Origin of the sequence: Duganella qianjiadongensis (genome assembly GCF_009857915.1) — a bacterium.
Classification (GTDB): domain Bacteria; phylum Pseudomonadota; class Gammaproteobacteria; order Burkholderiales; family Burkholderiaceae_D; genus Rugamonas; species Rugamonas qianjiadongensis.
On record NZ_WWCM01000010.1, the window covers coordinates 114,263 to 171,933 of the forward strand.

Genomic DNA, 57,671 nt, shown 5'->3' on the forward strand with positions numbered 1-57,671 from the left:
CAGCATATGGGCCTGGTGGGCATGATCCAGTGGATGGTGCAGCAGTGCGACATCGACCTGTCCGACTATTCGCCCACCACGCTGGAAGCGCTGCGCGCGGGCAGCATCGAAAGCCGCCACCGTCCGCTCGCGCAGCTGATTACCGCGCTGGAAAACGACAAGGCCGCACCGGCCCTGCGCGCCGAACTGCTGGCCGCGGCGGAAAATCTGGCGGTGCCCACGCTGGGTATCACCGGCACGGGCGGCGCCGGTAAATCCTCGCTGACGGATGAACTGATACGCCGCATCCGCCTCGATCAGGGCGATGCGCTGAATATCGCGGTGATCTCGATCGACCCCTCGCGCCGCAAATCGGGCGGCGCCCTGCTGGGCGACCGTATCCGCATGAACGCCATCAATCCGTGGGGCGGTCAGGCGCGCGTGTTCATGCGCTCGCTGGCCACCCGTGAAGCGGGTTCGGAAATCTCGCAGGCGCTGCCGGACGTGATCGCTGCCTGCAAGGTAGCCGGCTTCGATCTGGTCATCGTCGAAACTTCGGGCATCGGCCAGGGCGACGCCGCCATCGTGCAGCACGTGGATGTCTCGATGTATGTGATGACGCCGGAATTCGGCGCTGCCTCGCAGCTGGAAAAAATCGACATGCTCGATTTCGCCGACTTCATCGCCATCAACAAGTTCGACCGCAAAGGCGCGCAGGACGCGCTGCGTGACGTGGCCAAACAGTACCAGCGCAACCGCGAACTGTGGAACAAGCGTCCGGAAGAAATGCCCGTATTCGGCACCCAGGCGTCGCGTTTCAACGACGATGGCGTGACGGCACTGTATCAGGGCCTGCTGCCCAAGCTGGCCGAATTCGGCCTGCAGGCCAAAGCGGGCAAGCTGGCGCCTGTCGCTGTGCGCTACTCGAGCGGCAAAAACGTCATTGTGCCGCCAGCGCGGGCGCGCTATCTGGCCGAAATCGCCGACACCGTGCGCGGCTACCACCGCAACACCCGCAAACAGGTGACGCTGGCACGCGAGCGCCAGCAGCTGAGCGAAGCCAAGCGCATGCTGGCCGCCGCCCACAAGCACGCCGACTTCGATGAGCTGATCGCGGAACGCGACAGCAACATGGATGCCGGCGCCAAAAAGCTGCTGGCACAGTGGCCCGATCTGCAGGCCGCCTACGCGGGCGACGACTACGTGGTGAAAATCCGCGACAAGGAAATCCGCACCCGCTTGATCCACCACACCCTGTCCGGCAACAAGATCCGCAAGGTGGCGCTGCCGCGCTATGAAGACCACGGTGAAATCCTGCGCTTCCTGATGGCGGAAAACGTGCCGGGCTCCTTCCCCTTCACGGCCGGCGTGTTTGCCTTCAAGCGCGAAGGCGAAGACCCGACCCGCATGTTCGCCGGCGAGGGCGATGCCTTCCGTACCAACCGCCGCTTCAAGCTGGTTTCCACCGGCATGGATGCCAAGCGCCTGTCCACCGCTTTCGACTCGGTCACCCTGTACGGCGCCGATCCGGCCCTGCGTCCCGACATCTACGGCAAGGTCGGCAACTCGGGCGTGTCGATCGCCACGCTGGACGACATGAAAGTGCTGTACGACGGCTTCAATCTGTGCAGCCCCAGCACCTCCGTGTCGATGACCATCAACGGCCCGGCGCCCACCATACTGGCGATGTTCATGAACACCGCCATCGACCAGCAGGTGGACAAGTTCAAGGCCGAGAATCAGCGCGATCCTAGCGCCGACGAAGCGGCCAAGATCAAGGCATGGGTGCTGCAGAACGTGCGCGGCACGGTGCAGGCCGACATCCTCAAGGAAGATCAGGGCCAGAACACCTGCATCTTCTCCACCGAGTTCTCGCTCAAGGTCATGGGCGACATCCAGGAATACTTCGTCCACCATCAGGTGCGCAATTTCTACTCGGTGTCGATCTCGGGCTATCACATCGCCGAAGCCGGTGCGAACCCGATCTCGCAGCTGGCTTTCACGCTGTCCAACGGCTTCACCTTTGTCGAAGCCTATCTGGCGCGCGGCATGCACATCGACGATTTCGCGCCGAATCTGTCGTTCTTCTTCTCCAACGGCATGGACCCCGAGTACACGGTGCTAGGCCGGGTAGCACGCCGCCTGTGGGCCGTGGCCATGCGCGACAAATACGGCGCCAACGACCGTTCGCAGAAGCTCAAGTACCACATCCAGACCTCGGGCCGTTCGCTGCACGCGCAGGAAATCGACTTCAACGATATCCGCACCACCTTGCAGGCGCTGATCGCCATCTACGACAACTGCAACTCGCTGCACACCAACGCCTACGATGAAGCCATCACCACGCCGACCGACGAATCGGTACGCCGCGCGCTGGCGATCCAGCTGATCATCAACCGCGAATGGGGTCTGGCCAAGAACGAAAACCCGAATCAGGGTTCCTTCATACTGGAAGAGCTGACCGATCTGGTGGAAGAAGCCGTGCTGCAGGAATTCGAGCGCATCGCCGAACGGGGCGGCGTGCTCGGTGCCATGGAGACGGGCTACCAGCGCGGCAAGATCCAGGAAGAGTCCATGCTGTACGAGCACCAGAAGCATGATGGCACGCTGCCTATCATCGGCGTCAACACCTTCCGCAATCCGAAAGCCGGTAGCGAAGCGCCGCAGACCATCGAGCTGGCCCGCTCCACCGACGACGAGAAGCAATCGCAGCTCACCCGTCTGGAGGACTTCCATGCCCGTAACGCTGGCGCCGCGCCGCAGGCACTGGCAGCACTGCAGCAGGCCGCCATCGACAACGCCAATGTGTTCGACAAGCTGATGGACGCCGTGCGCGTCTGCTCGCTGGGCCAGATCACCACGGCGCTGTTCGAAGTGGGTGGCCAGTACCGCCGCAATATGTAATCGGTCTCACTGGCCAGTGCCCTGTGCGGGGGCTGGCCAGCCCCGCCACCAGCGCTGCCAAGCACCGCTTCTTGCGTTTTTCAGGATTCTGTCCTACTCTTGAATGGATCGTATAGCACGCGATTCTGCGTCTTTGCGCCTAGAAATATTGCCTAGAGGTTAATCGTGCCTTCCGTCTCATCCGTCAACGCGCTGCAAGCTTCGATTGCACTAGCCGAAAGGCAGGTGCAGCAGGATCAGGTGCGGGTGAATCAGGATGCCAGCCGGCTCGAACAGAGCCGCCAGCAACTGTCGGACGACAAACAGACGCTCGATGATACGCGGCGCCAGAGCACTCAGGCCAGCAACGCCGCGCCGCCCAAAGCCGCTGCCGTGCCCAATCTGACCCAGGCCATAGAAAAGCCCAGCCGGGCCGAACAGGTACTGCCGGCCGAACTCAGTGCCCAGCCCAGAACGCAGATCAATGCCCAGGGCCAGACCATCGGCAAACTGATCAACGTCACCGCCTGAGCAGCCGTTACGCCTGTCCTAGACGGGACTGGCGCGGGTTTCGCTGGCCAGCGTGGCGGCCGGTACGCTGCTGCCCTGCCCTTCCTGCTGTTTGACCGCCTCCCACCATGCTTCGCCGCGCGCCGGCTGTGCAATATCAAGCCGTGCGCCTATGGCCGGTGTCGCCAGCGCCACACCGTGCAGCGCGGCCAGCTCGCTGATGCGGTCAAACGGGTCATGCCATGCATGCAGGGCCAGATCGAACGTGCCGTTATGAATCGGCAGCATCACCTTGCCGCGCAAATCGAGATGGGCCTGCAGCGATTCGGCCGGCTGCATGTGCACATCGGGCCACTGCGGATCGTAGGCGCCCGTTTCCACCATGGTCAGGTCGAACGGACCGTATTTCTGGCCGATTTCCTTGAAGCCGGAAAAATAGCCGCTATCGCCGCTGAAGAAGATCCGCAGCTCGCGCTGTTCGATCACGAACGAGGCCCACAGCGTGCGGTTGCGGTCATTCAGGCCGCGGCCGGAAAAATGCTGGGCCGGTGTAGCCACCAGCTTTACATCATCCACGTGCGTGGCTTCCCACCAGCCCAGCTGGCGTATTTTGGCCGGCGCAATGCCCCAGTCGATCAGGCGGTCGCCTACCCCTAGCGGGGTAATGAAATGCTCGACCTTGGGCGCCAGCTGCAATATGGCAGCATGGTCCAGATGGTCGTAATGGTCGTGCGACAGGATCACCCCCTTGATGGGGGGCAGCTCGTCTATGCTCAGGGGCGGCGCATGGAAGCGCTGCGGCCCCATCCACTGAAACGGCGAAGCGCGCTGGGAAAACACGGGGTCGGTCAGCCAGAAGCTGCCGTCGAGCTTGAGCAGCATGGTGGAGTGGCCGAGGCGGAACAGGCTGCGATCCGGAGCAGCCAGCAATTGCTGCTGCGTGATCGCGTGAACGGGTATGGGCTGGCGCGGCACGGTGTTGCGCGGCTTATCGAACAGAAAGCGCAGCATCAGGCCCAGCGTCTTTTTCAGCCCCATTTTGTGCATGGCCACGGGATTGCGGAAGCGGCCCTGATGGCGGCGCGGCTGGCTGGCAGCGGCCCAGCTATCGAAACTGTGGGCAGTATCTTCGGCAATAACAGATGGATGATTCATGTTCGGCAACCCCGGGCTAGGCCACAACAGTGTGGCGACCCCTGTGTAGACGGGGCTGCCGGGGCGATATTGCATGGCGCAGAAAAAATTTCTGCGCCCTTACCACTAGCCGAAGCTGACCGCGTACACGGGCGGCAGATGGGCCGCTATGGTCTGCCACTGGCCGCCGCCGTCTTCCGATACCCAGACCCCGCCCGTCGTCGAACCCATCAGCAGCACGCGGCCATCGGCGCTCACATCGAGGCCGTGGCGGTACACCAGATCGTAGCAATGCTGCTGCGGCAGGCCGCCGCGCCACGCCGTGAAGCTGTGGCCGCCGTCGCTGGTGCGGGTCACGGCCAGCGCCGCCTGCGGCGGAATGCGCTGGCTATCGGCGCTGGCCGGCACAAACCACGCCGTTTCGCCATCCTGCGGGTGCACCGCCGTCACAAAACCGAAATTCGACACCTGCTGCGGCTGGATTTCCTGCCAGTGCGCACCGTTATCCACCGAGCGCCAGATGCCGTTATGGTGCTGGCACCACAGCTTGTCCGGCTCGGCAGCGCAGCGCACGATGCGGTGCGGGTCCTGCACCGCCTGCACGCCAGCCAGTTCCGGCGGCATATAGGTGGCGCGCATGCCTTCGGCGCGCATCTGCCAGCTGGCGCCGCCATCGGTGGTCAGCCAGGCGCCGCCGCAGGATATACCCACCAGTACCGCATTGCTGTCGCGCGGATCGACGCAGATGCTGTGTATGCCCGGCACATCATAGCCGCCGCCCATCCACTGGGCCCGCTCCGGCACCTGCCACAGGGCTTCCACCAGTTGCCAGCTATCGCCATAATCCTCCGAGCGGAACAGGCCGCCCGGCAAGGTGCCGGCCCACAGCACGCCGGGCTGGTCCGGCCCGCCGGCGGCCAGCGACCAGATCTGCAAGACCTTCCATTCCACCGGATCGGCCGAGTCGGCCGGTTTGACAGGAAACGCCGGTACCGCGACTTCGCTCCATTGATCGCTGCCAGCCTTGCGCCGGTGCAGCTTGGGACCGAAATGGCCCAGATGCAGGGCGGCATACAATGTGCCATCGCGCCGGTCGGCCAGCAGCATGGACACGGGATCGCCAAGGAAATGCTGCGCACCCAGATGCCATGCTTGGTCCGTGCGATACAGCTCGAATAAACCTTTGCGGGTCGCCAGATAGGCGCGATCGGACATATCAGCCTCCTGATAGGGCTTGCAGAATATACACCTGGGAATCGGGCTGCAGCGCATCGTCGAGCTGCTCGCGCTCGCGCGTACGCCGGCCGTCGATGAAAATCACCACATTCGCCCGCAGATGACCCTGCTCGTCGAGCACATAGCTGCGCAGGCGCGGCTGGCCGGCAAACGCCTGATCCAGCGCGGCGCGCAGATTGCCCGCTTGCGTGGCGAGCTGCGGCACCGGCAGAAAGCGCGCCAGCTGCTGGGTAAAGATGAGTTGCGCCATGAGACGGGTTTCCCTGTTGCGAACACGGATAGGGGATTCTATGCCGATTCCATTACAATGAAAACGCCTTATGCACGGGAGCACGACATGTCGATTACCCCGCAGGAACTGCAACAGCTGATGGCGGAGGTGGAGCGCGAAGACCCCATCGATTTCGCCGATCTGCCTTTCGCCGAAGACGATCTGCGCGCGCTGATCTCCAGCCATCTATGCGACATGGCCGATGCCATGGAAAATTTCAGCGAGGCGGACAAGCAGCTCACCCTGCTGGCCGTGGCCGCCAAACTGGTGCTGGAGAATATGGTGCTCAACATCCAGCTGCTGCGCCGTCACGGCCTGCCGATGACGGAATCGGCCGAGGCTCTGCTGAGCCGCCTGCGCAGAAATCCGGACGACACCATCTGAAACAAAAAATTACCTTTATTGCATATATTATTTGCAATAATATGCTCCCACACATCTTGCGGAGCGCCGTAGCATGGCCAATATCAATATCAGCCTAGGCAGCAGCATCATCGCCTCGAATTTCAGCAGCGCCAACAGCAGCGAGGAAGTCAGTCTGGCCCCGCTGGTCGACACGTTCTTGCAGGCCAACTATGGCTTTGACAGCAGCCATTACTACTACACCAGCCGCAGCTCCACCGGCAACGCCATGCGCCTCGGCTATGCCGACGGCGCCTATAGCCAGTTCAGCGGCATCACCCTGGCCCATCCGGACGCCAGCGTGGGCGATGCCAGCGCCACCATGCTGGAACGGGTCATGCCCGGCTACGTCAGCCTGACCGTAGCGGGCACCCTCAACTACCACTACGACGCCAGCCAGGGTTCGTTCTACAGCACCACCAGCACCGTCACCGACACCTCTCTGCGCACCCTGCTGCCGGCCAGCAGCCCGCTGTATGACCCCAGCAGCGGCAACTCCACGGTGGGCATGCATGGCCGCGTCAATTTCGCCCAGTCCGATGATTTCAGCGGCACGCTCAGCAGCATCACCCTGAGCTCGGAAAAAACCCTGACACTGGCCACCATCAGCGGCGACTTTGCCGTGCAGGGCAATGCCATGATGATAGGACACGAACTGAGCTCCACCCAGCTCAATGGCCGTCTCGACAGCATCAACATCAGCTATCGCGATGGCAGTTCCTTCAGCGCCAGCAATCTGGGCATGACGGTCACGGGACAGACCCTGATCGATGAATCCATGCTGGCCAATCCGGCCAACTTCGGCGGCGACGATCAGGTCAATGTCACGCTGGCCACCCGGCTGGGCCAGCCCCTGCAACTGGCCACGGGCGCCGGCAAGGACCGCATCGTGCTCAGAGGCGGCGCCGATTCCGTGCTGGTCGATGCAGGCAGCGGCAACGACACGATTACCCTGCTCGATGACAATCACCGCGTCGATGGCGGCAGCGGCAGCGATACGGTGGTGCTGGCCGGCCCGCGCGACAGCTGGCAGATCAGCCAGAGCGGCAACACCCTGACGGTGCAATCGAAGGCCATCGCCGGTGGCAGCGACACACTGCTCAACGTGGAACGGCTGCTGTTCGATGATAGGGCGCTGGCCTTCGATGTGGCCGGCAATGGCGGACAGGTCTACCGCCTGTATCAGGCCGCGTTCAACCGCACCCCCGACAGCGGCGGACTGGGCTTCTGGATGCACCAGATGGATGAAGGCATGTCGCTCGATACCATCGCCAGCTATTTCACCAGCAGCGCGGAATTCCAGGCCATGTATGGCAGCAATCTGAGCAATGCCGCGCTGGTGGACAAACTCTACCAGAACGTGCTGCACCGCGCCGGTGATGCCGGCGGCATCAAGTTCTGGAATAACTATCTGGACAATCTGGGCGGCACCCAGGCCAAGACGCTGGCCTATTTCGGCGAAAGCGCAGAAAACCAGCAGGCGCTGGCCAGCATCATAGGTAATGGCTTCAGCTACACGCCTTACGGCTGAAGCCTGGCGGCGGGAATCTCCAGCGTGAGGTCGGTTTCCGCCTCGGCCACGCAAGGCAGGATATAGCCGTCGCGCTTTTCCTCCTTGCTCAGGCCCGGCCACTCGACGTGATAACGCACCTTGCCGCGCGTGCTCTTGCACATGCAGGTACGGCAGGCGCCGGTGCGGCAGGAACTGGGCAGTATCACGCCTGACCATTCCGCCGCCTCCAGTATCGTCTCGCCGGCCCGTGCCTCGAATACCCAGTTCTGCCCCGCCAGCGTTACCTGTACCGACCTGCTCATGCTGCTACTCCGCGCTATCGTTGAAACCGCATGATAGCGCGTTCACGGACGGCTCAGGCCAGCAGTTTGACTTTGCGCTGTTCCACCGCAGCCGAGCGGACCCGGTGTTCCTCCGCTGCCGTCTGGGTGGCCACTGCCACCGAAGTGCGCGCGCCATGGCCGGAGTTGAGCTTGAACACGGCGATGGCCTGCGAGACGCAGCGCGTCTGCAAGGCCAGATTGCCGGCCGCTGCCGCCGCTTCTTCCACCAGTGCGGCGTTGCGCTGGGTGATATCGTCGATCTGGATCACGGCCAGATTGACCTGACCGATGCCGTCGCTCTGCTCCTGCGTCGCGTTGGAAATTTCATCCATCACCTGCGTGACGCGGCTGACGGCGGCAATCACTTCGTTCATGGTGACCCCGGCGCTATTGGTCAGCTGGGCGCCGGTCTGGACTTTCTCGATCGACGCGTTGATCAGTTCCTTGATCTCCTTGGCCGCCGCCGCCGAGCGCTGCGCCAGTGCGCGCACTTCGCTCGCCACCACGGCAAAGCCGCGTCCTTCCTCACCGGCACGGGCTGCTTCCACGGCCGCATTCAGGGCCAGAATATTCGTCTGGAAGGCAATGCCGTCTATCATGCCGATGATATCGAGGATCTTGCTCGACGAAGCATTGATGGCATCCATGGTGGCCACCACCTGCGCCACGATATCGCCGCCCTGCGCCGCCACCTCGGCGGCCTTTTCGGCCAGCTGGTTGGCGCTAGCCACATTGCTGGCACTCTGCTGCACGGTGGAGGTGAGCTGCTCCATGCTGGCTGCGGTTTCCTGCAGGCTGGAAGCTTGCGACTCGGTGCGTCCCGACAGATCCATATTGCCATCGGCGATTTCATCGGTGGCCATGGAAATCTGGTCGAAATTGGCGCGCACGTCACCGATAATGCTGCGCAAATTCACATTGGTCTGGCGCAGTGCCGCCAGCAGCTGCGCCATCTCGTCTTCGCCCTGCACCTTGATGATGGACGTCAGATCGCCGCCGGCCATCATGCGGGCCGCATGGGTCGCCCGCTTGAGCGGCATGGCCACCTTGAAGTACAGGCTGCGTCCCAGCCACAGCATGCCCAGCGCTGCCGCCAGTGCCAGCGAACCGAGCCAGTGCTGCATGCCGGCCAGCGCGCTGCCATCGGCCGCGAACAGCAGGCCGGTCAGCAGCAGCATGGCGCCCGCCAGCAATGTGGTGGCACTGATCAGCTGTTTATCGAGCGACATGCGCACGGCCTCGCGGGCGCGCGTCCACCAGAAGCTGCGGATGGCACGGCCATGCACGATGCGCAACTTGCGCGGGTTGCCTTCGCGAATTTCGCGGTACAGTTTTTCCGCCGCCACGATCTGGTCGCGCTCCGGCTTGGTACGTACCGACAGATAGCCGACCGGCTTGCCGCCTTCGATCACCGGTGTGACGTTGGCCAGCACCCAGTAGAAATCGCCGTTCTTGCGGCGGTTCTTGACCATGCCGGTCCACGGCGTGCCGCTCTGTATGGTCTGCCACATATCGGCAAACGCTTCGGGCGGCATGTCGGGGTGACGCAAAATGTTTTGCGGCGCGCCCAGTAATTCCTGCTCGGTGTAACCACTGACATGGATGAAGTACTGATTGGCGTAGTTGATATTGCCCCGCAAATCAGTGCTGGAGACGATAGTCTTGCCATCCTCCATCACATACTCGTGCTGCGTAACTGGATGATTGAGCCGCATCGCTACTTCCTTTCCGGAGAAAACAGAAGAACCACGCAAACCAGATTACTGGAACTACAGCTACAGGATAATCACCAATTGTTTCAGTTCGAGTTAAGTGAAAAAATATACCGATCGTTATTATTCTAAACAACAATGTTTCTGTGCTTGCGGCGCAACAAATTCATTCAGGTTTGAAGTTTTGCCCCAAAGAAACAGGCTTATTGAGCAGAATTGTCTGCGGATTACGGCAAATAATCATCAGCACCACGATGGTGGCCAGATACGGCAGCATGGAGAGGAATTCGGCCGGTATGGCCAGCCCCATGCCCTGGCCGTGGAACTGCAGCACGGTCACGCCACCGAACAGGTAGGCGCCCAGCACCACGCCGCGCGGCTTCCACGTGGCGAACACCACCTGCGCCAGCGCAATCCAGCCGCGCCCGGCCGTCATGCCTTCCACCCACATCGGCGTCAGTGCCAGCGACAGATAGGCGCCGCCCAGTCCGGCCAGCGCACCGCCGAACAGCACGGTGCCGTAGCGCAGCCCGATCACGGGATAGCCGATCGCGTGCGCCGCCTGCGGCGCTTCGCCGACCGCGCGGATCAGCAGACCCAGCCGGGTACGCGCCAGCAGATAGGCCACCAGCAGCGCCAGTGCCAGCGAGGCGTACACCATGCCATCAAAGCGGAATAACAGCGGACCCACAAACGGCAGCTGCGACAGCAGGGGAAACTCCAGATGCGGCATGGGCGCCACCGTCTGCCCCACCAGCCCGCGCCCCATATAGGCCGACAGGCCGATGCCGAACAGCGTCAGCGCCAGCCCCGTCGCCACCTGATTGGTCTGCAGCGTCAGCACCAGAAAACCGAAGATCAGCGCCATCGCCATACCGGCCAGCATAGCCGCCAGCAGGCCCAGACTCATCTGGCCCGTGCTCAGGGTGACGCCGAAGCCCACCACGGCACCCACCAGCATCATGCCTTCCATGCCCAGATTGAGCACGCCGGAACGCTCGGTCACCAGTTCGCCCATGGAAGCCACCACCAGCGGCGTAGCGGCACCGGCCGTGCTGGCAAGGAAAGCAATTAACAGTTCGGTAGTCATCAGGCTTGCTCTCCGGAGGTAACAGGCAGGCGGCGCATGCGCGGCTTGAAGCGGTAGTGAATAAACAGGTCGGCGGCCAGCAGGTAGAACAGCAGCAGGCCCTGGAACATGCCGGTAATGGCGGACGGCACCTGCAGCTCGATCTGCGCCGTTTCGCCGCCGATGTAGAGCAGCGACATCAGCAGGGCCGACAGCACCACACCGAGCGGATGCAAGCGCCCCACATAGGCCACGATGATGGCGGCAAAGCCGTAGCCGGCCGAGACGGATGGCTGCATCTGGCCCAGCGGGCCGGCCACTTCGCCCACGCCGGCTATGCCGGACAGGGCGCCGCTAACCATAAAGGCCAGCCAGACATTGCGCGGCTCGCTAAAGCCCGCATACAGCGCGGCGGCCGGCGCCATGCCGCTGACCTGCATGCGGTAGCCGGCAAAGCTGTGCTTGCAGAAGAACCATGCACCCAGCGCCGCCAGCAGCGACAGGATGAACGCGGCGTTGACACGCAAGCCTTCCACCAGCAGCGGCAAGGTGGCCGCGTCGCTGAACATTTTCGACTGGGGGAAATTGAAACCGGCCGGATCGCGCATGGGGCCGTGCACCAGATAGCTGAGCAAGTGATAGGACACATACACCAGCATCAGGCTGACCAGAATTTCGTTGGTATTGAAGCGGGTGCGCAGCAGGGCGGGAATGGCAGCCCACAGCATGCCGCCCAGGGCACCGGCCAGCAGCATCAGCGGCAGTACCCACCAGGCCTGCACTTCGTCGAAATACAGCGCCACGGCGCCGGCTGCAATGGCCCCCACGGTCAGCTGGCCATCGGCGCCGATGTTGTTGACGTTGGCACGGAAGCCCAGCGCCAGCCCCACGCCGCACAGGATCAGCGGGGTAGCCTTGAGCAGCAGCTCGCCCACGCCATACAGCGTGGTCCACGGTTTGATGAAGTACACATAGAAGGCATACAGCGGTTGCTGCCCCATCAGGAAGAACAGCACGGAGCCGCTCAGCAGCATGGCCACGGCGGCCAGCAGGGGCGACGCCAGCATCATGCGGCGCGAAGGTTCGGGTCGGCGTTCAAGCCTGGACATGGTGGGCTACTCCTTGCTGGGAACTGAAATCGCCGCTCATCCAAACGCCGATCTGGTTGATACTGGTGGCAGCAGCTGGCACTGCTGCGGAAAGACGGCCATCGGCCAGCACGGCAATGCGGTCGCTCAGCATGAACAGTTCGTCCAGCTCTTCCGACAGCACCAGCACGGCCACGCCCTGATCGCGCATATCGATGATGGCCTGGCGGATCAGCATGGCCGCGCCGATGTCCACCCCCCAGGTGGGCTGGGCAAACACCATCATCTTCGGCGCCAGCGCAATCTCGCGGCCGACGATGAACTTCTGCAGATTGCCGCCCGACAGACTGGTCGCCGCCGACAGCTCGTCGCCGCATTTGACTTTGAAGCGCTCGATGACCTTGCGCGCAAAAGCGCGCACCACGCCGCGCTGGATCACGCCATGGCGCACCATGCCGGTCTGCGCAGCGGGCAGATAGCCGGTCAGCAAAGCGTTATCGGCCAGCGACATATCGGGCGCGGCGCCGCGTCCCAGCCGCTCTTCCGGCACGAAGCCCAGGCCCAGCTGGCGGCGCCGGGCCGCATCGAGGGCGCCCACATCGCTGCCGCTGAAACGGATCGTGCCTTCATCGACGGCCAGCAGGCGTTCGCCCGAAATCACTCGGAGCAGCTCCTGCTGGCCATTGCCGGAAATACCGGCAATGCCGACGATCTCGCCGCTGCGCAGTTTCAGGCTGATGTCTTTCAGGTGAGTGCCGAAAGGATCGGCACTGCGTACATTCAGATATTCGAGCGTCAGCAGTTCCTCGCCCGGTTCGCGCGGCTGGTGCACGCACACCGGCAGCTCGCGGCCTATCATCAGTTCCGCCAGCGACTTGGCGCTTTCCTGTTTGGGATAGGCGGTGCCGGACACGCGCCCCCCGCGCAGCACGGTGGCCTTGTCGCACAGCGCCTGGATTTCATCGAGCTTGTGGCTGATGTACAGTATGCTCACCCCCTGCGCGGCCAGCTGGCGCAGCGAATCGAACAAGCTCAGTACCGCGTCGGGCGTGAGCACCGACGTCGGTTCATCCATGATCAGCAGGCGCGGCGACTGCAGCAGGCAGCGCACGATTTCCACCCGCTGGCGCTCGCCCACCGACATGCTGTGCACCAGCCGCATCGGATCGAGCGGCAGACCATACTGTTCGGCCACGGCGCGGATGCGCGGCGCCAGTTCAGCCGGGGTGACTTGATCGTCCAGCGCCAGCGCAATGTTCTCGGCCACTGTCAACGTTTCAAATAAGGCAAAATGCTGGAACACCATGCCTATGCCCAGTTTGCGCGCGGCCTGCGGCGAACTGATGTCTACCTGGCGGCCTTCCCACATGATCTGGCCTTCGTCGGGCCGCGTCACGCCGTAAATGATCTTCATCAAGGTGCTCTTGCCGGCGCCGTTTTCGCCCAGCACGGCATGTATCTCGCCCGGCATGACGCTCAGGTTGACGCCGGCATTGGCCACCACCGACGGGTAAATCTTGGAGATGCCTAGCAATTGCAGGCGCGGCTCGGTCATCGGCACGTCCTCTTTCGTATACAAAATGAATATCCTTTCAGAGGCAAGTAATGTGCCACAGCTAGCACAGTGCCGCCCCCTTTAATCACCGCCAGTGTGCACCAAATCTGACACTTCGCCTCACCATCAGCGTGCAGCACGCCCGAAATGGGGACAAAACCCGACCCTTTCGTACACAATAGCGGCTACCCGAGCACGCCCACGTGTACACAATCCGCCTAGCATGGTTCCTGCTTTATCCAGCGTGAGCACACTCTCACGGAGAATTTCACAATGCCATCCACTGGTTCTGCAGACCGCGCCAAACGCGGCACCACGGCCGTTGACCTGCGCATCTATCGCGCCGTGATCCATGCCGTCATGAGCCACCGCCTGCCGCCCGGCACCCATCTGGGCGAAGCCGATTTCTGCGAACTGTATCAGGTCAGCCGCACCACCGTGCGCAAGGCGCTGCTGCGACTGGCGCACGAGCACATTATCGAACTGCGGCCCAACCGCGGCGCCGTGGTCGCGTCGCCCACGCCGCAGGAAGCACGCGACATTTTCGCCGCCCGCCGCGCCATCGAACGCGAGATCATACCCCTAGTGATACGCAATGCCACCAATGCGTCTATCCGCCAGATCCGCAGTGCGCTGGCCGCGGAGGATCAGGCGCGCCGCAGCGGCGACCGCGCCGCGTGGATACGGCTGGGCGGCGAGTTCCATCTGCTGCTGGCCCGGCTGGCCGGCAATCAGGTACTGCAGCGCTACATGGCGGAGCTGGTGTCGCGCTGTTCGCTGATTATCGCGCTCTACGAGCCGCCCGGCGCCAGCATGTGCGAGAACGACGAACACGATGATCTGGCCAGCCTGATCGAACAGGGCAAGGTACAGCAGGCCACCGAGCTGATCGAACATCACCTGCTGGCCATCGAAGCGCGCCTGCGGCTGGGCACACAGGAGAAAAAAATCCGTCTGGCCGATGCGCTGGCCGGCTGCTAGCAGCACCTGACATGCAAGCTGCAATTGATCTGCACGCATGGACTTATAGCGGATGGCGTACTACTTGCTTTAGAACAGATTAAGAGAATCCAGCCATACCGTATAAATTGTTTTAACTTTAATTGACCTTGAATGGAGTAACACGATGTCGCAATTTGCCCGCCGTACCGCCCTCGCACTTCTCGTTTGCAGCACCTGCGCCGCCCAGGCGGCTGACTGGAGCGACACATCGCTCAGCTACCGTTATGGCACCCAGTTCGCCGAGCCGTTCAACAATCAGGACATCAGCAAGAACATCTTCAACCTGAGCAGCGTCTCCGGTTACAAATACGGCAAGAACTTCTTCAGCGTCGATTTCCTGCTGTCGTCGGAAGCCGATCCCTCGTCCGCCGGTGCCAAGGATGGCGCGCACGAAGCCTATGCCGTGTACCGCCACACGCTGGATCTGGGCAAGATCAGCGGCAGCAATCTGGCCTTCGGCCCCGTGCGCGGCGTGGGCGCCACGGCCGGTTTTGACTACAACACCAAAACCGATGCCGGCTACAACTCGAAAAAACGCATGCTGGTGGCGGGCCCTACCCTGATGCTGGACGTGCCGGGCTTCCTCGATGTCAGCCTGCTGGCTCTGCGCGAAAGCAATGCGCCTTACAACACCTTCAGCCACGTGCAGACCCCGCGCTACACCTACAAAACCCACGCCATGCTGACCGCAGCATGGGGCATTCCGTTCGAAGTGGCCGGTGTACCGCTGGCGTTCGAAGGCTATGCCAACTTCATCGGCACCAAGGGCAAGAACGAATTCGGCGGCGACACGGCGCGCGAAACCAATATCGACATGCAGGTCATGTACGACATGAGCGCCGCCGTCGGCGCACCGAAGAACACCTTCAAGGTCGGTGTCGAGTACCAGTACTGGAAAAACAAGTTCGGCAATCCGGACACCAACAACCCCGGCGCAACGGCCAAAACCCCGATGGTGCGTGCCGAGTACCATTTCTAATGGCAGCCTGAATTCCCACCGCTACTTTTAAAAGGAAATCGAATAATGAAACGTCGCACTCTGCTCGCCCTGACCGCCTGCGCTGCCGCTATCGGCCTGTCTGCTTCCGCCTTTGCTGCCGAACCGCTGAAAATCGGCTTCGTGTATGTCGGCCCGGTGGGCGACGCCGGCTGGACCTATGCCCACGATCAGGGCCGTCTGGCCATGGAAAAGGAACTGGGCGCCAAAGTCAAAACCACTTTCGTGGAAAGCGTGCCGGAAGGCGCCGATGCGGAACGGGTGATCCGCAAGCTGGTCGCCGAAGGCAACAAGCTGATTTTCACCACCTCGTTCGGCTATATGAACCCGACCGAGAAGGTGGCCAAATCGGCACCGGGCGTGGTGTTCCTGCATGCCACCGGCTTCAAGACGGGCAAAAACATGGGCACCTATGAAACCCGGCTGTACGAAGGCGCTTATCTGAACGGCGTGATCGCCGGCAAAATGAGCAAGACCAAGACGCTGGGCTTCATCGCCTCCTTCCCTGTGCCTGAAGTGATCCGCAACATCAACGCCTTCACGCTGGGCGCGCAAAGCGTCAATCCGGCCATCAAAACCAAGGTGATCTGGGTCAATTCGTGGTACGACCCGGCGAAAGAACGCCAGGCGGCCGAAACCCTGGTGGCCCAGGGCGCTGACGTGATGGCGCAGAACACCGACTCGCCGGCCACCCTGCAAGTGGCGCAGGAAAAAGGCGTGTACGCCTTCGGCTGGGACTCGGACATGTCCAAGTTCGCGCCTAAAGCCCACCTGACGGCGGCCACCAATTACTGGGGCGGCTACTACACCGAAGCAGCCAAGGCCGTGCTGGCAGGTACCTGGAAACCTACTGAGGTACACGGCGGCATGAAAGAAGGCATGGTCAAGATGTCGGGTCTGAATGCCGTGGTGCCGGCCGATGCCGCCAAGCTGTTCGAAGAGAAGAAAGCGGCACTGACGGCCGGTACGCTGAGCCCGTTCACCGGCCCGATCAAGGACCAGTCGGGCGCCGTGCGCTACCCGGCCGGCGCCGTGGTGCCGCTGAAAGACTTGCTGACCATGAACTTCTACGTGCAAGGCGTAGAAGGCTCGATACCGAAGTAAAAGCGGTCCAGGGTTGCCGTAATAAATGGCTAAATTGGCCAGGCAACCCTGCAAATACAGCAATTCTGCCGAAATGGCAGGATTTCAGCAATTCGATGCGGCAGAGCAACACTGCCGCATCGCAACACCGTCTTTCGTTGCTTAATTCCCCTGATCGTTGCAAAGTAGTGCCATTAGCCAAGCGCCGGGCTGACTAAGCGGCGTTCTAGGGGAACCTCATGCAAGCGCTTTTCCACGCCGCCGTAGCTGCCGCACTGGTCTGCGTCACCAGCCTGTCTCTGGCCCAGCCTGTGGCGCCGGCCAGCAATCCTGTCAGCCTGAGCGAAGTGCTGCCGTACAAGGGCAGTCCGGATAAAGCCCTGCTGCACTACCGCGCCATGCAGCGCCTGAAAAAACGCTTCGATGAGGCCGATACCGACGGCAGCGGCAGCCTGAGCCGCGAAGAAGCCAGCAAAGCGGGCCTCAGTTTCGTCAACCGCAATTTCGAGCATATCGACACCCGTCAGCGCGGCGATATCACTTTCGATGACCTGAAAGCCTACGTCATGCAGCGGCGCGAAGAAGCGCGCTCGCGCTAGGCCGCGTACACCCGCAGCAGCAGCGCAGCGGGCAACCCCAGATACAGCAGCAGGGCGCCGCCCCGCTCCAGCCAGTAGCGCGCCGAAGCGGCCTGATCAGGCCGGGCGGCAGCCACCAGCAGGGCCGCCACTTCGATCGCCAGCCGCAGCGTGGCCGCGCACAGCAGCACGCCGCAGGCCCAGGCGCCCCACCACAAAGCCAGCCCCTGCAGGTAGGCCGCCAGTCCCAGACTGTCGTACTCGCCCAGCGCACTGCCAAACACGATATTCTGGTGCAGGATAAAGGCCGGCACGGCCAGCGCCAGCGCCAGCGGCAGCAGCACCAGCTTGCAGCAAGGCCGGTCCCAGATCCGCCGGCGCAGCCGCAGGCGGGCCCGGTAGCAGCGTCCGAGCAGGCCGCCACCATGAGCCGGTACGGCAACGCAAAGCCGGCCCGGATACGCCCGGAGCACGCACCACGCAGCAGCCTGAGGCAACAGATAGCCTGCCGCCAGAAAGCGCAGCTGGGCCAGGGTATTGCTGCGCAAAGGGGGATCGCGCCACAAGGCCAGCCCCAGCGCCAGCACGCTGGCCCCCGCAACGGCGCGTAGCAGCACCACGGCCAGTCTGGCAGCCGGCGGCAAGGGGGGCAGCCCTAGCTGCAGCGGTAGCGCCGGTGCGGCCACCGGTGTGGCCGCCAGCCCGGTCGCGGTGAGCAGGCCGCGCTCTGCCACGCGCAGCCACGTCATCACCACCAGCGCCAGCAGCACGATGCAGGCCGCCGGTCCCACCCAGTTACCCCAGCGCACCAGCGGGGTCACTGCCATCCCGCCCGGCACTACGTCGGCCACCACCAGCGTCGCCGTCCCCATGCTGCTGGCGGCCAGCATGGCCCCCCCCGCATCGAAGGCGGCGCTGTAGCCATTGGTCGTCACGCGCACCTGCGGCAAACCCGTTTCTATGCTGCGAAATGCGGCTACCGTCTGATGCAGGCGTGCACCCTCAGGATAGGCCGTGAACCATGCATCGTTGGACATGCTCACGATGAGCTGCGCCCCCAGCCGCGCGCCCTCCAGCGCCAGCGTCGTATCGACATCGTCAAGACAGATCAGCGGCTGGAATACGATCTCGCGGCCATCGCCTAGCTTGAGGGGAAACACCCGCGCGCCATTGCCCGCCTGCCAGCTGCCAGTCCAGGGCAGCCAGCGTCGTACGAGCGCGCCATCGAGCCAGGCGGGCACGTATTCCGTCAGCGGGAACAAACGCGTCTTGCGGTAGTAGCCTTGTACGCCAGTATCGGGCTGCAGCAGTGCCGCCGCGTTGTATTCACCAGCACTGTCGCGATCATAGGTTCCCAGCAGCAGCGGCACGCCCAGGTCCGCCACCGCCGCCAGAATTTCCTCGTCCAGCGCGGCGCCCGCACTACTCTTGGGATGCCCCAGCGTGGTCGGATAGATGGTTTCCGACCAGACCAGTGCCTGCGCATGGTGCTGCTGCACAGCCGCACGGCTCATGACGAAATGGGTGTCGAGCACCTGACGCACCACGGCGGCCGTACCCTGCTGCCGGCGCAAGCCTTCATAGTCCGTGATATTGGCCTGCACCAGCGCCAGCCGCACCGGCTTTGCTGTCGCGGCAGGCGCCGCCGGCCCGGCCAGCGCGCCGTAAGCGGCCAGCAGCAGCGGCCCCGTAACGGCCAGCAGCAAGGGTGCTACCTGCGCCCGCCAGCGCTGGTGGCGGGCGCGCAGCACGGCGGCCCAGCCCTCATTGGCCAGCAACAGCAGCAAGGTCAGGCCAGCCGCACCACCGACAGCCGCGCCCTGACGCAGCAGCGGCGAGGGATACAGGCCATAACCGGGCGTATCGTCCAGCAGCCTGGGCAACAGCCATTCCGTGGCCACCCACGCGGCGGGCGCCACCAGCGCAGCGGCCGTGGCGCCAGCCCGCCGCATCACCACGTGGCGGGCCAGCGCAAAGACCAGAAACTGGGGCTGGAACAGCGGGGCGGCCAGCATCAGACACGCTAGCCCGCCAGCCTCGCCCATGCCCGTGTACTGTCCCAGCGCATAACCGAGCCAGGCAAATACGGCGACCGTGTAGGCCAGTGCCATCAGGCAGGCATAGCCGAGCACCGTGCTCCAGTGGCGGCACTGCTGCAGGGCCAGCAACCATGGCACCAGCATGCAGAATCCCAGCGGCCAGCCCGCGCCGCCACGTGCATAGCAGCCTGCCAGAACAGCGCTGGCCAGCAGCGCTAGGCTAGCCAAGGTCACCGTGCGCAGCGACGGCATGCTCATTTATCTCCGGCCGATGGCGGCGGTATGCTGATCTGCCGTAGCGGCAGGCCCGCTGGCGCCAGTTCCGGCGGCACTACCCCGTCCTCCGGCATGGCTATGGGCCGTTGCTGTTCGTCATAGAGTTGCCAGCCAGGCACAAACATCAGCAGCGCTTCGATACGCTGCCCATCGTCAGTTGCCTGATAGTGGCGCATATAACCGGGGGGCAGCTCGAAATCTTCCGGCACGGCCAGCCCTCTGAGGGGCGGGCGCGTGCCCGGCGGCTGGAACGCGCCCAGCCCCGAGTACACGCCGCGTTCATGCAGCCCGGCGATGACCTCGGCCATGGTAGGTGTCTGGCCACGCATGACGTAACTCTTCAGATCGCGCGTGGGGTCGGCGTCACCCTCAAGCGGCGCTGGCCGCATCTGCGCCGCTGGCCTTGCTGGCGCCGATGCCGCCAGCCGTAAGGATGGCTGCACGGCAGACCGGACTGGCGAATGGACAGCGGGCAGCGCAACGCTGGCTGCTGCTCCGGCGCCGGGCTGGCGGTCCCACAGTACCAGCAGCACGCTGCCCGCCACCAGCGCGCCTGCCAGTAACAGATAGACCAGACGCGCCCGGCCAGCCATCATGGCGTTCCCGGATGAAAGGCCGAGCCGGCCCAGCCCATGCGTTCGTGACCATACTGGTTCCACACGGGATTCTTGCCGTAGACCACGGTGTAGTAGCGCGGTGCACCGGCGCCACTGGTACTGCCAAACAGGCCGGCATTGACGGTATCACCCGTGTAGGTGGGATGGGTATCATCGGACTGGATATAGTCGTAGCTGCTGCTGGGCGTGGCGAAGTGGCGATTGGCATCGCGCAAGGTGGAACGCAAGGTGCGGGTGATCCGAGTGACGTAGCTGGCTTCGCTTTCACCGGGCACATAACGCAGTGCTTCGGCATCGATCCGGCCATCGCCGTTGCTGTCGTAGTCCGCCCCCATATACTGGGCGAAATTGTCGACGCAGACAAAACCTTTGCGGCGCGCCAGATCACACATGGCAAAATTGATCCGTGCCAGCGAAGGCAGGAATTTGTCCTGCATGTTGACGGGCCTGCCCGTTGCCGGATCTTTACAGGAACTCATCACGTTATCGGCTGCATAGCCCGGATAGTGCAGATTCGCGACCAGCTTGAGCTTGACGCCGCTGTAGGCATAGGCGTTGATGTAATCCATGGCAGCGCCCACATAGGTACGGCAAGCGTTTTCGGCCACCATCAGGCCGCTATCGTCGCAACTGCCGCTCTGCCGCTTGAAACTGGCGCGCGCCTGCAAGCCGTCATTACCGCACATCTCGAAGGCCACCACCCGCGTGTTACTGGCTTGCATATAAGCGCGCTCGGCCACGATCTTGTTCTTGAACACATCCTCCGCCAGCGCGCCCGACTTGGTACGGCGCACACTTTCGATTCTGGCATTCCATAAGGCCGACAGATATTCGGCCTCCACCGTAGGAGCCGAATATTTGGCCGCGCTGAGGGTGGAGCCATGGTAGCCGGCAAAGATGGAATCACCATAGGCCACCAGCCGGTACAGCGTGGCCGTACCGGGCCGGTCTATGGTCCAGGAAACATTCTGATTGAGTGTGCTCGCCAGCACAGGCTCGCCGGCGGCGAACAAGGCAAGGACAGCGCCGAAACAGGACGAGGTACTACGCAAGCGCAAGCTGGGCATAACGTGTCTCCTATCTGCTGGGGTAATCGAGGCCGTCCTGCCCGACGCCTGAGGCAGCGGGCCAGAGTGCCTCCCTGAGGGTAAAGTGGCGCACTCATCATAAGTCCGGCAACCCAGCCAGATGAAGAGGCCAAGGTTTGATGCGCATCAACATATCGTTTGATTTTTCAGGCCAGGCACACCGGACTGTGAGAAAAAATATTCTAGACGACTGGTCTAATTGTGTTATAGTAGCGTCCATGAAAGCCGAATACACCGACGTCCGCCAGCACATACTCGATCAGGGCAAAGCCATCATCACGCGCAAAGGTTTTGCCGGGGTGGGCCTGAACGAGATCCTAACGGCGGCGGATGTGCCGAAAGGCTCGTTCTATCACTACTTCAAGTCCAAAGAATTGTTCGGCGAGGCCATGCTGGCCGATTACGTGCAGCAGTACCGCATCGAAATGGATAGCCTGCTGGATCAGACCGGCAAAACCGCTGCGCAGGCGCTGATGGACTACTGGGCCAGCTGGATGGTCGAAACCAGCGACCAGTGCGACGGCTGCCGCTGTCTGGTGGTCAAACTGAGCAGCGAAGTGGCCGATATGTCCGAACCCATGCGCACTGCCCTGCGCGATGGCACCAGCCGCATCATCGAACGGCTGGCCCGCACCATACAACAGGGCGTGGCCGACGGTTCACTGGCCAGCGTCGCCGACCCGGCCCGTATGGCGCAGACGCTATACCAGCTGTGGCTGGGCGCCGCCCTGCTCACCAAGCTGCGGCGCGAGCCCAGCGCCCTGCAGTCGGCTTGGCTCAGCACACTGGAATTACTGCAGTTAGCACCCGCAACCGCCTGAATAGGGCAACAGAAAAACCTGACGCGAGTCTGCACAGTGCTCGCGTTTTTTTGAAACACAAACTAGACGACTGGTCTAATATAAAGGAAGCAGGCATGAAGAACTTCGAATTCCATAATCCCACCCGCATCGTATTCGGCACCGGCACCGTCAGCCGCATCAACCAGCTGGTACCTGAGACTGCCCGCGTGCTGATACTGTACGGCGGCGCCAGCGCGGAAAAAACCGGCACGCTGGCCGAGGTGCGCAAGGCACTGGGCCAGCGCAGCGTGCACGAATTTGGCGGCATCGAACCGAATCCCAGCTACGAAACCCTGATGCGCGCCGTCCGGCTGGTGCAGGCCGAAAAGCTGGACTTCCTGCTGGCCGTGGGCGGCGGCTCCGTCATCGACGGCAGCAAGTTCGTCGCCGCTGCCGCGCTATATCAGGGCGAACCATGGGAAATCGCCGAACAGGGTGGCAGTAATATTCGTCAGGCCCTGCCGATAGGCACGGTACTGACTCTGCCGGCCACCGGCTCGGAAATGAATAACGGCGCCGTGGTTACGCGTAAAGCCACTCAGGCCAAGCTGCCGTTCCGCCATCCGCTGCTGTTCCCGCAGTTCTCCGTGCTGGACCCTAGCAAGACCTTCACCCTGCCGGCCAAACAGGTGGCCAATGGTCTGGTCGATGCCTACGTTCACACCATCGAGCAGTACCTGACCTATCCGGTGCAGGCCAGCGTGCAGGACCGCTATGCCGAAGGCTTGCTGCAAACCCTGATCGAGATCGCGCCGCAAGCCATCGCCGCACCGGACGATTACGCCACCCGCGCCAATCTGATGTGGACCGCCACCCAGGCGCTGAACGGTCTGATCGGCGCCGGTGTGCCGCAGGACTGGGCCACCCACATGATAGGCCACGAGCTGACGGCGCTGTACGACATCGACCACGCCCGCACCCTGGCCCTGGTACTGCCCGCCCTGCTGGACGTACAGCGCGACGCCAAACGCGCCAAGCTGCTGCAATACGCGGCACGTGTGTGGAACATCCGCACGGGCAGCGAAGACGAGCGCATCACGGCCGCTATCGCACAGACCCGCAGCTTCTTCGAAGAACTGGGCATCCCTACCCGTCTCTCGGCCTACGGGCTAGGTGAGGACGCAGTAGAAGCCGTGCTGCAGCAGCTGCAGGCGCACGGCATGACGGCACTGGGCGAACACCGCGATATCGACCTCGCGCGCAGCCGCCGCATTCTGCAAGCAGCCCTGTAAGCAGCAGGCCGTTCTCACCCTACACACTCAACGCAAAGGAAACGACATGAACATTCTGATGGTACTGACTTCGCACGACCAGCTGGGCAACACCGGCAAGAAAACCGGCTTCTGGCTGGAAGAATTTGCCGCCCCCTATTACGTACTGAAAGCGGCTGGCGCCAGCATCACGCTGGCCTCGCCGCTGGGCGGCCAGCCGCCGCTGGACCCGAAAAGCGACGCACCGGAAGCGCAGACGGAAGCCACCCGTCGCTTCAAGGCCGACCCGCAGGCGCAAGCACTGCTGGCCAATACGGCCAGACTGGCCGATATGCAGTCGGGTGATTTCGATGCCGTGTTCTATCCGGGCGGCCACGGCCCGCTGTGGGATCTGGCCGAAGATCGTGCTTCGATCCGCCTGATCGAAACCATGCTGGCGGCAGGCAAGCCGGTCGGCGCGGTCTGCCACGCACCGGGCGTGCTGCGTCACGTGCAAGCCGCCGACGGCACGCCGCTGGTGCGCGGCAAGCAGGTAACGGGCTTCACCAACACGGAAGAAGAAGCGGTGGGCCTGAGCAATGTGGTGCCCTTCCTCGTCGAAGACATGCTCAAGCAGCATGGTGCCCAGTATTCCAGCATCGCCGACTGGCAATCGTATGTGGTCACCGACAGCCTGCTGGTGACGGGCCAGAATCCCGCCTCGTCGGAAGCTGCAGCAGCAGCGCTGCTCAAGCTGCTGGCCTGAACAGAGCCGGCTTCAGCAGCCATGCCGAATTAGGGTCATAATTCGTTTTCACGGCCAGCGCCATGCTGGCCGGCAGCGGCCCTGCGCCCTGCTTTTTACAACGATACTGACCCTATGTCCCAGAACAGCACTCCGGCAGCCAAGCATCAGGCCTTTGAAGCTCTGAAAATCCCCAGCTTTCCCATCTTTGTCGCCACCTTCGTCCTGACCATGATGGCTGATAACGTCGAACACGTTATCAGCTACTGGGTAGCATTCGAAAAGTTCAAATCGCCCACGCTCGGTGGCTTTGCCGTGATCTCGCACTGGCTGCCCTATCTGCTGTTCTCGGTCGGCGTGGGTGCCCTGAACGACCGCTTCGACTCGCGCCGCCTGATACAGATAGGCGGCGCCCTGTTTGCGCTGGTCTCGCTGGGCTGGGGCTACTTCTTCATTACCGATACCCTGACCATTCCCGCAGCCATGATCCTGCTGGTGCTGCATGGACTGGCAGGCGTGTTCTGGATGACGTCCAGTCAGGTGCTGCTGTACGACATCGTCGGCGTCGACAAGCTGGCCAGCGCCGTGCGGCTCAATTCCACGGCGCGCTATTTCGGCGTGCTGGTCGGGCCGGGCGTCGGCAGCCTGATCATGTCCACGCTGGGGCCGTCCAGCGGCATACTGCTCAATGCCGCGCTCTACCTGCCGCTGCTGATCTGGCTGATGAAGGCGCCCGCGCCGCACCGGGGCAAGCGTCTGGAGCAATCGGCGGCGCGCCGCGTCAACGGGCTGGCCGATATCTGGCAGACCATCGTCGCGGTGAAAAAGATACCCACGCTGGGCGTCATGATATTGCTATCGGGCGCGGCCTCCTTCTTTGTCGGCAATAGCTATCAGGCGCAGATGCCGGGCTTTGCCAGCGCGCTGGGCGGCATCTCGCCGGGCGTGGCCTATTCCATGCTGCTGGCCGCCGATGCGGCCGGGGCGCTATTCGCCGGCATTACGCTGGAAGCGGGTTGGCGCTTCACCCGCGTCACACCGACGGCCGCGATGGGCTTTGCCATGGCGTGGGCCGTCGCGCTGGGCAGCTTTGCCATGACGCACAACTATGTGGTGGCGCTGGTCTGTCTGTTTGCGGCGGGCTTCTGCGAACTGTCATTCAGCAGCATGAACCAGACCATCGTGCAGATGAAAGCGCCGGACGCGATACGCGGCAAGGTCCTCGGTCTATTCGGCATGTCCTCCTCCGGCCTGCGCCTGTTCAGCGGCATTTTTGTCGGCCTGATCGGCAGCAAGGTCGGCATCCACTGGTCGATGCTGGGCGCCACCGTGGTATTCGTCGGCGTGACGCTGGGGCTGCTCTACCTGAATCGGGCAAGCAAGTCCTGAGCAAACTCGCCTCTCAAACCGGCCGCCACAGCGATAAAATTTTTGACACAAGTCAAAATATTGGCGGCCGAAATTGACGCTGCGGCCGGAATCTGGCTGGATGGCAAAATAATTCATTAATGATCTATCGTATGCTGCAGGGCAGCACCCCGTTTAGCGGCCTAGGTAAAGTCCTGCGGCGGTAAAACGGCTTATCTGCCACCACGCGACAAGCTGATACGATCAGCACGATATTCTGCTAAGTCTTTGAAATAACGGAGATTATATGGTGCGGCTGGCGGGGATCGAACCCACGACCCTTGGCTTCGGAGGCCAATACTCTATCCACTGAGCTACAGCCGCGCTGGAGGGGATTTCTGAAGTGAGCCGTAGGATACCGTTTTATTCGTTCTGCGTCCATGGAAAGTGTCGTTTTGCGTGCGTACTCGTTTCCTTGAGGGCATTTTTGAGTCTATAATCGCCGATCAAGTAGAGCCTTTGCTCGGCTGTAGGTTGATCTTTTCACCCCCATCCGACTCTCAAATCAGTCTGTTAAGGAAATCATGAGCGACGCACATAACGAACACGAATCCGCCATCAAAACGCCTAAGCAGCTGATCGCTGCTGTTATCGGCTTCTTCGCCGTAGTCATCATCGGTATCGTCCTGCTGGTCCAGTATGTCACCACCGACAAGCTGACCGGCCGTGGTTCGAGCAGCCAGGAACCGGATGCAGTCGCTGCCCGTCTGGCACCGGTAGCCGACAATGGTTTCACGCTGAAAGATGCCAGCGGTCCTAAAGTGCTGCAAACGGGCGAAGCCATCTACAACTCCACTTGCGCAGCCTGCCACGGCAGCGGTGCTGCCGGTTCGCCTAAATTCGGCGACGCTGGCGCATGGGGCGCACGTATTGCTCAAGGTTTCGAAACGCTGGTCAAGCACGCTAACGAAGGTCTGCGCGCCATGCCAGCCAAAGGCGGCAATCCTGAGCTGGCCGATGTGGAAATCGCCCGCGCTGTCGCCTACATGGGCAACGCTGCCGGCGCCAAGTTCAAGGAACCGGAAGCTCCGGCAGCTGCCGAAGCCAAATAAGTACTCAACATGCGCAATACGCGCACATGAAAAAACCGGCCAGATGGCCGGTTTTTTTTGTCCCGTGCCCAGGCGGAGCGCTCAGCTGCAAAGACCCGGCATTTTGCGCTCGGCAAAATAGCGATAGGTAAAGGTACGCATCGGGTACTTGCTCAGGGCGATCTCGAACGCGGGCGGCTGCACATCGAAACGCTCGGGCAGCTTTTCCTTCACGCGCAGACGCACCCGCCAGATGGTTTCGTCGCCGGTCGCGCCGGCCACCAGCATATCGGGCACCTTGGGGATCACATCAACAATCTCGGCGCGCGAGTTGGTGGCGCGCTGATAGAAGCTCACCAGCTCGGCCTTGGCCAGCACCGGACCATGGGGTGCCGTCACCAGATATTCGCGGCTCAGGAACAGGGCGCGCTGGCCGCGCGGCACCAGATACACAAAGGTGAATTCGGTGCTGCCATCGGTCTGCACCTGCGGCGGTGACGTCGAAACGCTGATGCCGCGCGGCAGGTTGTAGCGCGAGCCTTCCTGCCAGTCGCGGCATTCCGCAGTTTTCGCCATATACAGGTCCACCGGCGTAAAACTATCGCCACAACCCGTCAACAACAGGGGCAGCACAACAGACATAACGGGCATAACATGGCGCAGACGCATGGTTCGGCAACTTCCTTGAATGTGAAGCCGCTAGTGTACCCCACAACAAAAAAGGGCCGCATTGCTGCGGCCCTTAGGTCTGGCTAATCAGGCGTATGCCTGCTTACCACATGATGACGCGGTCTTTCGGTGCCAGATACATCTGGTCGCCCGGTTTCACGCCGAAGGCCTCGTAGAAGCCCGGCTGGTTGCGCATGGTACCGTTGGCACGGAATTTACCGGGCGAGTGCGGATCGGTCTTGATCTGCACGATCTGCTGGGCTTCACGCATCTTGCTGCGCCATACCTGGGCAAAGCCCATGTAGAAGCGCTGGTCACCCGTCAGGCCATCGATTACCGGCGCTTTCTTGCCTTTCAGCGACAGCTTGTAGGCTTTGTAGGCTATCGCTACGCCGCTATTGTCGGCAATATTTTCACCCAGGGTCAGCTCGCCGTTGACGTTGTAGCCGGGCAGCGGGCTGAACTGGCTGTACTGCTCCACCAGCATCTTGGTCTTGGCAGCGAAGTTCTTGTGATCGGCTTCCGTCCACCAGTCACGCAGATTGCCGTCGCCGTCGTACTGCGCGCCCTGATCGTCGAAGCCGTGGCTGATTTCGTGGCCGATCACGCCGCCGATGGCGCCGTAGTTGACGGCATCATCGGCATCCGCATTGAAGAACGGTGCCTGCAGTATCGAAGCAGGAAACACGATTTCGTTCATTTCCGGATTGTAGTAGGCGTTCACGGTCTGCGGCGTCATGCCCCACTCGTCGCGGTCGATCGGTTTGCCCAGCTTGTTCAGTTCCTTGTTGTATTCGAACTGGTGCGAACGCATCACGTTACCGACCAGATCATCCTTGGCAATCACCAGCTTGGAGTAATCGCGCCAGTGGTTAGGGTAGCCGATCTTGGTGGTGAACTTGGCCAGCTTGGCTTGCGCCTGCTTCTTGGTGGTCGGACTCATCCAGTCCAGCTTGTCGATGCTGGTTTTGTAGGCCGCCAGCAGGTTTTTCACCAGCGCTTCCATGCGGGCTTTACGCTCGGCCGGGAAGTATTTCTCGACATACAGCTTGCCGACGGATTCGCCCAGCGCGCCTTCCGTGGTCGATACGCCGCGCTTCCAGCGTGGACGCATTTCGGTGACGCCGCTCAGCACCGTGCCGTAGAAGGCAAAGTTCTCATCAACAAAAGCTTTGCTCAGGTAAGGCGCGTTGGCGCGCAGCAGATGCCACTGGAAGTAAGCTTTCAGGGTATCGACCGGCGTGGACGCTACCAGCGCAGTCATGGATTTCAGGTAGCTAGGCTGGCCCACGATCACATAGTTCACTTTACCGGCAATACCGGCTGCCTTCAGGTAGGCATTCCAGTCATAGCCCGGTGCCACTTCGCCCAGCTTGGCGATATCGACCTTGTTATAGGCTTTGACCGGATCGCGCAGCTCGACCTTGGTCCATTGCAGCTTGGCCAGTTCGGTTTCGAACGCCACGATCTGCTTGGCGGTAGCGGCGCTGTTAGCGTCGCCTGCCAGCGCCAGCATCTTGGCAATGTGCTGTTCGTACTTGGCCAGTGCGTCCGCCAGCTTGGCGTCGTCCGCTTTCAGGTAGTAGTCGCGGTCGGGCAGACCGAGGCCATCCTGAGCCAGATCGACCACGTATTTGGTGGAATCCTTGTTGTCCTGATGGATGCCGAAGCCGAACGGCGCCGACACGCCGATTTCACCCATGTGGGCGATCAGCGCGGGCAGCTGGCTCTTGTCCGAGAACGCAGCAATCTTGTCCATCTCGCCTTTCAGCGGGCTCAGACCCAGCTGCTCCAGACGGGCTTCATCCATGAAGCTGGCGTACAGATCGCCGATGCGCTGGGCATCGGCACCGGCCGACGGGTTGGCGGCAGCGTTTTCGATGATGGCGCGCAGTTGCGGCTGAATGTCATCGCGCAGTTTGGCGAAGCTGCCCCAGCTCGATTTATCGGCGGGAATTTCAGTGGTGGCCAGCCATTTGCCGTTCAGGTGGGCAAACATATCGTCCTGCACGCGCACGGCAGGGTCGATGTACTCGACGGCGATACCAGAAGTCAGGGTTTTTGGAGCAACTTTGGCGCTGGCCGGTGCAACACTTTTGGCGTTGTCGGCTGCACCTGCGAGACCCGCGATCAGGCTCAGGGTCAGGGCACTTACGAGATGACGTTTCACGTTTTATCCTTGTTGATAGGGGAACAAACAGGCCGATACACGATGATAGGCCGGACCAACTTTATAGCACACGGCCCACCAGCGGATAAAGGCTTACCACATATTGACGCGTTCTTTCGGCGCCAGATACATCTTATCGCCCGGTTTTACCCCAAAAGCGTTGTAAAAACCGGCTTGATTACGCAGCGTGCCATTGGCGCGGAAACGGTCCGGCGCATGCGGATCGGCTTTCAGATACACGATCTGCTGGGCTTCCCGGGTCTTGCTGCGCCATACCTGGGCAAAGCCCATGTAGAAGCGCTGGTCGCCCGTCAGGCCATCGATCACTGGAGCAGGCTGGCCTTGCAGTGACAATTGGTAAGCCTTGTAGGCAATGGCTGCACCGGAATTGTCGGCAATGTTTTCGCCCAGCGTCAGTTCGCCATTGACGCGGTAGCCGGGCAGCGGGCTGAAGGCACTGTACTGTTTCACCAGCATCTTGCTGCGGGCAGCAAAGTTCTTGTGGTCGGCCGCCGTCCACCAGTCGCGCAGATTGCCGTCGCCATCGTACTGGGCGCCCTGATCGTCGAAGCCATGGCTGATTTCATGGCCGATCACGGCGCCGATGGCGCCATAGTTGACCGCATCATCTGCCTCCGCATTGAAGAACGGCGGCTGCAGGATCACGGCCGGGAACACGATTTCGTTCAGCTCGGGGTTGTAATAGGCATTCACCGTCTGCGGCGTCATGCCCCACTCGGCACGGTCGATAGGCTTGCCCAGCTTGCTGACTTCCTTGGCGTATTCGAAGGCATGCGAGCGCTGCACATTGCCCACCAGATCATCGGCCTTGACCGTCAGCGCCGAGTAGTCGCGCCATTTGTCGGGATAGCCTATCTTCACCATGAACTTGGCCAGCTTGTCCTGCGCCTGCTGCTTGGTGGCGGGCCCCATCCAGTCCAGCGTATTGATGCTCTGCCTGAACGCCGCCAGCAGGTTCTGCACCAGCGCTTCCATGCGCGCCTTGCGCTCGGCCGGGAAGTACTGTTCCACATACAGCTTGCCCAGACTTTCGCCCAGTGCGCCATCGGTAGCATTCACGGCACGCTTCCAGCGCGGCTGCTGTTCCTTCACATCGCTCAGCACCGTGCCATAGAAAGCAAAGTTCTCGCGCGCAAACGGCTGCGCCAGATAGGCCGCATGGGCGTGGATCACCTGCCAGCGGAAATACGCCTGCCACGTGGCCAGCGGGGTGCTCTGCAGCAGCCCGTTCACGCCCTTGATGAAGCTGGGCTGGCTCACGATCACGTAATCGACTTTGCCGCCTATGCCCGTATCGGCCAGCCACGTGGTCCAGTCGAAAGCGGGCGCCAGCTTGTTCAGCTGGGCCAGCGGCACCTTGTTGTAGGCTTTGACCGGATCGCGCAACGCGACCTTATCCCACTGCAATTTTGCCAGCGCCGTCTCCAGCGCAACGATGGTGCGCGCTTCGGCATCAGGCTGGGTGCTGCCCGCCAGCGCCAGCATGCGGCTCACGTGCTGCTGGTATTTGGCCAGCGTGTCGGCCATCTTGCGGTCAGATTTTTTCAGATAGTAATCGCGGTCCGGCAGGCTCAGGCCGTCCTGCGCGATATCGGCCACGTAGCGGGTGGAATCCTTGTTATCCTGATGGATCAGGAAACCGAACGGCGCAGTCACGCCCAGCCGGTGGTAGTGGGCAAACAGGGCAGGCAGCTGGGCCTTGTCGCGCAGGGTGGCCACCCGGTCCAGTTCGGGCTGCAGCGGTGCCAGCCCCAGTTGTTCGAGACGGGCTTCATCCATATAGCTGGCGTAGAAATCGCCGATGCGCTGGGCGTCGCTACCGGCCTGCTTGCTGCTGTCACTGGCGGCCGCTTCGATCAGGGCGCGCAGCTGCGGCTTGGTGTCGTCATCGAGCTTTTCGAACGAGCCCCAGCTAGCCTTATCGGCAGGAATCTCTGTCTGCTCCAGCCAGCGGCCATTCACATGATGAAAGAAATCATCCTGCGCCCGCACACCGGTATCGGCGGCGGCACGGTCGACGCCGGACAGTTTAGGCTGGGCCTGTACACCGGCCGCGGCCAGCAAGCCCAGCATCAAGGCACTCAACAGATAGGTTTTCAAAGCGGACTCCCGTGACGGACGGTAAAAAAAATTGATAATAACAAAGATAGAACAATAACAAAAAGGCCACGGTATGTGCACATACCATGGCCTTTTTATTAAGTGGAAACGATTACCAGATATTCACCCGCTGTTCCGGCGCAACATACATCTGGTCGCCCGGCTGCACGCCAAACGCCTCGTAGAAGCCCGCCTGATTGACCAGCGTGCCATTGGCGCGGAACTGGCCCGGCGAATGCGGATCGGTCTTGATCAGCACGATCTGCTGCTTGTCGCGCACCTTGGCGCGCCAGACCTGGGCAAAGCCCATGTAGAAGCGCTGGTCGCCCGTCAGACCGTCGATCACCGGTGCCGGTTTGCCGCCCAGCGACAGCTTATAGGCCTTGTAGGCGATGGCCAGACCGGAGTTATCGGCAATGTTCTCGCCCAGCGTCAGCGCGCCGTTGACGTTATAGCCTTTGACGGGGCTGTAGGCGTCGTACTGCTTGACCAGCGCATCGGTCTTGAGCTTGAAGTTGGCGCGGTCCTGCTTGCTCCACCAGTCGCGCAGATTGCCGTCGCCATCGGACTGGCTGCCCTTGTCGTCGAAGCCGTGGCTGATTTCGTGGCCGATCACGGCACCGATGGCGCCGTAGTTGACCGCATCATCGGCACGCGCATCGAAGAACGGCGGCTGCAGAATCGCGGCCGGGAACACGATCTCGTTTTTCGACGGGTTGTAATAGGCGTTCACCGTCTGCGGCGTCATGCCCCACTCTTCGCGATCGACCGGCTTGCCCAGCTTTTCCACCATGCGCTGGTAGGAGAAGCTGGAGGCGCGCATGGCGTTGCCGATCAGGTCATTCTGCTTGATCGCCAGCGCGCTGTAATCGCGCCATTTGTTCGGATAGCCGATTTTCGGCGTGAACTTGGCCAGCTTGGCCTGCGCTTCCGTCTTGGTTTCCGGGCTCATCCAGTCCAGCGCATCGATGCTGGTCTTGTAGGAGGCCAGCAGATTCTGCACCAGCACTTCCATGCGGGCCTTGCGCTCGGGCGGGAAGTGCTGCGCCACATACAGCTTGCCCAGCACTTCGCCCAGACTGTTTTCCACCAGACCGACGGCCGATTTCCAGCGCGGCGGCTTCACGGCCACGCCGGTCAGCACGGTGCTGAAGAAGGCGAAATGGGCATCGGCGAAATCATGCGACAGATATGGCGATGCGCGGCGCAGCAAACTCCATTCGAAATACGCCTTCCACGTGGCCAGATCGGTTTTCTCCAGCACGCCATTGAGCGCCGTCAGGTAGCCGGGCTGGTTGACGATCACGTAATCGGTCTTGCCGGCCACGCCCGAAGCTGCCAGCGCACCCTGCCAGTCGTAGCCGGGCGACAGCGCCGCCAGTTCCTGCAGGCCCATCTTGTTGTAGCGCTTGACGGGGTCGCGGTTCTCGACCTTGGTCCACTGCACTTCGGCCAGCGCCGTTTCCAGCGCCACGATGGCCTTGGCACTGGCTTCCGGCTCGGCATGGCCGGCCAGTTTGAGGATGTGGGCAATGTGAGCCTGATACTTGGCCAGCACGCTGGCCATTTCGGCGTCGTCTTTTTTCAGATAGTAGTCGCGGTCGGGCAGACCCAGACCGCTCTGCGCGATGCCCACCGCGTACACGGTGGAAGCACGCGCATCCTGACTCACGTAGATGCCGTAAGGTGCGCTGGCGCCGATTTCGTTCAGGTGGGCGATCAGGCGGGGGAAGGCTTTCTTGTCCTTGATGCCGCGGATGTGATTGAGTTCGCCCGCCAGCGGTTTGACGCCCAGCGCATCGAGCTGCTTCTCGTCCATGAAGCTGGCATACAGGTCGCCAATCTTCTGCGCATCGCTACCGGCCTTGCGCTTCTTGTCGGCTTCGGCAGCTTCGATGATGCTGCGCAGCTGCGGCAGCACATCGTCGCGCAGCTTGGCGAAGGTGCCCCAGCTGGATTTGTCTGCGGGGATCTCGGTGGTCTTCAGCCACGTGCCGTTGAGGTACTGGAAGAAGTCGTCCTGTGCGCGCACGCTGCGGTCGATGAACTGGGTATCAATGCCGGAAATCGGCGTCGTATCGTGGGCGCTGGCAAAAGCAGCCATCAGGCTCAGCGCCAGCGTGCTCAGTACAAAACGTGTTTTCAATGGAGGTCTCCGTTAGAACTTCAGTTCATATTTAACGCTCCAGACCACATAGGTCTGGTTGCTGGTGTAGGCCGCTTGTGACAGCCCGTTGGTATTGACGATGTTACTACCGAGTGCGCTTTCCGCCATCAGATTGTTGGCCGAAATACGCAGCTGCTGCAAACTGTCGATCTTCCACAGCCCGTACACATCGAAGGAACGCTTGCGGCTGCTGCCGATTTCCTGCGTCAGGCTGCTCTGCACCAGCGTCGGTGCCGTCCAGTTCATATTCGCGCCCAGCGTCAGCGGCAGCGCCTTGAGACGGTAGTCCATGCCCAGATTGGCGGTCTGTTTAGGCTGCGCATCGAGATGGTTGTTCGGGCCCGGAATATCGTCCACGCTGGACCAGAAGCGGCTGTAGTTGGAGCGGAAATCGATGGCCGGGCCCTGCGCCAGCAGTTCCTGCAGCTGGAACTTGGCTTCCAGCTCGATGCCCTTGGTGCGCGCATGGCCGATGTTCTGCGGCGTCGACACCCAGCGCGGTCCCGTGGCCGTGTTCACCAGCGTGACTTCGCGCCGGATCAGATCATCGATATTGCGGATGAAGCCCGTCGCGCTAATGATGCCGCTGCGACCGACATAATGTTCGTAGGCCAGATCCAGCCCCGTCGCCAGTTCCGGTTTCAGATAAGGATTGCCGGTGCGGTCAGGACGGGTGGCGCTGTTCAGGCGCGAAATCGACGGCAGCGCAATCAGATCCGAAACATTGGCCGCCTTGTAGCTCTTGGTCAGGCTGGCGCGCAGCTGGTCTTTCTCGCTGCCGGGAATGCGGTACACGGCATGCAGCAGCGGGCTCAATACGCTGCTGGTGTTGTCGATAGCGCCGCCAGCACGGCTGCTGGTGGTGCGTATGCCTTCCCAGCGCAGGCCGCCGTAGCCCGACCATTGCGGCGAGATATCCCATTCATCCTGGGCATACAGGGCCAGACGGCGGCTGTCGGCGGTCAGGTTATCGCCCGACTCGGCAAACTGCGGCACGCCGTTCTGGTCTACCGACACCTTGGTTTCCACCCGGTGGCCCAGTTCCACATCCCAGCCTGCGGCCAGACCGTGGCTGCGGCCCAGCGGTGCCGTGTACTTGCCGCCGCTGTTGAAGCTATGCTCGCGCACCGAAGCAGTATCGGTAAAGCTGTCCTGCAGCTTGCCCGCAGCATCGTACTGGGCGCGCTGGGTGTCGTTGTCGCTGCGGCCATTGCCGAAGCCGAATTTCACGTCCAGCTTGGCCGCGCCATCGAGCTTGTGGATCCAGTTGCCGAAGCCGCGCATGAAAGTACCCGAGTAATGGGTTTTGCTCAGCGCCGTGACATATTCGGGCGGCTGCTGCAGGTCTGGCGGCACCAGCCCGGTATTCTGGCCCAGATCGCTGCGGGCATCGCCGTGGCTGCGGAAGCTCATGATGAAAGGCTGGAAGTTCAGCGTATCGCCGCCGCCGAATTTGTACGACAGGCGGGGCGTGAAATGCACGCCATAGGCAGTGCGGCGGCTCTGCTCGAGCACATTCTGGTCCTTGAGCACCACGCCATCGGCGCGGGTGTCGCGGTTGTAGGTCAGGCTGTTATCGTGCGGCAGATTCTCGAACAGCGAGCCCGACAGCAAATAGGTGAGCTGGCCGATTTTACCGGGGGCAGTCAGCGAAATATTCGGCGCGTGGCGGCCCTGCTCGATGGTATCGGTCAGCTTGAGCTGCTTGTCGCGCTGCTGGTAGCCGTCGCGCAGCACAATGTTGATGGTGCCGGCGATCGCCTGCGCGCTATGCTCGGCCACGGGGCCGCGCATGATTTCGACGCGCTCGACCTGATCGGGCGACAGCGATTCCATGGAAAAACCGGCCGGCGGACGTTCGCCATTGAGCAGCACCTGCGTATAACCGTTGCCCATACCGCGCATGCGCACATCGCCGCCACGGCCGGGACGGCCGCCCAGCGTCACGCCGGGCAGGCGTTTCAGTACGTCACCCAGATTGCTGTCGCCATTGCGGTCCAGCTCTTCGCGGCTGAAAATCTGCTTGCCGGCGACGGAATTGCGGCGCTCGTCGATGTCGCTGGCCCGCCCGCCCGTCACATTGACCTGCTGTACCGGCTTGCCGTCAGGGCCCAGCGGCGGCTTGCTGGCGGAGCCGCCCAGTTCGTTTTGCGCGATCGCATTGGACGCGCCCAGCAGTGCCATACAGGCGTAAGGAATCAGTTTGCTCATAGGGCCGCTATTTTACTGGCAGCCCTAGGGACAAACTCGCGCAAGCGCAGAATGTTACTTTACGATACACAGCCGCCGAATCTAGCCACTTCGGACCTGATGAGCGCCATGTTCTGGCAGATTTTTAGCCGCCACCACCGGGCATAGGCAGGTTCAGGCTGCTACCACCGGGGCCATTGATACTGGCACCGCCACCGCCGCGCCGGCCGCCGCCATGGCGTCCTTCGCCGCCCTCTTCGCGGCGCGCGCCGCCAGCAGCCGGTCCGGCCCGTTCGGGCACACGCTGCAACTGTTCGGCCACCAGCTGCACCACGGTCTGGCGCTGGCTTTCACTGAGGGCATCATTCACCGTCAGCCACCATTCGCGCAGCAGCTTTTCCTCGCTGGCGGCAGCGGCCGCCTCCGTTTCCACCGCCTTCGCCAGCTCACGCAACTCCACATTGCTGCCTTTCAGGCCTTCCTGCAGGGCAGCCTGCATCTGTTCGCGGCGGGTCTGGCGCTCGCGCAGCAGATTACGCGTTTTGGTCTCGGTCTGCTGCCACAGGATCTGCTGGTTGCTGTTCAGGTTCAGCGCCTTCTTCAGCTCCGCCGCCATGGGCAGATAATCCTCGGCCCGCATTTCCATGGCCGGCAAAGCCCAGGCCGGCGCCAGTGCGGCACCTAGGGCCAGCGCCGCCACGCTGCGGCGCCAGCCCGTCATCAATCTTGCTTGCATACAAACTCCATCGGTAAGGGGGCAAAAAAAAGCCTGCGCTTGGGGCGCAGGCGAAAAACCACTTCAGGGTAGAGAGAAATACGAGTTCAGTGTAGGCCGCGTTTTCCCCCGCAGGAAGAGCTTCTTACAATTGCTTACCGACCTTTACGCCATCTATACATGCCGCAGGAAGTTGCAAATTATTCAGTCGGGCCAGCCCCTGCTGGGGCGCCGCGCTTGTCAAGCAGCGCCGTGGTAAATCTGCGTAAAGGTATAAATCATTTCGTGACGGCTAGAACGCTTTCCGGAAATCAGGTTTATACTGAATCGAGCACGTTGCCGCGAAAACTCAAGGGCGGCCACGGCGATCTGCAACATTAGATAGGTGGCAATATGGGCAAGAAACTCAAGAATACCGGCCTGATCGGCCTCGGTGTGGTGGCCGGCATTGCCGTGTCGCTGCAATTTTCTGCCATGGCGCAGAAGCCGGTGGAACAGCCGCTGCCGCTGGAGGAATTGCGCCAGCTGGCCGATGTGTATGGCCTGATCAAATCCGATTATGTGGAAAAAGTCGACGACAAGAAGCTGCTGACGGAGGCCATCTCCGGCATGGTGGCTTCGCTCGATCCCCATTCCGCCTACCTCGATAAACGCGCCTACGCCGAGCTGCGCGAAGGCTCGCAAGGCAAGTTCGTCGGCCTCGGCATCGAGATCGGCGAGAGCGAAGACGGCTATATCAAAATCGTCGCCCCGATCGAAGACTCGCCGGCATGGCGGGCCGGCATCAAGCCCGGCGACCTGATCAGCCGGCTCGACAACACCCCCGTCAAAGGCATGAGTCTGGAGGACTCGGTCAAGAAAATGCGCGGCGAGCCCCATAGCAAAGTCAGCCTGACCGTGCTGCGCAAGGGCGAGCCGGAGCCGCTGCTGTTCCAGCTCACCCGCGAAGAAATCCAGCAGAAGAGCGTCAAGGGCAAAATCGTCGAACCCGGCTATGCATGGCTGCGCATCGCCCAGTTCCAGGACCCGACGGTGGACGATCTGGCTGCCAAGATCAGCGAACTGTACCAGCAGGATCCCAAGCTGAAAGGGCTGGTGCTCGATCTGCGCAACGACCCGGGCGGCGTGCTGCAGGGCGCCATCGGCGTGGCAGCCGCCTTCCTGCCGAAAGATGCGGCCATCGTTTCCACCAATGGCCAGCTGTCCGATTCCAAGCAGATTTTCTATGGCCGGCCCGAATACTATGCCGTGCATAACGAAAGCGATGCACTGGCCAGGCTGCCGGCGGCGATCAAGCAGATTCCGCTGGCCGTGCTGGTCAACAGCGGTTCTGCCTCGGCCTCGGAAATCGTCGCCGGTGCCCTGCAGGATTACAAACGGGCCCAGATCATCGGCAGCCAGACCTTCGGCAAGGGCTCGGTGCAGACCATACGCCAGCTCACGGCCGACACCGCCGTCAAGCTGACCACGGCGCGCTACTACACGCCGAATGGCCGCTCGATCCAGGCCAAGGGCATAGTCCCCGATCTGGCAGTGGATGAATACGCCGATGGCGACGGCCTGAACGCACTGCGCCCGCGCGAAGCCGATCTGGACAAGCATCTGGTCAATGAGCGCGATCAAGAAGGCGTGCACGCCCGCCACGAAGAGCCGGAAGAACAGCTGCGGCTGGTAGCGCAGGAGAAAAAACGCAAGCCGCTCGAATACGGCAGCAGCGACGACTTCCAGCTGCAGCAGGCACTCAACCACCTCAAGGGCTTGCCCGTGCAAATAGCCAAAGCGGAAACCAAACTGGTGCAGGCAGCCCTGCCAGCCAGCGGCAATGCCGGCGGCAAATAGAGCCCTGATTACAACGGCATAGACAGCGGCGCCTGCGGGGCGCCGCTTTTAATTTCGCCTAACTTGCAGCCATTGTGTAGAATTTGCGTCATTAATGGCGCAAGCCATTGCCTAATTTGAAAGTTTAACTATGAAACAAGCCGTTATCAGCGGTACCGGTCTTTACACCCCAGCCCAGTCCATCACGAACGAAGAGCTGGTGCAATGTTTTAATGCCTACGCCGAGCAGTTCAATGCCGAGCATGCCGCTGCCATTGCCGACGGCAGCGTGACGGCGCTGGAAATGTCCAGCGTGGCCTTCATCGAAAAAGCTTCCGGCATCAAGGCCCGCTACGTGATGGAAAAAAGCGGCATCCTCGATCCGCAGCGCATGGTCTCGCGCATCGCCGAACGAGGCGACGACGAGCTGTCGCTGCAGGCAGAAATCTGCGTGGCCGCGGCCCGTCAGGCGCTAGACCGCGCCGGCCGTACTCCGGCCGATATCGACATGGTGCTGGTGGCCTGCTCGAATATGCAGCGCGCCTATCCGGCCATGGCAGTCGAAGTACAGGGCGCCCTCGGCATCGAAGGCTATGGCTTCGACATGAACGTGGCCTGCTCCTCGGCCACCTTCGGCATCCAGCAGGCCGTGGCGGCCGTACAGAGCGGCCAGGCCCGCGCCGTGCTGGTCCTGAATCCGGAAATCACCAGCGGCCACCTGAACTGGCGCGACCGCGACAGCCACTTCATCTTCGGCGATGCCTGCACCGCCATCGTGATCGAAGCGGCCGACACGGCGACCAGCGCGCAGCGCTGGGAAATCGTCGAGAGCAAGCTGAAAACCAGCTTCTCCAACAACATCCGCAACAACTTCGGCTTCCTCAACCGCTTCGACGAAACGGGCGTGGGCCAGCCGGACAAACTGTTCCGCCAGCAGGGCCGCAAAGTGTTCAAGGATGTCTGCCCGATGGCGGCCGAAATGATCAAGGACACCATCGCCAGCGCCGGTCTGGAAGTGCCGCAGGTCAGCCGCTACTGGCTGCATCAGGCCAACCTGAACATGAACCTGCTGATCAGCCGCATGGTGCTGGGCCGCGACGCCGAGCCGGGCGAAGCGCCGGTGATTCTGGACACCTACGCCAACACCTCGTCGGCCGGTTCCGTGATCGCTTTCCACAAGCACTCGGACGATATGCAGCCGGGCCAGCTGGGCGTGATCTGCTCGTTCGGCGCCGGTTATTCGATCGGCTGCGTGGTGGTCAAACGCCTCTGATTCCGCACCGTCAGAACTGGCAGGCGGCAGATGGCACGATCTGCAGTGCCCTGAAATAACATGGGGAGCAGGCCATGAAATTTCTCCATCTCGATGCCAGCGCCGCCGAGCCACTCTACCGGCAGATCTACACGCGCCTGCGCAATGCCATCACCGATGGCCTGCTGCAGGCGGGCGACCGGATTCCCGCTGCGCGGGCACTGGCGCTGGAACTGGGACTGGCACGGGGCACGGTGGAATCGGCTTATGCGCTACTCGCCGCGGAAGGCTATGTCGAAGCCAGAGGCCAGGCCGGCACCATCGTCACTAGCGCGCTCGCCCGCCGCGCTCCGCTGGCAGCGCCTCAGCACCCGCTGCCCGCACCCGACAATCTGGGCCACGCCGCCAGTTCCACCCGCCCTTTCCAGATGGGCATACCGGCGCTGGACGCGTTCCCGCGCAAGGTCTGGGCACGGCTGGCCGCGCGCGCCGTGCGCGCCACCGGTCCGGAGGAGATGATCTATCCGCCCTGGGCCGGCCTGCCCGAACTGCGCATTGCCATTGCGGCCTATTTGCAGCTGTCGCGCGGCATAGCCTGCACGCCCTCGCAGGTATTCGTCACCAGCGGCTACCGCAACAGCATGGAGCTGGTGACGCGCGCCCTGCTCCAGCCGGACGATCAGGTATGGGTGGAAGATCCCGGCTATCCCCCTACGGCCGGACTGCTGCGTGCCGCCCGCCTGCAGCCCGTTCCGGTAGCGGTCGATGGCGAAGGCCTGATGGTGGCGCACGGCATCGCCAGCGCGCCGCAGGCGCGCGCCGCCATCGTCACGCCGGCGCATCAGAGCCCGCTTTGCGTCTCGCTCTCGCTGCCGCGCCGTCTGGCCCTGCTGGACTGGGCCGCGCAAGCCGATGCCTGGGTGGTGGAAGACGATTACGATGGCGAATACCGCTATCAGGGCCGGCCCCTGCCAGCGCTGCAGAGTCTGGACCGCAATGGCCGCGTGCTGTACTCGGGCACTTTCAGCAAGGTACTGTTCCCGGCCATACGGCTGGCCTATCTGGTGGTGCCGCCGGCGCAGGTGGCGCGCTTCGAACAGGTCTGCTCTACCTTTGCGGCCAGCGGCCCCACGCTGATGCAGAAAATCGTCGCCGACTTCATGAACGAGGGCCATTTCGCCCGCCACATCCAACGCATGCGCCGCCTGTACGGCGAACGCCGCCAGCTCACCGCCAGCGCGCTCTCCGCCGTGCTCGGCAAGCACATGCTGGTCGATCCCCAGCCGGGCGGCATGCATCTGGTGCTGCGCATGAAAGGGCGGCATAGCGACCGCGCGCTGGCCGCACGCATGCGCGAGCATGGCATGGCGGCACACGCACTGTCCGAACGCGGCATGCTGCCCCACCCTGCCTCGGCGCTGCTGCTGGCGTTCACCAACATCGATACGCCGGCCCGCGCGCGCGCACTGGGCCAGCGCATACTCAGACTGATGGCCTAGAGCGAATCACACTTCTTGGCTCTACTGCACTAGGCCATAAAACCGCACAATGATTCCATCGTAACCACCCCGGAAAAGGAATCATCATGAGCAAACGGCTGGATATCTTCAAACTGGCAGCGCCCCCCTATCAGCACCTGATCGCCATCAAGGACTACGTCTCGGCAGCCCTGCCGGCCGAGCTGCTGGAGCTGGTCTATCTGCGCGTCTCGCAGATCAATCACTGCGCCTTCTGCATCGATATGCACACGCGCGACCTGCTGAAACTGGAGGTGAGCATGGAAAAAATCTCCCTGCTGCCGGTCTGGGACGAAGCTGCGCCCCTGTTCAGCGCCGAGGAACGCGCCGCGCTGGCATGGGCCGAAAGCGTCACCCGCGTCGAGCACACCCGGGTACCTGATGCCGAGTATGCGCATGCACTGAGCGTGCTGGGCGAGCAGACGCTGGCCGATCTCACCGTTGCCGTAACATTGATGAATGCCTTCAACCGCTTCAGCGTCAGCATGCGCCGTCCGCCAGCTGCACTAGCCGCACTGGCCTGAACCGGCCCGCTCGCGCCCTCCCCGCGCTCCGTAGCGGCGGCGCAGCCAGGCCGGACACGGCTCCGTTCAGCTTATGCTACGCTGAGGCTTTCATCCAGCCTGTAGCCTAGGGAGTCGCGCACGCATGCATCACAATCTCAGCCTGATCACCACCATCGCCGCCGCACTAGGAACCGGGCTGCTGTTCGGCTATATCGCCACCCGTTTAAAACTGCCGGCACTGGTGGGCTATCTGGCGGCCGGCATCATCATCGGCCCGGCCACACCGGGCTTCGTGGCCGATACGGCGCTGGCCGGCCAGCTGGCCGAAATCGGCGTGATGCTGATGATGTTCGGCGTGGGCCTGCACTTCTCGCTGGACGATCTCTGGGCGGTGCGCAAGATCGCCCTGCCCGGCGCCATCCTGCAGATCGTGTTCGCCACGGCGCTGGGCATGGGACTGGCCCTGTACTGGGGCTGGAGCGTAGGCGGCGGGCTGGTATTCGGGCTGGCCCTGTCGGTGGCCAGCACGGTGGTGCTGCTACGGGCGCTGGAAGAACGCAGCATCCTCGATAGCCTGAACGGCCGCATTGCCGTCGGCTGGCTGGTGGTAGAAGATCTGGTGACGGTACTGGTGCTGGTGCTGCTGCCGGCGCTGGCCGGTCCGCTCGGTGGTGCGCTGCCCGATGCCGCCCAGCATGGCGACCATGCCAGCCTGTGGACCACGCTGGCCATCACGCTAGGCCAGGTGGCCGCCTTCATCGCCCTGATGCTGATAGTGGGGCGCAAATTGTTCCCGTGGATACTCTGGCAGGTGGCGCGCACCGGCTCGCGCGAACTGTTCACCCTGTGCGTGATTGCGGCCGCCGTCGGCATCGCCTACGGTTCCACCCACTATTTCGGCGTGTCGTTCGCGCTGGGCGCCTTCTTCGCCGGCATGGTGCTGCGCGAATCGGCACTGGCCCACCGCGCGGCGGAAGAATCGCTGCCGCTGCGCGACGCCTTTGCCGTGCTGTTCTTCGTCTCGGTGGGCATGCTGTTCGAGCCGGCCATCATCATCGAACAGCCTTTGAAACTGCTGGCCGTAGTGTTCATCATCGTGTTCGGCAAATCCATCGTGGCCTTCCTGCTGGTGCTGCTGCTGCGCTACCCGGCCAAGAGTGCGCTGTTGATTTCCGCCAGTCTGGCGCAGATCGGCGAATTCTCCTTCATCCTCGCAGCACTGGGGCTGTCGCTGGGGCTGATGCCGGCCGAAGGCCAGAGCCTGATACTGGCAGGCGCCATCATCTCGATAGCCCTCAACCCGCTGGTGTTCCATACTCTGACGCCACTGGAACGCCTGCTGGGCCTGAACAGCAAGCTGGCCGCGCGCTTCGAGCGCACCACCGATCCGCTGGCCATGCTGCCCATGTCGGTACCGCAGGAACAGCTGTCCGGCCACGTGGTGCTGGTCGGCTATGGCCGCGTGGGGCGGCGCATTGCCGATGCGCTGGAAGCGCAGGGCATTGCACTGGTGGTGGCAGAACACAACCGCGAACTGGTCGACACGCTGCGTCAGCGCGGCATCCATGCGGTGGCCGGCAATGGCGGCGAAACTTCCGTGCTGATACAGGCGCACATTGCGCGTGCCGCCATGCTGGTGATCGCCACGCCGGACACTTTCGAAGTGCGCGCCATGATAGAAACGGCACGCACCCTGAATCCGCACATCCAGACCGTGGTGCGCACCCACAGCGACAGCGAAGCAGAGCTGCTGCGCAGCGAACGGGCAGGGGAAATCTTCATGGGCGAGCAGGAACTGGCCAAAGGCATGAGCGCCCATGTGCTGGCGCAGTTCGCCCAGAAACAGCAACGGCCGCACTGAACCAGCTGCGGCCGCGCGGACTTAGGTGCAGGTTTAGAAGCGCGTTGCCAGCTCGGCGCCTTCGCGTATGGCGCGCTTGGCGTCGAGTTCCGCCGCCAGCGCCGCGCCACCGATCTTGTGGAAGCGCGGCCAGCCCGGATGGCCCTTGATTTCCTCTTCGCTCGGCATCAGCTCGTTCAGGCTATCCTGACCGGCGCACACCACCACGTTATCCACCGACAGCAGGCGCTGTTCGCCGCCCACGGTGATGTGCAGGCCCTGATCGTCGATGCGGTCATACTGCACGCCGGACAGCATCACCACGCCGTTACGCGCCAGCACGGCACGGTGCACCCAACCCGAGGTCTTGCCCAGCCCTGCACCCGGCTTGGAAGTCTTACGCTGCAGCAGATACAGCTGGCGCACCGGCTCCGGCTGCTCGGCCGGGGTCAGGCCACCGGCGGTATTGCCCTGCAAGTCCACGCCCCATTCGCGCGCCCACACATCGAGCGCCAGCGGCAGCGGATGGCGGCTGTCATGCAGCAGGTACTCGCCCATATCGAAGCCTATGCCGCCCGCGCCGATAATCGCCACCCGTTTGCCTACCGGCGCCTTGTTCTGCAGTACATCCACATACGACAGCACTTTCGCATGGTCTATGCCCTGTATCGGCGGACGGCGCACCTTGATGCCGGTGGCCACCACCACTTCGTCGTAGCCATCCTGGATCAGCTGCTCGCGGCTGACGCGCACGCCGAGGCGCAGCTTGACGCCGGTGATTTCCAGCTTGCGCTCGAAGTAGCGTATGGTTTCGCGGAACTCTTCCTTGCCCGGCACCTGCATGGCGATGCGGAACTGGCCGCCGATCTGTTCATTGCCGTCGAACAGCGTGACGTCGTGGCCGCATTCGGCCGCCACCGTCGCCGCCGACAGACCGGCAGGACCGGCGCCCACTACCGCCACGCGGCGCTTCTTCTGCGCCGGAGCGTACACCAGTTCCGTTTCGTGGCAGGCACGCGGATTGACCAGACAGCTGGCGCGCTTGTTGGAGAAAGTGTGATCGAGGCAGGCCTGATTACAGCCGATACAGGTATTGATTTCGTCGGCGCGGCCTTGTGCCGCCTTGTTGACGAAGTCCGCATCGGCGAGGAAGGGACGGGCCATGGATATCATGTCGGCATCGCCGCGGCGCAGAATATCTTCCGCTTCGTTCGGCATATTGATGCGGTTGGATGCCACCACCGGTATGCTCACCTCGCGCCGCAGCCGGCCGGCCAGACCGGCAAACGCGCCACGCGGCACCGAGGTCACGATGGTCGGCACGCGCGCTTCGTGCCAGCCATAACCCGAATTCAGGATGGTGACGCCGGCATGCTGCAGCGCCTTGGCCACTGCCACCACGTCTTCCCAGGTATTGCCGCCTTCGACCAGATCGAGCAGCGAATGGCGGTACATGATGATGAAGTTTTGGCCCACCTCGGCGCGGATGCGCTTGACGATTTCCACCGACAGGCGCATGCGGTTCTCGATGCTGCCGCCCCAGCGGTCGGTACGCAGATTGGTGCGCGCGCACAGGAACTGGTTGAGCAGATAGCCTTCGCTGCCCATCACTTCCACGCCGTCGTAACCGGCATCGCGCGCCAGCCTGGCGCAGCGCGCATAGTCACGGATAGTCGCTTCGATGCCCGCCTCGGTCAGCGCGCGCGGCTTGAACGGCGAAATCGGCGACTTTTTCTCCGAGGCCGATACCACCAGCGGCTGATAGCCGTAGCGGCCCGCGTGCAGTATCTGCATCAGGATCTTGCCGCCTTCTTCATGCACGGCCCTGGTGACGCGGCGGTGATTGAGCACATCGCCCTTGAAATTGAGCGTGCCGCCGAACGGCAGCAGCCAGCCGGACCGGTTAGGCGAGATACCGCCCGTAACGATCAGTCCCACCCCGCCACGGGCACGTTCGCGGTAGAACGCCGCCAGTTTGCCGTAGTGGTAGAAGCGGTCTTCCAGACCGGTGTGCATCGATCCCATCATCACGCGGTTGCGCAATTTGGTGAAACCGAGATCGAGTGGGGCCAGCAGATGAGGATAGTTTGTCATTGTCGTTGTTATATCAGACCTAAGGATCACCGCATTAAAACCGAAATCTCTAGACCGGGGCTTCTAAAGTCCCGCCAGCGAGTAGGGAATAGGGGCTCGCACACTTGTATTCTGCCCCCCTTTCCCTTACGCTGGCGCGATGACGCGATTCTTTCTGTTTCTGTTGTTTTCCGTGAGCCTGGCCTCGCTGGCGCAGGCGCAAACGCAGGCAACACGTGCGGAATTGCCCAAGCTGGAAGTCTCGGTCAACCGCATCGAAATCGACGGGCAGAAAATGTATGAAGTCGACGCCACCGGCACGGTGGCCGCGCCCCTGCCCAAAGTCTGGAAAACCCTCACCAACTACGAACGCATGGCCGACTTCGTGCCGGATATGGAGTCGTGCAAAGTCCTCTCGCGCAATGGCAATGAGGTAGTGATCGAACAGTTCGGGGTGGCCCGCTTCCTGTTCATGACGCGCGCCATCCACCTGATCGTGCGCGCGACCGAACAGCCCATGTCTTCGATCGACATTGCGCTGGTATCGGGCGACATGAAACACTACGAATCGCACTGGGAACTGATACCGGTGCCGGAAACGGGCGGCACCCGCGTGGTGTACAGTGGGCGCCTGATGCCGAACTTCTATGTGCCCGGCATCCTCGGGGCCAAGATGGTGCGCGGCGATATCGAGCGCATGATGGGCGCCGTGCTGGCGCGGCTGGACCGGCGCGAAGAGCCGAAATAAGGCGTGAACCCGGACTGCACCGGCCTACCCTACCTCGGCCGGCTGCTGCCTGTCAGGCCAGATAGGTATCGCGCTTGCGCAGTTCGGCGAAGTTTTCCAGACTGCCGACCTTGATCAGCACGGGATTGAGGCTCAGATTGGCCTGCATGGCGCGCCACGCAAACTGCCATTCCTGCTCCTGCGCTTCCGCTGCCGTCTTGCTGAAGGCTGCGCCCAGCGCGGCACGCACGCCGTATTCGACGGCGCCATCAATGCCCGCCCAGCTAGGCAGGGCGCGCTGCACGGCGCGGTGCAAGCGTTCGCCGAATTCTTCCGTGTTATGGATGATCAGACAGCTCTCGGCGGCGAACAGCTCGAACAGCTTGGGCTCCCACACTTTAGAAAAACTCAAAGTCAGGCAGCTGGCGGCGGGCGTCAGAATGAACTGGCCTTCCTTCAGCGCCAGTTCCAGATCTTCTTGCAGGCCGTAGCGGTACAGGGTAGGCGGGCGTTGGTAGTCGTGCATAAAAACTCTATTCTAGTCAGGTTATTTCAGCGGGCGCCGTACATGGCGGTGCGACCGCATGGCCGCGGAGGCGATAAAGATCTCGCGCAGCAGGAAGCAGAAGCTGCCGATCAGGGCCATCATGGCCACCACGAACATGCCGGCGATGTATTTGTCGAGCGAGATATCGGTAATATCGCCCAGGAACAGCATGGCAATCACCAGACAGATCAGCAACCCGCAGGCGGTCGACAGGGTAATCGAGGAATTGATCAGGTGCGAGCGCTGGTACAGCACATCAAGCTCGTTCAGATAGGTGTCGCTATAGCCCACATCGAGGCGGTCTTCCAGCACGCGCGAACGGTCGATAATCCGCGCCAGCCGGTTGGTCAGCACCATCAGATTGGTGCACACGCCCGTCAGCAGGAAAACCGGCGCAATGGCCAGCTGGATGATATGGCCTACATCGCCAACTTGTATATTCATGGAAACAGATCTTAGGGTGTACTCGGTCAGGAAACGCTAGTGTAACAGCCCGCCAGCGCGGCGGGCACGGCGCCGCTGCGCCTAGCCGAAGCGGCGCTGGCGTTTGAACTGCTCGGTGGCCTGCACCAGCGCCTGCGAAATGCCATACTCCATGGCGCCGTGGCCGGCATCGGCCACCATCTTCAGCACCGAACCGGGCCAGGCCTGATGCAGCTGCCACGCCGTCACGGGCGGGCAGATCACGTCGTAGCGGCCCTGCACGATCACCGCCGGCAGATGGGCAATGCGGTCTATCTGGCGCAGCAGCTGGTCCTCCGTGAAGAAGCCCAGATTGGCCATGTAGTGCGCTTCCAGCCGGCCTACGCCCAGATCGAGCGCGTCGCACGGTGCTTCGTCCGGCTGCGGCAGCAGGAACACGCGGCGCCCTTCGAAGCGGCTCCAGGCCCGTACGGCAGGCAGGTGCACGGCCGGATCGGCGTCCATGATGCGCGCCAGATAGGCTTGCAGCAGATCGCCGCGCTCGGCCTGCGGTATGTGGGCAATAAATTCGTCGTGGATTTCGGGATGGAACCAGCGCGCGCCGTGCAGGAACCAGTCCACTTCCCTCTCGGTGCAGAGGAAAATGCCACGCAACACAAAGCCGAGGCAGCGTTCGGGATGGGCTTCGCCGTAGGCCAGCGCCAGCGTCGAGCCCCACGAACCGCCGAACACCAGCCACTGTGCTATGCCGAACTGCACGCGCAGACGTTCGATATCTTCGATCAGCAACTGGGTGGTGTTGTTGCGGCACTCGCCCAGCGGCAGCGACTTGCCGGCGCCGCGCTGGTCGAACAGGATCACGCGGTACTGCTCGGGATCGAAAAAGCGCCGGTGCTGGGGCGACAGGCCCGCGCCGGGGCCGCCGTGCAGGAAAATCACGGGAATGCCGGCAGGATTGCCCACCTCTTCCCAGTAGATCGTATGCAGTTCATCCACGGCCAGCATGCCATGGCGGCTAGGCGTGATAGGTGGAAACAGGGGCGAGTTCAGTTCAGACATGGCTATCCTCATGGCGGCGATAGCAGATTGTACGGAAAAAACCGGCCGGAAAAAACTACGGGCGCGACACAGCTATCAAAGCTGCTACGCGCCCGCGCTGCAGGAGGACCCCGCCTTAGGACATGTGCTGGCCGCCGTTAATGGCGATATTGGCGCCGGTGACGAAGGCAGCTTCGTCCGACGACAGGTAGGCCACCAGACCGGCCACTTCTTCCGGTTTGCCCAGACGGGCCATCGGAATCTGCGGGATGATTTTGCTATCAAGCACTTCCTGCGGGATCTCCATCACCATCTTGGTGCCGATATAGCCGGGCGAAATGGTGTTGACGGTCACGCCCTTGCGCGCCACTTCCAGCGCCAGTGCCTTGGTGAAACCGTGCATACCGGCTTTAGCGGCCGAGTAGTTGGTCTGACCGAACGCGCCTTTCTGGCCGTTGACGGAAGAGATGTTGATGATACGGCCCCAGCCGCGCTCCACCATGCCGTCGCAGACTGGCTTGGTCATGTTGAAAACGGAATCCAGATTGGTGGCCATGACGGCGTCCCAGTTCGGTTTGTCCATTTTCTTGAAAGTCATGTCGCGCGTGATACCGGCGTTGTTCACCAGCACATCGATCGGACCGATGTCTTTTTCAATGGCGGCAATACACGCCTGGGCGGAATCATAATCCGCCACATCGCACGGGTAGGCGCGGAAGTTGTAGCCCTGGTCACGGGTAGTGGCCAGCCATTGTTCTGCTTTGGTATTACCGGGGGAATACGTGGTAACGACGGTATAGCCCAGTGCCGACAGTTTGAAACATACGGCTTCACCCAGACCACCCATGCCACCGGTTACTAATGCAACTCTTGCCATTTCTCGTCCCCTCTTAAATTGACACAAAAAATCAACACAGAAAAATCCGGGCTGCGGCGTAGCGGCCGCAGCCTCGGGTACTGCCAAGCTATCAGGCGCGTTCGATCGCCAGTGCGACGCCCATGCCGCCGCCTATGCACAGCGAGGCCAGGCCTTTCTTGGCATCACGGCGCACCATTTCGTGGATCAGCGTGACCAGAATACGGGCGCCCGATGCACCAATCGGGTGACCGATGGCGATGGCGCCGCCGTTCACGTTGATCTTGCTGGTATCCCAGCCCATTTCCTTGTTCACGGCCACCGCCTGGGCAGCGAAAGCTTCGTTAATTTCCATCAGGTCCAGATCGTCCGGCGTCCAGCCGGCTTTTTTCAGGCACAGCTTGGCAGCGGTGACGGGGCCCATGCCCATGATGGCCGGATCGATACCGGACGAGGCATAAGCTTTGACCTTGGCCAGTATCGGCAGGCCCAGTTCTTTGGCCTTGCTTTCCGACATCATGATGACGGCCGCTGCGCCATCGTTCAGGCCCGAAGCGTTACCGGCGGTGACGCTGCCGTCCTTGGCGAAGGCGGGACGCAGAGCGGACAGCGCTTCGATGGTGGAGCCCGGTTTGATGTATTCGTCGCTATCGAAGACGATGCTGCCCTTCTTCTGGACGATTTCCAGCGGCAGGATTTCGTCCTTGAATTTGCCGGCTTTCTGCGCGGCTTCCGCCTTCAATTGCGATTGCAGGGCGAATTCGTCCTGCTCGGCGCGCGAAATCTCGTATTTCTTGGCCACGTTTTCCGCCGTGGTGCCCATGTGGTACTGGTTGTACACATCCCACAGGCCATCAACGATCATGCTGTCGGTCATCTTGAAATCGCCCATGCGGAAACCGTCGCGCGAACCATTCATGATGTGCGGCGAAGCGCTCATGTTTTCCTGACCACCGGCGATGACGATCTCGGCGTCGCCAGCCTTGATGGCTTGCGCGGCCAGATGGGTGGCCTTCAGGCCGCTACCGCAGACGTGGTTGATGGTAAAAGCGGGTACCGAATTCGGCAGGCCGGCCTTGATCACGGCCTGACGGGCCGGATTCTGGCCCACGCCAGCGGTCAGCACCTGACCGAGGATAGCTTCGCTGACCAGATTGCCGTCCAGACCGGTTTTGGCCAGCAACCCCTTGATTACGTGTGCGCCGAGTTCGGCAGCTGGAGTCTTGGCCAGCGAGCCACCGAATTTACCTACGCCAGTACGGCCAGCGGCCACGATCACTACATCATTCATTTGATTCTCCAATGTGCCGGCACCAGCCAGCGAGGTTGAGCAAAATCTTTAGCAACATCAATAGCAACGTCAATAGCAACATCACGAGCCAAAACATGAACTTTTATCATACGCCCCGTCACCCCTGTCGTGCAGGGTTTCGATGCTGCGCTGCCGCGAGAAATATCCAAATAAGGCCCAAATACGCCCGAATCTAGCAGCCACTTTTCTAGCAGCAAGCCTAGCAGCAAGCATGCCAAGGCCAGCATGTTATCTATCGTAAGTGTCAGATAACGCGGCTTCCTTGAGCCGCATCAAGCATTTATGAATTATTTTGAATAATCGCTAACTTTTTGTCACGATAATAATTTGATACCGTCCAGCGAACTGGCGCACTGTTCCCGTATCACGTGCACGAAATCGCGCACATAGGCTTTGTGCTGCTGGGCTGGCGGAACGGAAACAAACAGATCGCTCCACAGCCCGGCCTCGCCGATGGGGCGCGCCATCACATAGTCATAATCGACGTAATTCTTGATGGCCCAGTTGGGTAGCGCGGCGATGCCGCGCCGGCTTGCCACCAGCTGCAGCACGGCCACCGTCAGCTCGGCGGTGCGGCGCTCGACCTGTACCCCGGCCGGTTGCAGTACTTCGCGAATCAGATCGATGCGCTGCTCGGGCACCGGATAGGTAATCAGGGTTTCGCCTTTGAAGTCAGCGGCCTGCAGGCGGCGCTGGGCAGCCAGCCGGTGCTTCTGCGCCATCACCACCAGAATTTCGAAACGGAACAGGGGGAAGGTGGCGAATTCGTCGCCGTAATGAGAACCGATCACCAGATCGGCCGCGCCGCTGCGCAGCAGGTCGGCCGGTTCGCTGTGGAAGCCCGACACCAGATCGATTTCCACGTCGGGCCAGCGGCGGCGGAATTCATCCATCACCGGCATCAGCCAGTCGAAGCAGGTATGGCATTCCAGCACCACCCGCAACTGGCCCGTATCGCCCTGCGTCAGGCGGGCCACATCGCGTTCCGCCAGTTCGATTTCGGGTAACAGCAGATCAGCCAGCTGCAACAGGCGCGCGCCGGTGGCGGTAAAGCTGATCGGCACGGATTTGCGTTCAAACAACGGCCCTTCGTAGCGATCTTCCAGCAACTTGATCTGATGCGACAAAGCCGACTGGGTCAGGTTGAGCAGCTGTGCTGCACGGACCAGGCTGCCAGCCGAACGCAGAGCACTCAGGGTGCGTAGATGTCGAAGTTCTAGCATGGTCTATTAGAAATATTCATGTTAAGCCGCAAAATCTTTCGTTTTTATTATAGACCGGAATGCCGCACACTTTAGCGCACCAATATGAAATGCTTATGACAACACTATGCAAACTACTTTCAACACTTCGGCCAGCAGCGCCGCGCCGGCCATCCTCAGCCACGTACCCGGCTATCCGCGCATAGGCGCAGCGCGCGAACTCAAGTTCGCGCTGGAAAGCCACTGGCGCGGCGAAATCGACGAAACCGCTCTGCAGGCCGTAGGCCGCCAGCTGCGCGCACGCCACTGGGAAGAACAGCAACTGGCCGGGCTAGACCTGGTCAGCGTAGGCGACTTTGCCTACTATGATCAGGTTGCCAGCCTCATCCAGCTGCTGGGCTGCGAACCGGCACGCTATGGTTTCAGCCCCGCGCAGTCCGAACTGAGCCGCTACTTCCGCATGGCGCGCGGCGCCAGCCATCCGGCAGCGGCGCACGGCACCCCTGCGCCCCCCGCCAACTGCGAACACAGCCAGTGCCAGCATGGCCGGCACGACGCCGGACTCGCCAGCAGCGCTGCACTGGAAATGAGCAAATGGTTCGACACCAACTACCACTATCTGGTACCGGAATTCAGCGAATACACCGAATTTGCGCTGGCCAGCAGCCGCCTGTTCGATGAAGTGGCGGAAGCGCAGGCGCTCGGTCATTCCGTTAAAGCCGTGCTGCTGGGGCCGCTGAGCTTCCTCTGGCTGGGCAAGGTCCGCGGCGAGCAGCATTTCGAGCGGCTGGAGTTGCTGGAACGCCTGCTGCCGGTGTATGGCGCCCTGCTCAGCCGTCTCAAGCGGCAGGGCGTGAGCTGGGTGCAGATCGACGAGCCCATCCTCGGCCTCGATCTGCCGCCGGCCTGGCGCAATGCCTTCGAAACAGCCTACTGGCAACTCAATCAGGCGGGCGCGCAACTGCTGCTGGCCACCTATTTCTCGCCGCTGGAAGAAAATCTCAGCCTGGCCTGCCGCCTGCCCGTGGCGGGCCTGCATGTGGACGGCGTGCGCGCTGCCCACGAACTGACCAGCATCGCCGACTGGCTGCCCTTGCATAAAGTACTCTCGGTCGGCATCGTCGATGGCCGCAACATCTGGCGCTGCGACCTCGACGCCGCGCTGGCCATCCTGCAGCCGCTGCTGGCCAAACGGCAGGGCAAGCTGTGGCTGTCTACCTCGTGCTCGCTGCTGCACGTGCCCTACACGCTGGCAGCCGAACACCAGCTCGACCCCGAAGTGCGCCCATGGCTGGCCTTTGCCCATGAAAAACTGGCGGAACTGGCCGTGCTCAAGCAGGCGCTGCAAGGCGCCGCCTATCCTGCCGCGCTGGCCACATCACGCGCCGCACTGGCCAGCCGCGCGCACAGCCTGCATCTGCACCGGCCCGACCTGCGCGCCCGTCTGGCCGCCCTGCCGGCCCATGCCGACCAGCGCCAGTCGCCGTTTGCCAAGCGCCAGCAGGTGCAGCAGGCCAGATTGCAGCTGCCGGCCTTCCCCACCACCACCATCGGCTCCTTCCAGCAGACTGGCGCCATCCGCGCGGCGCGCGCCGCCTTCAAGCGCGGCGAACTGGATCAGGCCGGCTATGCCGAACGCATGCGCGCCGAAATCGCCGACGCCGTGCAGCGTCAGGAAGCGCTGGGGCTGGACGTGCTGGTGCATGGCGAAGCAGAACGCAACGATATGGTGGAATATTTCGGCGAACAGCTGGAAGGCTTTTTGTTCAGCCGCCATGGCTGGGTGCAATCCTATGGTTCGCGCTGCGTCAAACCACCCATCATCTACGGCGATGTGCGCCGCCCGCAGGCCATGACGGTGGACTGGAGCGTGTACACCCAGAGCCTGACGGACAAGCCGGTCAAAGGCATGCTGACGGGGCCGGTCACCATCCTGCAATGGTCGTTCGTGCGCGAAGACCAGCCGCGTCAGGAGACGGCGCGGCAACTGGCGCTGGCCATCCGCGACGAAGTGGCCGATCTGCAGCAGGCCGGCATCGCCATCATCCAAATCGACGAACCGGCCGTGCGCGAAGGCCTGCCGCTGCGGCGCAGCCGCTGGGACGCCTATCTGGACTGGGCCACCCGCGCCTTCCGCATCGCGGCCGGTGCGGCCAGCGACGCGACCCAGATCCACAGCCATATCTGCTACGCGGAATTCAATGAGATCCTGCCTCAGATCGCGGCCATGGATGCCGATGTGATCACCATCGAAACCAGCCGTTCCGATGCGGAATTGCTGCAGGCATTGCGCCGCTTCCCCTACCCGAACGAGATCGGTCCCGGCGTGTACGACATTCACAGCCCGCGCGTACCGGCGCAGGAAGAAATGGTGCGCTTGCTGCAGCGGGCCGCCACTGTGGTACCGGCGGCACACTTGTGGGTCAATCCCGATTGCGGCCTGAAAACCCGCGGCTGGGCCGAAACCGAGAGTGCGCTGCGCAATATGGTGGCCGCAGCGCGCCAGCTGCGCGCCGGGCTGGCGCCTGCCTAGCCAGCGACCGGCGCCGTTCTGGCGCCGGAAAAATATCCGGCGAGCACATTGGGCGCTGGCCGCCGCCGCGCCCTGCCGCTGCCCTAACACTAGGCAAAACCTGCAGCCCGGCGCATGGCCATCGGGGCTGCAGGCCGCGCAATTGCTGGCCCTGCCCTCCCCAGCGGCCGTTTTCCACAGTAGAATGCTGGAGCCCGTGCGGGCTTAACCTCATCACTGTGTCGCCCATGTCCAAGAGCCAGTTTCAAAAGCCCATAGAAATCAAGATTTCCACTGTCGTCGCCGTGTCCGCCATACTGGCCACCTCCGACCGTCTGGCGCTCGACGCCGCCATGGCCGAAATGACCGGCGGTAGCACCGACTTTTTCGAAGACGACCTGGCCGTGATCGATGTCGGCGCGCTGCCGGCCGGCGGCGAGGCCATCGACTGGGGCGGCCTGATCGCCCTGCTGAAGAAATACCGTCTGAATCCTGTGGCCGTGCGCAATGCTGCGCCGGCAATGGGCGCGGCCATCGCTGCCCACGGCCTTAGCCTGGAAACCGCCGCGCCCCAGCGCGCCGAAGCGGAAGCGCCTAAAAAAGCCGCGCCAGCGCCCGCTCCGGCAGCGGCACCCGCCGCCGCTGATGCCATGCCGGGCGGCGCCCGCGTGATGATTATCGACACCCCGGTACGGGCCGGCCAGCGCATTTACGCACGCGGCTGCGATCTGGTGATTACCGCCGTGGTCAACAATGGCGCGGAAATCATTGCCGACGGCAGTATCCACGTCTACAACACTTTAAATGGCCGTGCTCTGGCCGGTGCTTCGGGCAACCCCGACGCGCGTATCTTTGCTATGGGCATGGCGCCGGAGTTAGTCTCCATTGCAGGCGTTTACCGCACATTTGAAGACGGTTTCCCCGCTGAATATGCACGCACCCCTGCGCAAATTCGCCTCAGCGGCGACCGAATCGATATACTATCTGTCAATTCAGCAACCCGCGCCTGAGCAGGCGCCGGCGTATCCACTCTCTGAAAAGGAATTTTTGTGGCGAGAATTATTGTTGTAACGTCCGGCAAGGGCGGTGTCGGTAAAACGACTTCCAGCGCCAGCTTCTCCACCGGTCTGGCCATGCGCGGCCACAAGACCGCCGTGATCGACTTCGACGTCGGTCTGCGTAACCTCGACCTGATCATGGGCTGCGAGCGCCGCGTGGTGTACGACCTGATCAATGTGATCAATAAAGAGGCCACCCTGACCCAGGCACTGATCAAGGACAAGCACTGCGACAACCTGTTCATCCTGCCAGCGTCGCAAACGCGCGACAAGGATGCGCTGTCGGAAGATGGCGTGGAAGCTGTGCTGGCCGAACTGATCAACATGGGCTTCGAGTTCATCATCTGCGATTCGCCGGCCGGTATCGAACATGGCGCGCTGATGGCGCTGACCTTTGCCGATGAAGCCATCATCGTCACCAATCCGGAAGTGTCGTCGGTGCGCGACTCGGACCGCATTCTGGGCATCATCCAGGCCAAGTCGCGCCGCGCCCAGACCGGCGGCGAGCCCGTCAAGGAACACCTGCTGATTACCCGCTACGCACCGAAACGGGTGGAAGCGGACGAAATGCTGTCCTACGAGGATGTGCAGGAGATACTGCGCATACCGTTGATCGGCATCATTCCGGAATCGGAATCGGTCCTGCACGCTTCCAACCAGGGTAATCCGGCCATCCATTTCAAAGGCACTGATGTAGCGGAAGCTTATGAAGACGTGGTGTCGCGCTTCCTCGGCCAGGAACTGCCGTTGCGCTTCACCACCTATGAAAAGCCCGGCCTGCTTCAGCGCATTTTCGGGAGCAAGTAATCATGGCACTGCTTTCCTTCCTGTTCCCGCAAAAACCGAAAACCGCCACGGCGGCCAAGGAGCGGTTACAGATCATCATCGCGCGCGAGCGCAATGGCCGTGCGGGTCCGGACTTCCTGCCCGCCCTGCACAAAGAACTGATCGACGTGATTTCCAAGTACACCAAGGTGAACGCGGACGACATCAAGATCTCGCTCGACCGTCAGGGCAATCTGGAAGTTCTGGACGTCAACGTGGTGCTGCCGGACGCTTAAGTCCGCCTCACCCTAGGGACGGCCGGCCCCGGCCGTCACCAGTTGCTGCGCCACCGCCGCACAGGCTTCCACATGCTGGTTGCCGATGTGGCGGAACACGGCAAAGCCTATCCCTGCCGAGGCCAGCTGGCCGGCCAGCGGCACCAGTTTGCCGGCCTGGCGCGCCACCAGCTTGACGCCGCTACGCTGCAGCAGCGGTACCAGCAGTTCACGGGTAATCAGTTTCCCCACCAGCATACCGCCCACGCCGACTGCCGCCTCGTAGGCCAGCATGCGGTATTCCGGCTGCAAGCCTTCGATCTGGGCCGGGGTCAGGCCGAACGCCTGATTGATATCGTCGATCAGACGGGTGAACAGATGCAGATCCGACACCACGTCCAGCCCCGGTACCGGTATCGCGGCCACGCCGGCCGACAGCAGCGCGCGCCGTTTCACCAGCTGGCGGCATTGCAGGCGCAGCTGCGCCACCCGCTCCGGCGTGGCGCGTGCCAGTGGCCATGTTTGCTGTTGCTGTGTTGCCATGCTTGCTCCGGGATGCCCAGACTGCGGCATCAGTCTGCTATTACTGTTTCTGATTTACAACTTTCTCATTGAAAACCCGCTTTTTCCAGTGTACCTTGTATTCAACGCGTGGGTGCACGCGCTACGGCGATCACTTTCTATCAAGAAAAAAGTGATTCCATGATGAAAAAATTCGGCCAGTTGGCGGCGTTTTTTTATCAATCCCTGTTATATTCCGAGTGACTTACACTCAATTATTTCCCACAGGCAGCCGGATGAGAATCGCCGTACTCGACAATGACCGCAGCCAGTCCGACCTGATCTGTCAGGTACTGGGCTCGGTCGGGCATGTTTGCCACGGCTACCAGAACGCCAGAGACACCCTGCACCATCTGCGCAAGGACAGCTACGACATGCTGATCCTCGACTGGCAGGTGGTCGATCTGGGCGCAGCCGAAGTGCTGCGCCGTGGGCGCGAAAAACTGCCCGATGCGGCACCCGTGATGTTCCTCACCACCAGTTCGGGCGAAGACGATATCGTCGCCGGACTCGATGCCGGCGCCGACGACTATATGATCAAACCGCTGCGCCGCGGCGAGCTGGTAGCACGCGTGCAAGCCTTGCTGCGCCGTGCCTATCCTGCGCAGAACGGCGCCGAACAGCTGCAATTTGGCCAGTATCTGTTCGAAACCCGGCCCGGCCGCCTGCTCATGGACGGCACCGTGCTGGACGTGACGCAGAAGGAATTCGCGCTCGCTTTGTTATTTTTCCGCAACATCGGCCGGCCCCTGTCGCGCGCCTATATCCATGAAGCCGTATGGGTCAA

General features: G+C 62.2%; 50 protein-coding genes and 1 tRNA gene (2 of these 51 running past the window's edge). 24 read left to right on the forward strand and 27 right to left on the reverse strand.

The genetic code is table 11. The annotated features are described in order from the left end of the window. Window positions 1-2,883 carry the 3' portion of a fused isobutyryl-CoA mutase/GTPase IcmF gene (gene icmF / locus GTP27_RS15240; protein ID WP_161040031.1) on the forward strand. Its footprint begins 408 nt before the window's first position, so only the last 2,883 of its 3,291 coding nucleotides appear in the window; its start codon lies beyond the left edge, outside the window; it ends in the stop codon at window positions 2,881-2,883. Between the two features lie 165 nt (window positions 2,884-3,048). Further along, window positions 3,049-3,393: a hypothetical protein gene (locus GTP27_RS15245; protein ID WP_161040032.1), complete on the forward strand. Its 345-nt coding sequence runs from the start codon at window positions 3,049-3,051 to the stop codon at window positions 3,391-3,393. Window positions 3,394-3,411: 18 nt separating this feature from the next. On the opposite strand, the gene GTP27_RS15250 is transcribed toward GTP27_RS15245, so the two are convergent. The 3 genes from GTP27_RS15250 to GTP27_RS15260 form a co-directional block, all read right to left on the reverse strand. After that, window positions 3,412-4,527, reverse strand: a complete 1,116-nt coding sequence (locus GTP27_RS15250; protein WP_161040033.1) for an MBL fold metallo-hydrolase — start codon at window positions 4,525-4,527, stop codon at window positions 3,412-3,414. 105 nt (window positions 4,528-4,632) lie between these two features. Next, window positions 4,633-5,721, reverse strand: a complete 1,089-nt coding sequence (locus GTP27_RS15255; RefSeq protein WP_161040034.1) for a WD40/YVTN/BNR-like repeat-containing protein — start codon at window positions 5,719-5,721, stop codon at window positions 4,633-4,635. A 1-nt stretch (window position 5,722) separates the two neighbouring features. After that, window positions 5,723-5,992, reverse strand: a complete 270-nt coding sequence (locus GTP27_RS15260) for a MoaD/ThiS family protein (RefSeq protein WP_161040035.1) — start codon at window positions 5,990-5,992, stop codon at window positions 5,723-5,725. A gap of 87 nt (window positions 5,993-6,079) precedes the next feature. Here GTP27_RS15260 and GTP27_RS15265 point away from each other — a divergent pair, with 87 nt between their 5' ends. After that, window positions 6,080-6,397, forward strand: a complete 318-nt coding sequence (locus GTP27_RS15265) for a hypothetical protein (RefSeq protein ID WP_161040036.1) — start codon at window positions 6,080-6,082, stop codon at window positions 6,395-6,397. Window positions 6,398-6,470: 73 nt separating this feature from the next. Next, window positions 6,471-7,946 (forward strand): DUF4214 domain-containing protein, encoded by a 1,476-nt coding sequence (locus GTP27_RS15270; protein ID WP_161040037.1) that lies wholly within the window; start codon window positions 6,471-6,473, stop codon window positions 7,944-7,946. Here the strand turns inward: GTP27_RS15270 and GTP27_RS15275 are convergent. The 5 genes from GTP27_RS15275 to GTP27_RS15295 form a co-directional block, all read right to left on the reverse strand. Beyond that, window positions 7,937-8,230: a 2Fe-2S iron-sulfur cluster-binding protein gene (locus GTP27_RS15275; protein ID WP_161040038.1), complete on the reverse strand. Its 294-nt coding sequence runs from the start codon at window positions 8,228-8,230 to the stop codon at window positions 7,937-7,939. The genes GTP27_RS15270 and GTP27_RS15275 overlap by 10 nt on opposite strands. Before the next feature lie 53 nt (window positions 8,231-8,283). Further along, on the reverse strand, window positions 8,284-9,966 hold the full coding sequence (locus tag GTP27_RS15280; protein WP_161040039.1) for a methyl-accepting chemotaxis protein: 1,683 nt from the start codon (window positions 9,964-9,966) through the stop codon (window positions 8,284-8,286). Between the two features lie 163 nt (window positions 9,967-10,129). Beyond that, complete coding sequence (locus tag GTP27_RS15285; protein WP_202416811.1) at window positions 10,130-11,053, reverse strand: ABC transporter permease; 924 nt, start codon at window positions 11,051-11,053, stop codon at window positions 10,130-10,132. Beyond that, complete coding sequence (locus GTP27_RS15290) at window positions 11,053-12,141, reverse strand: ABC transporter permease (RefSeq protein ID WP_161040040.1); 1,089 nt, start codon at window positions 12,139-12,141, stop codon at window positions 11,053-11,055. Before GTP27_RS15290 ends, GTP27_RS15285 begins: the two co-directional genes overlap by 1 nt. Next, window positions 12,128-13,675 carry an ABC transporter ATP-binding protein gene (locus GTP27_RS15295; protein ID WP_161040108.1) on the reverse strand — a complete coding sequence of 516 codons (1,548 nt, stop codon included), beginning with the start codon at window positions 13,673-13,675 and terminating at the stop codon, window positions 12,128-12,130. The genes GTP27_RS15290 and GTP27_RS15295 overlap by 14 nt, the downstream gene beginning before the upstream one ends. 273 nt (window positions 13,676-13,948) lie before the next feature. Between GTP27_RS15295 and GTP27_RS15300 the strand changes: the two genes are divergently transcribed. From GTP27_RS15300 to GTP27_RS15315, 4 genes are all read left to right on the forward strand, one after another. Then, a complete protein-coding gene (locus tag GTP27_RS15300; protein WP_161040041.1) occupies window positions 13,949-14,656 on the forward strand; it encodes a GntR family transcriptional regulator in 708 nt (235 codons plus the stop codon). A gap of 145 nt (window positions 14,657-14,801) precedes the next feature. Beyond that, entirely contained in the window at window positions 14,802-15,656 is an 855-nt protein-coding gene (locus tag GTP27_RS15305; RefSeq protein WP_161040042.1) for an outer envelope protein, read from the forward strand. A 42-nt stretch (window positions 15,657-15,698) separates the two neighbouring features. Next, window positions 15,699-16,778 (forward strand): BMP family ABC transporter substrate-binding protein, encoded by a 1,080-nt coding sequence (locus tag GTP27_RS15310; RefSeq protein WP_161040109.1) that lies wholly within the window; start codon window positions 15,699-15,701, stop codon window positions 16,776-16,778. 218 nt (window positions 16,779-16,996) lie between these two features. Beyond that, entirely contained in the window at window positions 16,997-17,356 is a 360-nt protein-coding gene (locus tag GTP27_RS15315; protein WP_161040043.1) for an EF-hand domain-containing protein, read from the forward strand. On the opposite strand, the gene lnt is transcribed toward GTP27_RS15315, so the two are convergent. The 3 genes from lnt to GTP27_RS15330 are packed head-to-tail and all read right to left on the reverse strand — an operon-like array spanning window position 17,353 to window position 21,334. Next, window positions 17,353-19,632 carry an apolipoprotein N-acyltransferase gene (gene lnt / locus GTP27_RS15320; RefSeq protein WP_229633967.1) on the reverse strand — a complete coding sequence of 760 codons (2,280 nt, stop codon included), beginning with the start codon at window positions 19,630-19,632 and terminating at the stop codon, window positions 17,353-17,355. The two genes, GTP27_RS15315 and lnt, sit on opposite strands and share 4 nt — an antisense overlap. After that, window positions 19,629-20,246: a hypothetical protein gene (locus GTP27_RS15325; protein WP_161040044.1), complete on the reverse strand. Its 618-nt coding sequence runs from the start codon at window positions 20,244-20,246 to the stop codon at window positions 19,629-19,631. The genes lnt and GTP27_RS15325 overlap by 4 nt, the downstream gene beginning before the upstream one ends. Next, the gene (locus GTP27_RS15330; RefSeq protein ID WP_229633969.1) at window positions 20,243-21,334 is read right to left on the reverse strand and encodes an SGNH/GDSL hydrolase family protein; all 1,092 of its coding nucleotides are present in this window, start codon (window positions 21,332-21,334) and stop codon (window positions 20,243-20,245) included. The genes GTP27_RS15325 and GTP27_RS15330 overlap by 4 nt, the downstream gene beginning before the upstream one ends. Before the next feature lie 239 nt (window positions 21,335-21,573). Here GTP27_RS15330 and GTP27_RS15335 point away from each other — a divergent pair, with 239 nt between their 5' ends. The 4 genes from GTP27_RS15335 to GTP27_RS15350 all read left to right on the forward strand — a co-directional run bounded on the left by GTP27_RS15335 (window position 21,574) and on the right by GTP27_RS15350 (window position 25,521). Next, on the forward strand, window positions 21,574-22,176 hold the full coding sequence (locus GTP27_RS15335) for a TetR/AcrR family transcriptional regulator (protein WP_161040045.1): 603 nt from the start codon (window positions 21,574-21,576) through the stop codon (window positions 22,174-22,176). A gap of 95 nt (window positions 22,177-22,271) precedes the next feature. After that, window positions 22,272-23,429: an iron-containing alcohol dehydrogenase gene (locus tag GTP27_RS15340; RefSeq protein ID WP_161040046.1), complete on the forward strand. Its 1,158-nt coding sequence runs from the start codon at window positions 22,272-22,274 to the stop codon at window positions 23,427-23,429. Window positions 23,430-23,475: 46 nt separating this feature from the next. Further along, complete coding sequence (locus GTP27_RS15345; protein WP_161040047.1) at window positions 23,476-24,153, forward strand: type 1 glutamine amidotransferase domain-containing protein; 678 nt, start codon at window positions 23,476-23,478, stop codon at window positions 24,151-24,153. Between the two features lie 114 nt (window positions 24,154-24,267). Further along, window positions 24,268-25,521, forward strand: coding sequence for an MFS transporter (locus GTP27_RS15350; RefSeq protein WP_161040048.1), 1,254 nt, complete (start codon window positions 24,268-24,270; stop codon window positions 25,519-25,521). Between the two features lie 266 nt (window positions 25,522-25,787). Here the strand turns inward: GTP27_RS15350 and GTP27_RS15355 are convergent. Further along, window positions 25,788-25,863: transfer RNA gene (locus tag GTP27_RS15355), tRNA-Arg, on the reverse strand. Window positions 25,864-26,063: 200 nt separating this feature from the next. Here GTP27_RS15355 and GTP27_RS15360 point away from each other — a divergent pair. Continuing rightward, window positions 26,064-26,591 (forward strand): c-type cytochrome, encoded by a 528-nt coding sequence (locus tag GTP27_RS15360; protein WP_161040049.1) that lies wholly within the window; start codon window positions 26,064-26,066, stop codon window positions 26,589-26,591. 81 nt (window positions 26,592-26,672) lie between these two features. On the opposite strand, the gene GTP27_RS15365 is transcribed toward GTP27_RS15360, so the two are convergent. From GTP27_RS15365 to GTP27_RS15390, 6 genes are all read right to left on the reverse strand, one after another. Beyond that, complete coding sequence (locus GTP27_RS15365) at window positions 26,673-27,146, reverse strand: hypothetical protein (protein WP_229633971.1); 474 nt, start codon at window positions 27,144-27,146, stop codon at window positions 26,673-26,675. Between the two features lie 196 nt (window positions 27,147-27,342). After that, a complete protein-coding gene (locus GTP27_RS15370; RefSeq protein WP_161040051.1) occupies window positions 27,343-29,409 on the reverse strand; it encodes a M13 family metallopeptidase in 2,067 nt (688 codons plus the stop codon). 93 nt (window positions 29,410-29,502) lie between these two features. Beyond that, on the reverse strand, window positions 29,503-31,503 hold the full coding sequence (locus GTP27_RS15375; RefSeq protein WP_202416832.1) for a M13 family metallopeptidase: 2,001 nt from the start codon (window positions 31,501-31,503) through the stop codon (window positions 29,503-29,505). A 139-nt stretch (window positions 31,504-31,642) separates the two neighbouring features. Further along, on the reverse strand, window positions 31,643-33,634 hold the full coding sequence (locus GTP27_RS15380; protein WP_161040112.1) for a M13 family metallopeptidase: 1,992 nt from the start codon (window positions 33,632-33,634) through the stop codon (window positions 31,643-31,645). Between the two features lie 54 nt (window positions 33,635-33,688). After that, window positions 33,689-35,908 (reverse strand): TonB-dependent receptor plug domain-containing protein, encoded by a 2,220-nt coding sequence (locus GTP27_RS15385; protein ID WP_161040053.1) that lies wholly within the window; start codon window positions 35,906-35,908, stop codon window positions 33,689-33,691. A 124-nt stretch (window positions 35,909-36,032) separates the two neighbouring features. Further along, a complete protein-coding gene (locus GTP27_RS15390) occupies window positions 36,033-36,623 on the reverse strand; it encodes a hypothetical protein (RefSeq protein WP_161040054.1) in 591 nt (196 codons plus the stop codon). 372 nt (window positions 36,624-36,995) lie between these two features. Between GTP27_RS15390 and GTP27_RS15395 the strand changes: the two genes are divergently transcribed. The 5 genes from GTP27_RS15395 (at window position 36,996) to GTP27_RS15415 (ending at window position 43,556) form a co-directional block, all read left to right on the forward strand. Continuing rightward, window positions 36,996-38,441 carry a S41 family peptidase gene (locus GTP27_RS15395; RefSeq protein ID WP_161040055.1) on the forward strand — a complete coding sequence of 482 codons (1,446 nt, stop codon included), beginning with the start codon at window positions 36,996-36,998 and terminating at the stop codon, window positions 38,439-38,441. A 130-nt stretch (window positions 38,442-38,571) separates the two neighbouring features. After that, on the forward strand, window positions 38,572-39,693 hold the full coding sequence (locus GTP27_RS15400) for a beta-ketoacyl-ACP synthase III (RefSeq protein WP_161040056.1): 1,122 nt from the start codon (window positions 38,572-38,574) through the stop codon (window positions 39,691-39,693). Between the two features lie 74 nt (window positions 39,694-39,767). Then, complete coding sequence (pdxR, locus tag GTP27_RS15405) at window positions 39,768-41,171, forward strand: MocR-like pyridoxine biosynthesis transcription factor PdxR (protein ID WP_161040057.1); 1,404 nt, start codon at window positions 39,768-39,770, stop codon at window positions 41,169-41,171. An 86-nt stretch (window positions 41,172-41,257) separates the two neighbouring features. Next, window positions 41,258-41,713 (forward strand): carboxymuconolactone decarboxylase family protein, encoded by a 456-nt coding sequence (locus GTP27_RS15410; RefSeq protein WP_161040058.1) that lies wholly within the window; start codon window positions 41,258-41,260, stop codon window positions 41,711-41,713. 124 nt (window positions 41,714-41,837) lie between these two features. Further along, window positions 41,838-43,556 carry a cation:proton antiporter domain-containing protein gene (locus tag GTP27_RS15415; protein WP_161040059.1) on the forward strand — a complete coding sequence of 573 codons (1,719 nt, stop codon included), beginning with the start codon at window positions 41,838-41,840 and terminating at the stop codon, window positions 43,554-43,556. 33 nt (window positions 43,557-43,589) lie between these two features. Here the strand turns inward: GTP27_RS15415 and GTP27_RS15420 are convergent, their stop codons facing one another. Next, window positions 43,590-45,629, reverse strand: a complete 2,040-nt coding sequence (locus GTP27_RS15420) for an NADPH-dependent 2,4-dienoyl-CoA reductase (protein WP_161040060.1) — start codon at window positions 45,627-45,629, stop codon at window positions 43,590-43,592. A 139-nt stretch (window positions 45,630-45,768) separates the two neighbouring features. On the opposite strand from GTP27_RS15420, the gene GTP27_RS15425 reads away from it, so the two are divergent. Beyond that, window positions 45,769-46,356: an SRPBCC family protein gene (locus tag GTP27_RS15425; RefSeq protein WP_161040061.1), complete on the forward strand. Its 588-nt coding sequence runs from the start codon at window positions 45,769-45,771 to the stop codon at window positions 46,354-46,356. Between the two features lie 52 nt (window positions 46,357-46,408). On the opposite strand, the gene GTP27_RS15430 is transcribed toward GTP27_RS15425, so the two are convergent. The 7 genes from GTP27_RS15430 to GTP27_RS15460 form a co-directional block, all read right to left on the reverse strand. Then, complete coding sequence (locus GTP27_RS15430) at window positions 46,409-46,861, reverse strand: hypothetical protein (RefSeq protein ID WP_161040062.1); 453 nt, start codon at window positions 46,859-46,861, stop codon at window positions 46,409-46,411. 21 nt (window positions 46,862-46,882) lie between these two features. Continuing rightward, window positions 46,883-47,326 (reverse strand): DUF2721 domain-containing protein, encoded by a 444-nt coding sequence (locus GTP27_RS15435; RefSeq protein WP_161040063.1) that lies wholly within the window; start codon window positions 47,324-47,326, stop codon window positions 46,883-46,885. 81 nt (window positions 47,327-47,407) lie between these two features. After that, window positions 47,408-48,364 carry a prolyl aminopeptidase gene (gene pip, locus GTP27_RS15440; protein WP_161040064.1) on the reverse strand — a complete coding sequence of 319 codons (957 nt, stop codon included), beginning with the start codon at window positions 48,362-48,364 and terminating at the stop codon, window positions 47,408-47,410. 115 nt (window positions 48,365-48,479) lie between these two features. Next, window positions 48,480-49,220: an acetoacetyl-CoA reductase gene (phbB, locus tag GTP27_RS15445; RefSeq protein WP_155435520.1), complete on the reverse strand. Its 741-nt coding sequence runs from the start codon at window positions 49,218-49,220 to the stop codon at window positions 48,480-48,482. A gap of 91 nt (window positions 49,221-49,311) precedes the next feature. Beyond that, a complete protein-coding gene (locus tag GTP27_RS15450) occupies window positions 49,312-50,490 on the reverse strand; it encodes an acetyl-CoA C-acetyltransferase (RefSeq protein WP_161040065.1) in 1,179 nt (392 codons plus the stop codon). Continuing rightward, complete coding sequence (locus GTP27_RS15455; protein ID WP_161040066.1) at window positions 50,487-50,738, reverse strand: hypothetical protein; 252 nt, start codon at window positions 50,736-50,738, stop codon at window positions 50,487-50,489. Before GTP27_RS15455 ends, GTP27_RS15450 begins: the two co-directional genes overlap by 4 nt. Window positions 50,739-50,825: 87 nt before the next feature. Next, a complete protein-coding gene (locus GTP27_RS15460; protein WP_161040067.1) occupies window positions 50,826-51,734 on the reverse strand; it encodes a LysR family transcriptional regulator in 909 nt (302 codons plus the stop codon). Window positions 51,735-51,840: 106 nt separating this feature from the next. Between GTP27_RS15460 and metE the strand changes: the two genes are divergently transcribed. The 4 genes from metE (at window position 51,841) to minE (ending at window position 56,344) form a co-directional block, all read left to right on the forward strand. Further along, window positions 51,841-54,246: a 5-methyltetrahydropteroyltriglutamate--homocysteine S-methyltransferase gene (gene metE, locus GTP27_RS15465; protein WP_161040068.1), complete on the forward strand. Its 2,406-nt coding sequence runs from the start codon at window positions 51,841-51,843 to the stop codon at window positions 54,244-54,246. A 227-nt stretch (window positions 54,247-54,473) separates the two neighbouring features. Next, window positions 54,474-55,235: a septum site-determining protein MinC gene (gene minC / locus GTP27_RS15470; protein WP_161040069.1), complete on the forward strand. Its 762-nt coding sequence runs from the start codon at window positions 54,474-54,476 to the stop codon at window positions 55,233-55,235. A 39-nt stretch (window positions 55,236-55,274) separates the two neighbouring features. Further along, a complete protein-coding gene (minD, locus tag GTP27_RS15475; protein WP_161040070.1) occupies window positions 55,275-56,090 on the forward strand; it encodes a septum site-determining protein MinD in 816 nt (271 codons plus the stop codon). Between the two features lie 2 nt (window positions 56,091-56,092). Then, window positions 56,093-56,344: a cell division topological specificity factor MinE gene (gene minE / locus GTP27_RS15480; RefSeq protein ID WP_155435525.1), complete on the forward strand. Its 252-nt coding sequence runs from the start codon at window positions 56,093-56,095 to the stop codon at window positions 56,342-56,344. 12 nt (window positions 56,345-56,356) lie between these two features. Here the strand turns inward: minE and GTP27_RS15485 are convergent, their stop codons facing one another. Next, the gene (locus GTP27_RS15485; protein ID WP_161040071.1) at window positions 56,357-56,866 is read right to left on the reverse strand and encodes a hypothetical protein; all 510 of its coding nucleotides are present in this window, start codon (window positions 56,864-56,866) and stop codon (window positions 56,357-56,359) included. Between the two features lie 254 nt (window positions 56,867-57,120). Between GTP27_RS15485 and GTP27_RS15490 the strand changes: the two genes are divergently transcribed. Further along, window positions 57,121-57,671, forward strand: the 5' portion of a protein-coding gene (locus GTP27_RS15490) for a response regulator transcription factor (protein WP_161040072.1). Its footprint extends 139 nt past the window's final position; the window shows 551 of its 690 coding nt (coding positions 1-551); the start codon lies at window positions 57,121-57,123; the stop codon falls past the right edge of the window.

Bases quoted from the DNA above. Each gene is read 5' to 3' on its own strand.
- GTP27_RS15250 (WP_161040033.1), bottom strand. From the start codon at position 4,527: ATGAATCATCCATCTGTTATTGCCGAAGATACTGCCCACAGTTTCGAT.
- GTP27_RS15255 (WP_161040034.1), bottom strand. From the start codon at position 5,721: ATGTCCGATCGCGCCTATCTGGCGACCCGCAAAGGTTTATTCGAGCTG.
- GTP27_RS15260 (WP_161040035.1), bottom strand. From the start codon at position 5,992: ATGGCGCAACTCATCTTTACCCAGCAGCTGGCGCGCTTTCTGCCGGTG.
- GTP27_RS15265 (WP_161040036.1), top strand. From the start codon at position 6,080: ATGTCGATTACCCCGCAGGAACTGCAACAGCTGATGGCGGAGGTGGAG.
- GTP27_RS15270 (WP_161040037.1), top strand. From the start codon at position 6,471: ATGGCCAATATCAATATCAGCCTAGGCAGCAGCATCATCGCCTCGAAT.
- GTP27_RS15275 (WP_161040038.1), bottom strand. From the start codon at position 8,230: ATGAGCAGGTCGGTACAGGTAACGCTGGCGGGGCAGAACTGGGTATTC.
- GTP27_RS15280 (WP_161040039.1), bottom strand. From the start codon at position 9,966: ATGCGGCTCAATCATCCAGTTACGCAGCACGAGTATGTGATGGAGGAT.
- GTP27_RS15285 (WP_202416811.1), bottom strand. From the start codon at position 11,053: ATGACTACCGAACTGTTAATTGCTTTCCTTGCCAGCACGGCCGGTGCC.
- GTP27_RS15290 (WP_161040040.1), bottom strand. From the start codon at position 12,141: ATGTCCAGGCTTGAACGCCGACCCGAACCTTCGCGCCGCATGATGCTG.
- GTP27_RS15295 (WP_161040108.1), bottom strand. From the start codon at position 13,675: ATGACCGAGCCGCGCCTGCAATTGCTAGGCATCTCCAAGATTTACCCG.
- GTP27_RS15300 (WP_161040041.1), top strand. From the start codon at position 13,949: ATGCCATCCACTGGTTCTGCAGACCGCGCCAAACGCGGCACCACGGCC.
- GTP27_RS15305 (WP_161040042.1), top strand. From the start codon at position 14,802: ATGTCGCAATTTGCCCGCCGTACCGCCCTCGCACTTCTCGTTTGCAGC.
- GTP27_RS15315 (WP_161040043.1), top strand. From the start codon at position 16,997: ATGCAAGCGCTTTTCCACGCCGCCGTAGCTGCCGCACTGGTCTGCGTC.
- lnt (WP_229633967.1), bottom strand. From the start codon at position 19,632: ATGAGCATGCCGTCGCTGCGCACGGTGACCTTGGCTAGCCTAGCGCTG.
- GTP27_RS15325 (WP_161040044.1), bottom strand. From the start codon at position 20,246: ATGATGGCTGGCCGGGCGCGTCTGGTCTATCTGTTACTGGCAGGCGCG.
- GTP27_RS15330 (WP_229633969.1), bottom strand. From the start codon at position 21,334: ATGCCCAGCTTGCGCTTGCGTAGTACCTCGTCCTGTTTCGGCGCTGTC.
- GTP27_RS15335 (WP_161040045.1), top strand. From the start codon at position 21,574: ATGAAAGCCGAATACACCGACGTCCGCCAGCACATACTCGATCAGGGC.
- GTP27_RS15340 (WP_161040046.1), top strand. From the start codon at position 22,272: ATGAAGAACTTCGAATTCCATAATCCCACCCGCATCGTATTCGGCACC.
- GTP27_RS15345 (WP_161040047.1), top strand. From the start codon at position 23,476: ATGAACATTCTGATGGTACTGACTTCGCACGACCAGCTGGGCAACACC.
- GTP27_RS15350 (WP_161040048.1), top strand. From the start codon at position 24,268: ATGTCCCAGAACAGCACTCCGGCAGCCAAGCATCAGGCCTTTGAAGCT.
- GTP27_RS15360 (WP_161040049.1), top strand. From the start codon at position 26,064: ATGAGCGACGCACATAACGAACACGAATCCGCCATCAAAACGCCTAAG.
- GTP27_RS15365 (WP_229633971.1), bottom strand. From the start codon at position 27,146: ATGGCGAAAACTGCGGAATGCCGCGACTGGCAGGAAGGCTCGCGCTAC.
- GTP27_RS15375 (WP_202416832.1), bottom strand. From the start codon at position 31,503: ATGCTGGGCTTGCTGGCCGCGGCCGGTGTACAGGCCCAGCCTAAACTG.
- GTP27_RS15380 (WP_161040112.1), bottom strand. From the start codon at position 33,634: ATGGCTGCTTTTGCCAGCGCCCACGATACGACGCCGATTTCCGGCATT.
- GTP27_RS15385 (WP_161040053.1), bottom strand. From the start codon at position 35,908: ATGAGCAAACTGATTCCTTACGCCTGTATGGCACTGCTGGGCGCGTCC.
- GTP27_RS15390 (WP_161040054.1), bottom strand. From the start codon at position 36,623: ATGCAAGCAAGATTGATGACGGGCTGGCGCCGCAGCGTGGCGGCGCTG.
- GTP27_RS15395 (WP_161040055.1), top strand. From the start codon at position 36,996: ATGGGCAAGAAACTCAAGAATACCGGCCTGATCGGCCTCGGTGTGGTG.
- GTP27_RS15400 (WP_161040056.1), top strand. From the start codon at position 38,572: ATGAAACAAGCCGTTATCAGCGGTACCGGTCTTTACACCCCAGCCCAG.
- pdxR (WP_161040057.1), top strand. From the start codon at position 39,768: ATGAAATTTCTCCATCTCGATGCCAGCGCCGCCGAGCCACTCTACCGG.
- GTP27_RS15410 (WP_161040058.1), top strand. From the start codon at position 41,258: ATGAGCAAACGGCTGGATATCTTCAAACTGGCAGCGCCCCCCTATCAG.
- GTP27_RS15415 (WP_161040059.1), top strand. From the start codon at position 41,838: ATGCATCACAATCTCAGCCTGATCACCACCATCGCCGCCGCACTAGGA.
- GTP27_RS15420 (WP_161040060.1), bottom strand. From the start codon at position 45,629: ATGACAAACTATCCTCATCTGCTGGCCCCACTCGATCTCGGTTTCACC.
- GTP27_RS15425 (WP_161040061.1), top strand. From the start codon at position 45,769: ATGACGCGATTCTTTCTGTTTCTGTTGTTTTCCGTGAGCCTGGCCTCG.
- GTP27_RS15430 (WP_161040062.1), bottom strand. From the start codon at position 46,861: ATGCACGACTACCAACGCCCGCCTACCCTGTACCGCTACGGCCTGCAA.
- GTP27_RS15435 (WP_161040063.1), bottom strand. From the start codon at position 47,326: ATGAATATACAAGTTGGCGATGTAGGCCATATCATCCAGCTGGCCATT.
- pip (WP_161040064.1), bottom strand. From the start codon at position 48,364: ATGTCTGAACTGAACTCGCCCCTGTTTCCACCTATCACGCCTAGCCGC.
- phbB (WP_155435520.1), bottom strand. From the start codon at position 49,220: ATGGCAAGAGTTGCATTAGTAACCGGTGGCATGGGTGGTCTGGGTGAA.
- GTP27_RS15450 (WP_161040065.1), bottom strand. From the start codon at position 50,490: ATGAATGATGTAGTGATCGTGGCCGCTGGCCGTACTGGCGTAGGTAAA.
- GTP27_RS15455 (WP_161040066.1), bottom strand. From the start codon at position 50,738: ATGCTGGCCTTGGCATGCTTGCTGCTAGGCTTGCTGCTAGAAAAGTGG.
- GTP27_RS15460 (WP_161040067.1), bottom strand. From the start codon at position 51,734: ATGCTAGAACTTCGACATCTACGCACCCTGAGTGCTCTGCGTTCGGCT.
- metE (WP_161040068.1), top strand. From the start codon at position 51,841: ATGCAAACTACTTTCAACACTTCGGCCAGCAGCGCCGCGCCGGCCATC.
- minC (WP_161040069.1), top strand. From the start codon at position 54,474: ATGTCCAAGAGCCAGTTTCAAAAGCCCATAGAAATCAAGATTTCCACT.
- minE (WP_155435525.1), top strand. From the start codon at position 56,093: ATGGCACTGCTTTCCTTCCTGTTCCCGCAAAAACCGAAAACCGCCACG.
- GTP27_RS15485 (WP_161040071.1), bottom strand. From the start codon at position 56,866: ATGGCAACACAGCAACAGCAAACATGGCCACTGGCACGCGCCACGCCG.